The sequence below is a fragment of the Methylobacterium sp. A49B genome (assembly GCF_053346215.1).
On record NZ_JBKFBO010000058.1, the window covers coordinates 1 to 51,300 of the forward strand.

The 51,300-nt window shown below is 70.7% G+C and carries 40 protein-coding genes and 1 tRNA gene; 19 read left to right on the top strand and 22 right to left on the bottom strand.

What is annotated here, in order from left to right; translation table 11 throughout:
- A partial coding sequence (locus ACLBX9_RS04325; protein WP_447718026.1) for a calcium-binding protein occupies nt 1-468 on the top strand: 468 nt, incomplete at its 5' end.
- A 515-nt stretch (nt 469-983) separates the two neighbouring features.
- On the opposite strand, the gene ACLBX9_RS04330 is transcribed toward ACLBX9_RS04325, so the two are convergent.
- The gene (locus tag ACLBX9_RS04330; protein WP_447718027.1) at nt 984-1,880 is read right to left on the bottom strand and encodes a DUF4399 domain-containing protein; all 897 of its coding nucleotides are present in this window, start codon (nt 1,878-1,880) and stop codon (nt 984-986) included.
- A 255-nt stretch (nt 1,881-2,135) separates the two neighbouring features.
- Here ACLBX9_RS04330 and ACLBX9_RS04335 point away from each other — a divergent pair, with 255 nt between their 5' ends.
- Nucleotides 2,136-3,923 carry an SUMF1/EgtB/PvdO family nonheme iron enzyme gene (locus tag ACLBX9_RS04335; protein WP_447718028.1) on the top strand — a complete coding sequence of 596 codons (1,788 nt, stop codon included), beginning with the start codon at nt 2,136-2,138 and terminating at the stop codon, nt 3,921-3,923.
- Nucleotides 3,924-3,986: 63 nt separating this feature from the next.
- Here ACLBX9_RS04335 and ACLBX9_RS04340 read toward each other — a convergent pair whose 3' ends face one another.
- Complete coding sequence (locus ACLBX9_RS04340) at nt 3,987-4,670, bottom strand: Crp/Fnr family transcriptional regulator (protein ID WP_447718029.1); 684 nt, start codon at nt 4,668-4,670, stop codon at nt 3,987-3,989.
- Nucleotides 4,671-4,857: 187 nt separating this feature from the next.
- On the opposite strand from ACLBX9_RS04340, the gene ACLBX9_RS04345 reads away from it, so the two are divergent.
- The 3 genes from ACLBX9_RS04345 to ACLBX9_RS04355 are packed head-to-tail and all read left to right on the top strand — an operon-like array spanning nt 4,858 to nt 8,693.
- Nucleotides 4,858-7,164 (top strand): HAMP domain-containing sensor histidine kinase, encoded by a 2,307-nt coding sequence (locus ACLBX9_RS04345; protein ID WP_447718030.1) that lies wholly within the window; start codon nt 4,858-4,860, stop codon nt 7,162-7,164.
- Nucleotides 7,161-7,529, top strand: coding sequence for a response regulator (locus ACLBX9_RS04350; protein WP_010687284.1), 369 nt, complete (start codon nt 7,161-7,163; stop codon nt 7,527-7,529). The genes ACLBX9_RS04345 and ACLBX9_RS04350 overlap by 4 nt, the downstream gene beginning before the upstream one ends.
- 15 nt (nt 7,530-7,544) lie before the next feature.
- Nucleotides 7,545-8,693 carry an adenylate/guanylate cyclase domain-containing protein gene (locus ACLBX9_RS04355; protein WP_010687285.1) on the top strand — a complete coding sequence of 383 codons (1,149 nt, stop codon included), beginning with the start codon at nt 7,545-7,547 and terminating at the stop codon, nt 8,691-8,693.
- Nucleotides 8,694-8,901: 208 nt separating this feature from the next.
- Here the strand turns inward: ACLBX9_RS04355 and ACLBX9_RS04360 are convergent, their stop codons facing one another.
- Nucleotides 8,902-9,228, bottom strand: coding sequence for a hypothetical protein (locus tag ACLBX9_RS04360; RefSeq protein ID WP_447718031.1), 327 nt, complete (start codon nt 9,226-9,228; stop codon nt 8,902-8,904).
- A 523-nt stretch (nt 9,229-9,751) separates the two neighbouring features.
- Between ACLBX9_RS04360 and ACLBX9_RS04365 the strand changes: the two genes are divergently transcribed.
- Both ACLBX9_RS04365 and ACLBX9_RS04370 read left to right on the top strand, forming a co-directional pair.
- Nucleotides 9,752-10,882 (top strand): epoxide hydrolase family protein, encoded by a 1,131-nt coding sequence (locus ACLBX9_RS04365; protein ID WP_447718032.1) that lies wholly within the window; start codon nt 9,752-9,754, stop codon nt 10,880-10,882.
- Between the two features lie 132 nt (nt 10,883-11,014).
- Nucleotides 11,015-12,175, top strand: coding sequence for an L-dopachrome tautomerase-related protein (locus ACLBX9_RS04370; protein WP_447718033.1), 1,161 nt, complete (start codon nt 11,015-11,017; stop codon nt 12,173-12,175).
- A gap of 532 nt (nt 12,176-12,707) precedes the next feature.
- Here ACLBX9_RS04370 and ACLBX9_RS04375 read toward each other — a convergent pair.
- Nucleotides 12,708-12,959 carry a hypothetical protein gene (locus tag ACLBX9_RS04375; protein WP_447718034.1) on the bottom strand — a complete coding sequence of 84 codons (252 nt, stop codon included), beginning with the start codon at nt 12,957-12,959 and terminating at the stop codon, nt 12,708-12,710.
- Nucleotides 12,960-13,196: 237 nt separating this feature from the next.
- Here ACLBX9_RS04375 and ACLBX9_RS04380 point away from each other — a divergent pair, with 237 nt between their 5' ends.
- From ACLBX9_RS04380 to ACLBX9_RS04400, 5 genes are all read left to right on the top strand, one after another.
- A complete protein-coding gene (locus ACLBX9_RS04380; protein ID WP_447718053.1) occupies nt 13,197-13,751 on the top strand; it encodes a hypothetical protein in 555 nt (184 codons plus the stop codon).
- A gap of 119 nt (nt 13,752-13,870) precedes the next feature.
- Nucleotides 13,871-14,311 (top strand): arsenate reductase (glutaredoxin), encoded by a 441-nt coding sequence (gene arsC, locus ACLBX9_RS04385; RefSeq protein ID WP_447718035.1) that lies wholly within the window; start codon nt 13,871-13,873, stop codon nt 14,309-14,311.
- 73 nt (nt 14,312-14,384) lie between these two features.
- A complete protein-coding gene (locus ACLBX9_RS04390; protein ID WP_447718036.1) occupies nt 14,385-15,569 on the top strand; it encodes an MFS transporter in 1,185 nt (394 codons plus the stop codon).
- 86 nt (nt 15,570-15,655) lie between these two features.
- Nucleotides 15,656-18,277 (top strand): aminopeptidase N, encoded by a 2,622-nt coding sequence (gene pepN, locus ACLBX9_RS04395; RefSeq protein ID WP_447718037.1) that lies wholly within the window; start codon nt 15,656-15,658, stop codon nt 18,275-18,277.
- 178 nt (nt 18,278-18,455) lie between these two features.
- Nucleotides 18,456-20,795, top strand: a complete 2,340-nt coding sequence (locus ACLBX9_RS04400; RefSeq protein ID WP_447718038.1) for an ATP-binding protein — start codon at nt 18,456-18,458, stop codon at nt 20,793-20,795.
- Between the two features lie 103 nt (nt 20,796-20,898).
- Here the strand turns inward: ACLBX9_RS04400 and ACLBX9_RS04405 are convergent, their stop codons facing one another.
- Nucleotides 20,899-21,153, bottom strand: coding sequence for a hypothetical protein (locus tag ACLBX9_RS04405; protein WP_447718039.1), 255 nt, complete (start codon nt 21,151-21,153; stop codon nt 20,899-20,901).
- Between the two features lie 110 nt (nt 21,154-21,263).
- Between ACLBX9_RS04405 and ACLBX9_RS04410 the strand changes: the two genes are divergently transcribed.
- Nucleotides 21,264-21,548 (top strand): hypothetical protein, encoded by a 285-nt coding sequence (locus tag ACLBX9_RS04410; protein WP_447718040.1) that lies wholly within the window; start codon nt 21,264-21,266, stop codon nt 21,546-21,548.
- Between the two features lie 290 nt (nt 21,549-21,838).
- Here the strand turns inward: ACLBX9_RS04410 and ACLBX9_RS04415 are convergent, their stop codons facing one another.
- From ACLBX9_RS04415 to ACLBX9_RS04430, 4 genes are read right to left on the bottom strand one after another with little or no spacing between them, the layout of a single operon-like run.
- Nucleotides 21,839-22,978 (bottom strand): GNAT family N-acetyltransferase, encoded by a 1,140-nt coding sequence (locus ACLBX9_RS04415; protein ID WP_010687296.1) that lies wholly within the window; start codon nt 22,976-22,978, stop codon nt 21,839-21,841.
- Complete coding sequence (locus ACLBX9_RS04420; protein ID WP_447718041.1) at nt 22,975-24,315, bottom strand: lipopolysaccharide biosynthesis protein; 1,341 nt, start codon at nt 24,313-24,315, stop codon at nt 22,975-22,977. The genes ACLBX9_RS04415 and ACLBX9_RS04420 overlap by 4 nt, the downstream gene beginning before the upstream one ends.
- A 56-nt stretch (nt 24,316-24,371) precedes the next feature.
- Nucleotides 24,372-25,271, bottom strand: coding sequence for an SGNH/GDSL hydrolase family protein (locus ACLBX9_RS04425; protein WP_039894848.1), 900 nt, complete (start codon nt 25,269-25,271; stop codon nt 24,372-24,374).
- Nucleotides 25,232-26,329, bottom strand: a complete 1,098-nt coding sequence (locus tag ACLBX9_RS04430; protein WP_010687299.1) for an OpgC family protein — start codon at nt 26,327-26,329, stop codon at nt 25,232-25,234. Before ACLBX9_RS04430 ends, ACLBX9_RS04425 begins: the two co-directional genes overlap by 40 nt.
- A 169-nt stretch (nt 26,330-26,498) precedes the next feature.
- On the opposite strand from ACLBX9_RS04430, the gene ACLBX9_RS04435 reads away from it, so the two are divergent.
- Entirely contained in the window at nt 26,499-26,765 is a 267-nt protein-coding gene (locus ACLBX9_RS04435; RefSeq protein ID WP_010687300.1) for a hypothetical protein, read from the top strand.
- Between the two features lie 43 nt (nt 26,766-26,808).
- Here ACLBX9_RS04435 and rfbA read toward each other — a convergent pair whose 3' ends face one another.
- From rfbA to rfbC, 4 genes are all read right to left on the bottom strand, one after another.
- The gene (rfbA, locus tag ACLBX9_RS04440) at nt 26,809-27,708 is read right to left on the bottom strand and encodes a glucose-1-phosphate thymidylyltransferase RfbA (RefSeq protein ID WP_010687301.1); all 900 of its coding nucleotides are present in this window, start codon (nt 27,706-27,708) and stop codon (nt 26,809-26,811) included.
- Entirely contained in the window at nt 27,705-28,610 is a 906-nt protein-coding gene (rfbD, locus tag ACLBX9_RS04445; protein ID WP_447718042.1) for a dTDP-4-dehydrorhamnose reductase, read from the bottom strand. Before rfbD ends, rfbA begins: the two co-directional genes overlap by 4 nt.
- Nucleotides 28,610-29,659 carry a dTDP-glucose 4,6-dehydratase gene (gene rfbB / locus ACLBX9_RS04450; RefSeq protein WP_447718043.1) on the bottom strand — a complete coding sequence of 350 codons (1,050 nt, stop codon included), beginning with the start codon at nt 29,657-29,659 and terminating at the stop codon, nt 28,610-28,612. Before rfbB ends, rfbD begins: the two co-directional genes overlap by 1 nt.
- An 89-nt stretch (nt 29,660-29,748) precedes the next feature.
- Complete coding sequence (gene rfbC, locus ACLBX9_RS04455; protein ID WP_447718054.1) at nt 29,749-30,300, bottom strand: dTDP-4-dehydrorhamnose 3,5-epimerase; 552 nt, start codon at nt 30,298-30,300, stop codon at nt 29,749-29,751.
- Nucleotides 30,301-30,473: 173 nt separating this feature from the next.
- On the opposite strand from rfbC, the gene ACLBX9_RS04460 reads away from it, so the two are divergent.
- Entirely contained in the window at nt 30,474-31,385 is a 912-nt protein-coding gene (locus ACLBX9_RS04460) for a DUF6925 family protein (RefSeq protein ID WP_447718044.1), read from the top strand.
- A 74-nt stretch (nt 31,386-31,459) separates the two neighbouring features.
- On the opposite strand, the gene ACLBX9_RS04465 is transcribed toward ACLBX9_RS04460, so the two are convergent.
- The 5 genes from ACLBX9_RS04465 to queE form a co-directional block, all read right to left on the bottom strand.
- Nucleotides 31,460-34,993 carry a tubulin-like doman-containing protein gene (locus ACLBX9_RS04465; protein ID WP_447718045.1) on the bottom strand — a complete coding sequence of 1,178 codons (3,534 nt, stop codon included), beginning with the start codon at nt 34,991-34,993 and terminating at the stop codon, nt 31,460-31,462.
- A gap of 4 nt (nt 34,994-34,997) precedes the next feature.
- Nucleotides 34,998-35,360 carry a hypothetical protein gene (locus ACLBX9_RS04470; RefSeq protein WP_010687307.1) on the bottom strand — a complete coding sequence of 121 codons (363 nt, stop codon included), beginning with the start codon at nt 35,358-35,360 and terminating at the stop codon, nt 34,998-35,000.
- 110 nt (nt 35,361-35,470) lie between these two features.
- The gene (locus ACLBX9_RS04475) at nt 35,471-36,997 is read right to left on the bottom strand and encodes a hypothetical protein (RefSeq protein WP_447718046.1); all 1,527 of its coding nucleotides are present in this window, start codon (nt 36,995-36,997) and stop codon (nt 35,471-35,473) included.
- On the bottom strand, nt 36,994-38,382 hold the full coding sequence (locus tag ACLBX9_RS04480; protein WP_447718047.1) for a hypothetical protein: 1,389 nt from the start codon (nt 38,380-38,382) through the stop codon (nt 36,994-36,996). The genes ACLBX9_RS04475 and ACLBX9_RS04480 overlap by 4 nt, the downstream gene beginning before the upstream one ends.
- Before the next feature lie 103 nt (nt 38,383-38,485).
- Nucleotides 38,486-39,118 carry a 7-carboxy-7-deazaguanine synthase gene (gene queE / locus ACLBX9_RS04485; RefSeq protein ID WP_010687310.1) on the bottom strand — a complete coding sequence of 211 codons (633 nt, stop codon included), beginning with the start codon at nt 39,116-39,118 and terminating at the stop codon, nt 38,486-38,488.
- A gap of 256 nt (nt 39,119-39,374) precedes the next feature.
- Between queE and ACLBX9_RS04490 the strand changes: the two genes are divergently transcribed.
- The 4 genes from ACLBX9_RS04490 (at nt 39,375) to ACLBX9_RS04505 (ending at nt 43,750) form a co-directional block, all read left to right on the top strand.
- Nucleotides 39,375-40,904, top strand: coding sequence for a D-alanyl-D-alanine carboxypeptidase family protein (locus tag ACLBX9_RS04490; RefSeq protein WP_447718048.1), 1,530 nt, complete (start codon nt 39,375-39,377; stop codon nt 40,902-40,904).
- 62 nt (nt 40,905-40,966) lie between these two features.
- Nucleotides 40,967-42,061 carry a CobW family GTP-binding protein gene (locus ACLBX9_RS04495; RefSeq protein WP_447718049.1) on the top strand — a complete coding sequence of 365 codons (1,095 nt, stop codon included), beginning with the start codon at nt 40,967-40,969 and terminating at the stop codon, nt 42,059-42,061.
- Between the two features lie 214 nt (nt 42,062-42,275).
- Entirely contained in the window at nt 42,276-42,974 is a 699-nt protein-coding gene (locus tag ACLBX9_RS04500) for a GNAT family N-acetyltransferase (RefSeq protein WP_244625696.1), read from the top strand.
- 62 nt (nt 42,975-43,036) lie between these two features.
- Complete coding sequence (locus ACLBX9_RS04505) at nt 43,037-43,750, top strand: endonuclease III domain-containing protein (RefSeq protein WP_447718050.1); 714 nt, start codon at nt 43,037-43,039, stop codon at nt 43,748-43,750.
- An 8-nt stretch (nt 43,751-43,758) separates the two neighbouring features.
- On the opposite strand, the gene ACLBX9_RS04510 is transcribed toward ACLBX9_RS04505, so the two are convergent.
- The 4 genes from ACLBX9_RS04510 to ACLBX9_RS04525 all read right to left on the bottom strand — a co-directional run bounded on the left by ACLBX9_RS04510 (nt 43,759) and on the right by ACLBX9_RS04525 (nt 51,140).
- Entirely contained in the window at nt 43,759-44,076 is a 318-nt protein-coding gene (locus tag ACLBX9_RS04510; protein ID WP_010687315.1) for an HPr family phosphocarrier protein, read from the bottom strand.
- A gap of 337 nt (nt 44,077-44,413) precedes the next feature.
- Nucleotides 44,414-48,763, bottom strand: a complete 4,350-nt coding sequence (locus ACLBX9_RS04515) for a translocation/assembly module TamB domain-containing protein (protein ID WP_447718051.1) — start codon at nt 48,761-48,763, stop codon at nt 44,414-44,416.
- On the bottom strand, nt 48,764-50,731 hold the full coding sequence (locus ACLBX9_RS04520; RefSeq protein ID WP_447718052.1) for an autotransporter assembly complex protein TamA: 1,968 nt from the start codon (nt 50,729-50,731) through the stop codon (nt 48,764-48,766).
- A gap of 332 nt (nt 50,732-51,063) precedes the next feature.
- Nucleotides 51,064-51,140 (bottom strand) — tRNA-Met (locus ACLBX9_RS04525).
- Nucleotides 51,141-51,300 lie beyond the last annotated feature (160 nt).

Genomic DNA, 51,300 nt, shown 5'->3' on the forward strand with positions numbered 1-51,300 from the left:
GACACCATCAGCGGCGGGTCGGGCAACGACCACCTCTCCGGTGGGGCGGGCAACGACACCGTCTACGGTGGCAAGGGCAACGACACCATCCACGGCGGATCGGGGAACGACCACCTCTCCGGTGGGGCGGGCAACGACACCGTCTACGGTGGCAAGGGCAACGACACCATCCACGGCGGGTCGGGCAACGACCACCTCTCCGGCGGCAAGGGTGACGACGCCATCTTCGGCGGAAAAGGCAACGACACCATCCACGGTGGGTCGGGCAACGACCACCTCTCCGGCGGCAAGGGTGACGACGCCATCTTCGGCGGAAAAGGCAACGACACCATCCACGGCGGGTCGGGTAACGACCACCTGTTCGGGGGCAGCGGACCTGCAGATCATGGCCATGGGCAGATGGCGGCTCACCACGACATGGGTGGACACGTCGATGCTCACGTTGCCGACATGGGCATGTTCCACTGACCCCGTGATCGACCAGACCTTACGGCCATAAGTCCAAGACAGCGCGCCCCGCCAATTTCCATTGGCGGGGCGCGCCTTCGTCTGGCGGTCGCGCGACAATCTGGCTGGGAAGAGTTGGTTCCTGGCAGTTCGCGAGGCGAAAAGTGAGCTTCCGGTCAGTTCGCGACGCTCGCTCCCATCTGATTCTCGGCTGTGTGATCTTCTTCACAGCTGGTCGCCACGCACGCGGCGATACTCGCCATCAGAGCACGAAGCGATGGGAGGACATCATGCGGCGGTCGACCGAATTACGCATCAAATGTCAGATTTGGTCTGACATAGATCTTCTTCTCGCACAGCGAGCGGCCCTCGATAGTCTACGCAAGCGCGGAGAAACTCTCACGATAGCCGTGGCTAAACACGCGGCTGGCTGCGCGATCCGGTGAGGTGCTGCGGTCCGCGGGTCTCTCCGCGAATTGCCGATCGGAAAGGCGGTCGTCGTCCGCGGAGGTTCAAGTGGTTCGGCATGGGATCATCTACCGCCTGCGGTGGCGTCGCGGTTGCGGCTTGCGTCCCGTCCGCGTCACGGTCACCCGAATCACGTTGGACATGACGGGCGGCTTGTGCGGCATGTGGTCCGCGTCGGCGAGAACCAACTGCAGACTGTGCGTGCCGAGTGGCAGCGTGACCAGCGCCTCCGTCTGTCCGAGGCCGAAATGGAGGTGCTCGAAGTCATTTGGGATGCGCTCGTCGAGCGCGTGGAGGGAGCTGTCGATCAGCAGATGGTGGTGACCCGTATTGGCCTTGTCGAAGCCCGCCGGCGCTACACCCATCCCGGTCAGGCCGAAGCGGATGAGCGTCTTGCGTCCGACGACGTCGCCGTTGCGCGGCTGAACGAAGTAGACCCGCGCTCCCGGCGGTGATGGGCGCTGCTGGACGGCTCCTCCCCCCGGGGCGGCGGCGGGCTCGGCGCCCGGGGGAACGACCCGGACCTTGATGGCCTCTGACGCCACTGGGGGATTGTGCGGGATGTGGTCCTTGTCGGCGAGCAGCAGTTGGAGCGTGTGCTCGCCTGGCGTCAGCTCGATCTCAGCCTCAGTCTGTCCGGCGCCGAAATGCATGTGATTGAAGTCGTTTGGGATCGGTCGATCCGCGGCCGGCATCGGCGTGTCGATCAGGAGATGATGGTGTCCAGAGTTGGGGCGGTCCAAGCCTGCCGGTGCCACACCCATGTTCCGCAGGCCGAAATGGATCGTCGCCTTGGGCGGTAGCGTGCTGCCGTTCTTGACATCCACGAAATATACCGCCGCCCCCGACGGTGACGGCGTCGGGCCACTTTTGCGCTCCTGCGCCGCTGCGGCGGATGCGGTCAGCAGCAGAACGAGAGCCGCACAAGGCAGGCCGCCCGTAATGAGTTTCGCCGCATCAATCACGATGCCTCCTGCGCAACGCACTGATCAGAGCTCGCATCTTAAGGGAGCGCGACGTCTCTTCGATTCGAGCGGGACGACCCCCGATCCATACTACCTCGCTGCTGGAATGGCAATTGAAACCTATTGATATCTTGATTGAGGCGACATAATCCCACGGATGAGTGGACCTTCGGGTTCAACGATCATTGCGCTTCGGCCAATTCTACATACACTGCAGTTCTCGCTCGTCCGCCGGTCGCGTGCAGGTCATCATTCATGCCAGGACGGATCTATGTTCGAAGGCCTCTAGAGCTGACGCTCCGGGCAGGGTTACGCGACCGCATCGGCGGATGCGGCGTGCTGATCTTTCTGGCATTCCTCGCACTGAGCGTAATGCTTCTTACGGTAGGATCCGGAGAGGCTCAGAACCCGATCGGGGCCGGACGGCGCTTCGCCCTCCTCATCGCAAACAGCCGCTATCCCGATGCGCAGGGATCGTTGCCGACGATCGTGAAGGACGGGCGCCTGATCGCGGAGGAGTTGCGTCGAAGCGATTTTGATGTCGATTTGCGCGAGAACCTGAGGCGGGAGGATGTCCAGGCGACCTTGGACGCGTTCTACTCCAAGTTGAACGCCGGCGCGGCCGCTTTCATCTACTTTGGCGGATACGGTATTCAGGTCGAGCGCCAGAGCTTTCTGATCCCCGTAAACGCGCAGATCTGGTCCGAGACAGAAGTTCGTCGTGATGGCATCAGCCTCGATGCGATCTTGAGCGAGTTGAACCGGCGCGGCGTGCGCGTGAAGATCGCGGTCGTCGACGCGGCTCGGCAGAATCCATTCGAACGCCGCTTCCGAGCCTCGTCTGCGGGGTTGGCGCCGGTCGACGCTCCGGAAGGGAGCTTGATCCTGTTCTCGGCCCCGCCCGGAAAGGTGGTCCGCGAGGAGGACAGTGACGTCAGCTTGTTCGTGAGTGAGCTCGGGAAGGAGCTGCGCGCTCCGAACCTCACCGCGGAAGAGGCGTTCACGCACACCCGGATCGGGGTGTCGCGCGCCTCGAAGGGGGATCGCGTCCCGTGGATCTCCTCGTCCTTGATCGAGGAGTTTCGTTTCGCCGTCGCGGCGACAAACGCCGCGCCGGCGCCCGTGCCGGACCGGACCAGCAGGGCCGAGCCTCCGCGGGCCGCGCGTCGTCCGCCGCCCGAACCAGTCTCGCCGCCGGCGGCGCCATCCCCGACACCGTCCCCGGCGGTCCTCCCGCAGACCGCAGCGGCCGTGCCGGTTCCGAGCCCACCGGCCGCTCCGGCCCCGCCGCGGTCCCAGTCGCCGATCCAGGAAGGCAATCAGACGGCGGGACAGACCTTGCGAGACTGTGACACCTGCCCCGAACTCGTCATCCTGCGGGCAGGCACCTTCGAGATGGGCGCCGGCGCGCAGCCGTTCGACCGGCCTGTCCACCGGGTGACGGTCCCGCGCCCGTTCGCAATCGCGCGCCGGGAGACGACCATCAACGAGTGGCGCAGCTGCGTCGAGGCAGGGGCCTGCAAGTACCGGCCGAATACTGCGGACGACCAAGCCGGCACGCAACCGATCACGAACGTGAGCTGGTTCGACGCGCAGGAATATGTCGCCTGGCTCAGCGCGCTGACGCGGCGGACCTACCGCCTGCCGAGCGAGGCGGAATGGGAATACGCCGCGCACGGCGGGACGAGCACCGCCTTCGCCTGGGGGAGCCAGGTCGGCGAGAGCAAGGCCAATTGCCGCGATTGCAGCCGGACAGCCAGCCGGGAACTGGCGGGCGTTGCCAGCTTCGCGCCCAATGGGTTCGGCCTGTTCGACATGGCGGGCAATGCAGCCGAGTGGGTCGAGGATTGCTGGAACGATTCCTACCGCGGCGCCCCGCAAGACGGAACGGCCTGGCTCACCGGGACGTGCAGCCAACGGGTGCTTCGGGGCGGTTCCTTCGACAGTTCGGCCAGCTACGTGAAGCCCTCGGCGCGCTTCCGGTACGATGCCGACGTCCGGTACTATGCCAACGGATTCCGCGTGGTACGCGCTCTGCCGTGACCGGGAGCGACCACTTCCCTCCCCCCTTCGGCCCGGTCCGGCCCGGCCCGGCCCGTCGTCGGGTCACGCGCAGGACGGCTCCTGCGCCATCCGGGTGAGCGCCTCGGCATCGAGGAGGACGACGCAGCCCCGGCGCAGATCGATGTAGCCGGCGCGGCGCCAGACCTGCAATTGGCGGTTCACGCTCTCGCGCGTGCCGCCCACGAACGCGCCGAGCTGCTCCTGCGAGATCTGGATCTCGTTGCCGAAATCCTCGGCCAGCACCGTCAGCCGGCGGGCGAGCCGGGCTCCCAGCGACAGCGTCGCCAGTTCGTTCATCTGACCGGCGATGTAGCGGATTCGGCTGCAGAGCAGGCCGATCAACCGGATGGCCACGTCGGGCTCGCGCCTGAGGTAGGCGAGAAGATCGGAACGTCGCAGGACGAAGACCTCGCTCGCCACGGCGGCCACCGCATCGGCCGTGCGCTCGCGGCCGTCAAGGAGCGCGATCTCACCGAACAGATCGCCGGCTCCGAGGCTGTTCAGCACGATGCGTCGCCCGGCCTCGGTCCCGGTCTCGATTCGAATTTCCCCGCGCCGGATGCCGTAGAGCGTGTCGCCGGGATCGCCGACTTGGAAGAGCACTTCGCCGGCCCGCAGTATCCGCGTCGTCGCCATTTCGGAAAGACAGTCGATCGCCTCCGGGCCGAGGTCCGCGAATAGCGGGTTCACGCGCAGGAGCGGACCGAAACTGGAGCCTTTCGACATCACGGCACCCCGAGACCATGAGAGAATCGGATTCTCACGCGAACGCAGGTGATCGTACAACGGCTTGTTTTCAGTTGCCCAATGTTCCCCGTTCGACCATGCTGTTTATAGAGCATTCAACGGCGATTCACGCCACCTATTGTGGGGACGAGCCGTCCCTGCCAGCCCGGTATTGTGGAGTCTGCCGATGCGGACGGAGGGCGCACTCTCGTCGGCGCCGAGCTTGACTTGGCGAGGCAGCCTATTCCGCAAATACGTCCTGACGCTCGTGAGTCTCGTCGCCCTGGTCCTCACAATCAATGCGGCCGTCGAGACGTGGTTTTTGTACCGGGAAACGGTCGAGCGGGTCGCCCACAGCCAAGCCACCTTCGCGGCCAGCGCGACCGCGACCGTCGAGGACACGCTGGCGGAGATCGAGCGGCAGGTGGGCTGGGTGACCCGGGCGAGCGCACAGAGCCTCGCCCAGCACCGCGAGGACTACGCGGCGCTCCTCGATCAGACGCCGATCGTCCTGACGCTCGCCTTCTTCGATGGCGAGGGCCGCGAGCGTGTCCGAGCCCGCCGGCCGGACAGCACCGATCCCCTGATATCGGCTGATCTCGGGCCGGTCCCAACGCACAAGGGATTTCAGAACCTGCAGGTCGTCGGGGATCAGATCTACGCGAACCTTCTCCTGCCGCATCCGGGCGCGGGGACGGGCGCCACTCTGGCCCGCGTCCGGCTGACCGCCCTTACGGAGAGCCTCCCGTCCTCGACCGCTGGCGTCGGAATCTACGCCGACCTCGTCACGCCGGACGGGGTCAGCATCGCCCGCTCCAACAAGAGCCCACACACGACGGGCGATCGCCTGACCCTGCCGACACCCGGTTCGGTGACCTACGCCTCCGATGCCGCGGGACAGCCGGTCGTGACCACGCAATATCCCCTCGCTGCGCTGCCCGCCTCGCTCATCGTCGCGCAGCCCGTGAGCGAGGCGCTCGCGCCGGTTCGCGACCTGCTCATCCGTCTCGTCTGGCTTCTCGCGTTCGGCCTCGTCGTGGCGATCTGCGCCAGTCTCCTGCTGGCCCGCCGCATGCTGGTGCCGATCCGCGCGCTGCACGCCGGGGCCGAGCACTTCGCGGCCAACCGGTTCGAGCATCGCATCGCGGTGCGCACAGGCGATGAGTTCGAGGCCTTGGCCACGCGCTTCAACGACATGGCCGACGCACTCTCGACGTCGTATGCGCGGCTCGAGAGCGAGATTCAGAGGCAGACCCGGGATCTCGCTCGCTCCGTCAGCGAGCTGCGGGCCCTTGAGGAAACCGGGCGCGCCATCGTCGCCTCACTGCAGATCGATGACGTCGTGCGGGCGATCGCCGCGCGGGCAGCAACCCTGGCGGGTTCGGACGCGAGCGCCGTCTACTTGGTCGAGGCGCCGGGCGAGACATTCCGCCGTGTGGGCGACCATGGTCTTCCGCCCAGCGCGGTCAGCGACATACTCCCGGCCAACGCCCTGGCGAGGGCCGGTGACGCCGCGGCTGAAGTGATCTCGGTCCGCGACCTGACCACGATCAGCGGGCTTCTCACGGGCGTCGCGGAGGGGTTTCAGGCCGCCACGCTCATCAATCTCGCCGACAGCGACGGTCGCCTCGGTTTCCTCCTCATGCTCGCCCGAGACGCCGCCGCGCCCCTGGGCAGTTCCGAGCATGTCCTGCACACTTTCGCGCATCAGGCTGCCCTCGCGATCCGCAACGCGCGTCTCTTCCAAGAAGTCGACGAGAAGGGCCGACAGCTCGCCGCCGCCGACCTCCACAAGACACAGTTCTTCGCCAACATGAGCCACGAGCTCCGCACGCCGCTGAATGCCGTGCTGGGCTATTCGGAGCTTCTGGCCGACGGGCTGTACGGTCCGCTCAGCGAGAAGGCCAGCGAGGCGCTGGAGCGGATTCAGATCAACGGCCGCCACCTGTTGAGCCTGATCAACGACGTTCTCGACTTCACGAAGATCGAGGCCGGCCTGCTCACGCTCGATGTCCAGGATTACGCACTGGGCGCGTTGATCGAATCCGTCACGGTGGCGGCTTCCTCGCTGGCCCAGGCCAAGGGCCTCGCCCTGACGGTCGACGTCCCGCCGGCACTGCCGATCGGACAGGGCGATGAGCGGCGGCTCACACAAGTGCTCATGAATCTCGTGGGCAACGCCATCAAGTTCACGCAGGCTGGCTCCGTGGAGGTGGCTGCCCGCGTCGTCGACGACACCTTCGTCATGACGGTGTCCGATACCGGTCCCGGGATTGCGCCCGCCGATCAGGCACGGATCTTCGACGAATTCCAGCAGGTCGACAGCTCGAGCACGCGCCAGCAGGGTGGCACCGGACTGGGCCTGTCGATCACCCGCCAGCTCGTTCTCCTCCATGGCGGCCGGATCGAAGTGCGGTCGGAGGCGGGTCAGGGTGCGGTGTTCCAAGTGACCCTTCCGATCCGTACACCGGTCGAGAGAAAGAAGGCTTCATGAAGCGAATACTGATCGTCGAGGATACGGAGGATAATCGTCGCATTCTGCGCGACCTCCTCTCGGCCGCGGGCTATGGCATCGTCGAGGCTCCGGATGGGCGGCGAGGGGTCGAAGTGGCGCAGGCCGAGCTGCCCGACCTCATCCTGATGGATATCCAGCTTCCGGTGATGGATGGATACGAGGCCGCGCGGTGCCTGAAGGCGGATCCCGCGACGCGTCACATCCCGGTCGTTGCCGTGACCTCCTACGCGCTCTCGGGCGACGAGGACCGGGCCCTCGCCGCGGGCTGCGACGGCTACGTCGCCAAGCCGTTCAGCCCGCGCAAGGTCCTGAGCCTCGTTCGCCAGATGCTCGTCGACGTCTGAGGCGGAGCGGAGGCCGTGCCGGCGCATATCCTCGTCGTCGACGACAGTCCTGAGAACCTGGAGATCCTGCGCGTCCGCCTGGAGGCTCAGGGCTACGAGGTCGGGCTCGCACCGGACGGCGAGGCCGCCCTGGCACGGGCGGCTGCCAAGCCGCCGGACTTGATCCTTCTCGACGTGATGATGCCGCGTCTCAGCGGATTGGAAGTTCTGCGCCGCCTCAAGACGGATGAGGTGCTGCGCTACGTCCCCGTCGTGCTGCTCACCGCGCGGGTGGAGACGCGTGACGTCGTCGAGGGGCTCGATGCCGGGGCGGATGAGTATCTGACGAAACCCTACGAGCATGCCGCTCTGATGGCGCGGGTGCGCTCGATGCTGCGGCTCAAGGCGCTGACCGACACCGTGCGGGCGCAGGCGCGCGAGCTCGCGGATCAGAAGGCGGCACTTGCCCAGTCAAACCGTGATCTCGAATGCCAGGTCGCCGTCAAGGCCGCCGAGCTCCAGCGGATCGGCCGATTGCGGCGGTTCCTCTCGCCCCAGATCGCCGATCTCGTCGCCGCCGACCGCGACGACCACTCGCTGTTGGAGCCGCACAGGCGCGAGATCACGGTGGTTTTCTGCGACCTGCGCGGCTTCACGGCCTTCACGGATACGGCCGCGCCGGAAGAGGTGGTTGCCGTTCTTCGCGAGTATCACGAGACCGTCGGCCAAGCCGTATTTCACTATGAAGGGACTTTGGAGCACTTCGCCGGCGACGGCATCATGACCTACTTCAACGATCCGTATCCGTGCCCGGACCATACCGAGCGCGCCGTGCGCATGGCTTTCGACCTCCGCGAACGCGTCGGTAGCCTGTCGCGGCGGTGGGAAGCGCGCGGCCATTCGATCGGGTTCGGGCTGGGACTCGCACGAGGCTACGCGACCCTCGGACAGATCGGTTTCGAGGGGCGGTTCGAGTACGGGGCCCTCGGAAGCGTCACCAATCTGGCATCCCGGCTCTGCGACGTGGCCCAGGCGGGACAGATCGTAGTGAGCCGGTCGGTCTTCAGCGCTGTCCAGACGGTCGTTCAAGCGCGCCCGCTCGGCAATCTGCCACTCAAGGGCTTCCTGCGCGAGGTTGCAGCCTTCGAGCTTGTGGCCATGTCGGAGGATCGGACGGGCACCTGACCCGGGCCCGGCAGCGCGGTCAGTCGTTCGTCTGACAACCAAGGACCCGGTGAGCTTCCAGCAGGAAGTCCGGAGCCGTGTGCCCCGATGCCTCGGGCACTCGCGGACGATGCTCGTCGGAGTCGAGCACCGGCATGGCCTCACCGTCCGATGATGATGGTCTTCACCTCACCGGAGACGGGATCGAGGAGAGTGATGGTCTGCTGGCTCATATGCCGTTCCTCCGTCGCTCGCAGAAGGTCTTGTGCGTGCTGCCCGGTGGCAAGCTCAGATGCGTGGCCAGCACCGTGCCGACCATCGGGCATTCGGTGATCAGCGCGACCGGCTGAACGATCACGTCGAGCGCCGTCTCGCGGGTACAGTCGGGACCCTCGACACGTGGAGGACAGGCCAGTGCACCGGCCATGTAGCCCGGCGTCTCAGCGAGCGCCGGCTGGTCGAGCACGCAGATCCAGGCCCAGCCCACCATCAGGATCAGGAGGATGCCGGCGATCTGCCGGACACCGAGAGATAGGTTTCGGACGACGTAAAACATCTGCTTGGCTCTCCATGTTCTGCACATGAGCGCAGATGTCGAGCAGGCGTTCTGTGAACGTCCTCACCGAAGACGGTAACGATCGTTGCGAGCCGGCGAGGCGGGGCCAGACCCGGCATGCCCGGACCTGCCGAGGTCCGGGAGCGCGCCCGGCGACGAGCGTCCGATCAACTCACCGGGGCTGGCCGTCCATTGACCTCGCCCCCGCATGCGCGCCACCCCTTCGCCTTCCATGCGCGGATCCATTGGGTACTTGAATCGACCCCGTACCGGCTGTCGCTCCCTAGGGGGGATCAATTGCCGGCCAGTCGACGATCCGCCGCTGCTTCCGGCGCGGGTCAGGTCGATCGATCCATCCCGCAGCTACAGCCGCGTGGCGCGGAAGGTGGGCGGGTCTGGCACCTGAGTCGTGAAGCGATCGGGTGCCGCAGATCCGCTCGACCCGCGTTGAAGCAGTTCGGCGTCCCGAGCCATGAGGCCGAGCGGCGTCCGTTTCGAGTTCGGGACCAGCGCGGAGGCTTCAATGCGGACATTCACGGTCGCCTGGGACGCGACGAGGCTCGCCCGGGTCAGGGAGCGCGTGCGGGCGCACCGCATGCCGCACCTGCCGGCGGAGGCCGGCTGGCGCTACGGCTGCGATCCGGCCTTCCTCGCCGACCTGTGCGCCCACTGGCTCGACGGCTTCGACGAGGCGAAAGCGGCGGCCGAACTCAACCGCTTCCCGCAGAGGCTGATCCGCATCGAGGATCTCGACCTCCACGTCGTTCACGTCGTCGGCGAGGCGGAAGGCAGGCGGCCGCTGCTGCTGATCCACGGCTGGCCGGGCTCGATCTACGAGTTCTGGTCGGTGATCGAGCCGCTGGCCTTCCCCTCGCGCCACGGCGGGCGATCGGAGGATGCGTTCGATCTGGTGATTCCGGCGCTGCCGGGCTTCGGCTTCTCGGGCAAGCCCGCCGCGCCGATCGGGCCGCGCACGACCGCGCGCCTGTTCGACAATCTGATGCGCGAAGGCTTGGGCTATCCGCGCTACCGGGTGCAGGGCGGCGACTGGGGCTCTGGGGTGGCGGCTTGGCTGGGCCTCGATCATGCGGCCTCGCTGGAGGCGATCCACCTCAACTACCTGCTGGTTCAGCCGGATGCCGAGCCGGAGAGCGCGGCCGAACGGGCTTGGCAAAGGGAAGCCCAGGCCTGTCAGCAGGCCCTCGGGGCCTACGCGCAGCTTCAGGGCACGAGGCCGCTCTCGCTGGGCTACGCCATGGCGGAGGAGCCGGTGGCGCAGCTGGCTTGGCTGGTCGAGCGATTCCACGACTGGGCGGATCTGCGGGAGCAGCCTTTCGCGGAGGTGTTCTCGAAGGACCGGCTCCTGACCAACGCCTTGCTCTACATCCTGACCGACGCCTTCGCGACGTCGACGTGGATCTATGCCGGCGCGCAGCAGGAAGGCGCGCGCCGGATGCCGCCGGGGCGGCGCGTCACGGTGCCGACGGCCTTCGCGGCCTATCCCGATCCGCGCATGCCCGCGCCGCCGCGGGAATGGCTGGAGCGCGGCTATGCGGTCTCGCGCTGGCAGACGATGCCCCGCGGCGGCCACTTCGCCGCCATGGAGGCCCAGGATCTGTTCGTCCGGGACCTTCGGGAATGGGGTCGCGGCTGACGGAGTCATCCCGCCGCATCCCGGACCCCGCCACCTCCTGGCGGGTTGCCCGTGGGATCCCCTCATCGTCGTATTGGAGTGCGCGCTATGATGTTTGCTGTTGGCGTTCGCGTCGGGCTGGCCGCATCGTTGATGTCCGGTGTCGCCGTGTTGGCGGGCCCCGCCGCGGCTCAGGACCCGAAGCCTGCGTCCGGGACACTCACCAAGGTGGCGGGCTTTGCCCATCAGGTCACGGGCGTCACCGTGAGCCGCGACGGGCGCATGTTCGTCAACTTCCCCCGCTGGAGCGAGGACGCCCCCGTCTCCGTAGCCGAGCTGAAGGACGGCAAGCCCGTCCCGTATCCGGACGAGGGATGGAACAGCTGGCGCAACGCTAAGGCGGACGCGGTCGACCCGAAGACCCATTTCGTCTGCGTGCAGAGCGTCGTGGCCGACGGTCAGGACCGTCTCTGGGTGGTCGACGCCGCCGCGCCCGCCATGGCGCACGCGGTCAAGGACGGCCCGAAGCTCGTCGGCATCGACCTGAAGACCAATCAGGTCGTGAAGACGATCCCGTTCGACACCAGTACCGTGCTGCAGGCCTCGTACATCAACGACGTGCGGATCTCGCCTGACGGCAAGACCGCCTACCTGACCGATTCCGGCGCCGAGGGCGCGCTGATCGTGGTGGATCTCGACGGCGGATCCGCCAAACGCGTCCTGTCCGGCCATGCCTCGACCATGCCGGACAAGAGCGTCACCGTGCAGTACGACGGCAAGCCGCTGCGCCGCCCGGACGGCCGCGGCGTCGAATTCTCGGCCGATGGCATCGCCCTCTCGCCCGACGGAAAGACGCTGTACTGGCAGGCCATCAAGGGCAAGACGCTCTACAGCTTGCCGACGGACGCGCTGACGGGTTGGGCCACCGCCGCGTTCGTGCCCGAGATGCTGAGCGACAGGACACTGGAGTCGAAGATCGCTACGGTCGGCGAGAACGGCCCCGCCGATGGCCTGCTGATCGCACGCAAGGACGGCCGGATGTACGTGACCTCGCCGCAGGACAATGCCGTGAAGGTCCGTGACCTGTCCCGCAAGGGGAGTGGCCTCACCACGCTGGTGCAGGACCCGCAACTGCGGTGGCCGGATACGTTCAGCGAGGGGCCGGACGGCACGATCTACGTGACGACGTCGCACATCCAGGACTCGGCCGATTACAAGCCCGGCGCGCCGATCAGCCTTCCCACGGAGCTCTGGGCCATCAAGTCGGGCTCGAGCGAGGTCACGGGCTCCACGGAACCCGGCACGGTACGGTGAGGACGGGCGACAATCCGGCGGCCATTTGCCGACCATAGCCCACGCGCTTGCCGCGGTTGATCGGCGCCCGGCATCCGCGACGGGCCTCTCGCATTCGTGTGCGGGTTCGACGCCGCTCGCACGGTGAGCGAGGCATTCTCCGGCTTGCGCCCGTATCAGAGATTAGATTAGTTCCAATCTGTGATGGCGCATGACGAGCTCACACGTGAATGGCGCGCCCTGACGCCGGGACAGCAGGCGATGCTGCGTCGGCTGGATCGGGAGGGATCGCTCCTGTCCCTCGCGCCCTGGGAGATGCGGACGGTGCGATCGCTGCTGGAGCGGGGCCTCGTCCGGCCCCGGCGGCCAGGGCGTGCGGATGTCGGCCTGTGGTTCCTGAGCGCCAGGGGCCTCCGGATCCTGCAGACCGCGACGGGCACGGAGACATCCGTCGCGCGAACCGCCCCCCTGCGTCATGGGCGACCCGCGCATCCGGCGCCGCGCTGCGAATAGGGAGGCGCAGGCCTCCGTCTGCGTCTCCGGTGGTGGACGTTCAGCCCTTCTTGCCCTGCTTGAAGCTCTGAATGGCGGATTGGCACCCGGGCGACAGCTTCGCCATGTTCTTCTCGAAGCACGCCTGCGTCTCGGGGCCGTCCTCGGGCGGCAGGTCGCCGCAGAAGGTCGTGAAGTCACCCGAACATTGCTGCTGGAGGGCGGCCTTGTCGTCGGCGCTCATGGGTGCCGCCAGCACAGGGCCGGTGACGGTCGCCAGAAGTGCGAGGGAGATTAGAACGCGGGTCGGCATGAGGTGCTCCAAGACAAGGGGTTCGGCCCGAGACCAAAGCCGGATGAGACGAAAACGGTTGCATGCGCTTTCTGCTCGCAGGGTCGTAATCGCCTGTCATGGATCGGTCGTGCGGGGATCGGCGTCTCTGTCGCGCACAGCTCACGCTTGTTCCGGAACGAATAAGCCAAGCTTCGAGTTGAGCGCCGCAGCCCGGAGGCCCTTTTGCGCGCACCGTTTTTCCTTGTGGTCGGGCTGATGCTCGTGGCCGGGCCGTCGCTTGGTCTGGCCCAGACACCCGGCGCAGATGTACCTGCCACCACCCTTGAGGCCGATGAACCCAGGCCGGGGCCGCCGCCGCCCCTGCCCGAACTCTCGGACCCCAACGGCCGCGCCGGTGAGGCGCTGAACGAGCCCGGCGAGCGCTCTGGCATCCCCAGGGCGCTGCGCGGATCGGGATCCAGGGCGGGCGGCCCGGCCAACGATCTCAATCCTGGGGGGCGCGCCGAGGATCCGACGCCGCCCAAGGGCGACCTCGGCCGGGTTATCGCCGGGCAGGAACTGTTCCACGGCAATTACTGCGGCAAGGGTCAGCGCGGTGAGGGCCTGCCGCCGACCGACGCGCTGGACGCCGCGTGCATGCGGCACGACGCGTGTTACGACGCGGCGGGCTACGAGTCCTGTGCCTGCAACGCGACCCTGCGGCGGGAGGCATCGGCGGTGGCTGACGGGCCGGACGCGGCCCTGGAAGTCAGGCGCAGGGCGCTCAGCGTCGTCGAGGCAGCCGCCGCGATGGCGTGCCGCACGCCTTGAGCGGATCACGTCCGGCCGGAGCCCGCGCGTCTGTCACGACGGCGCATTGCCGGAGTCGATCTGCGCGCCGGCACCGGCTATCGTGGTGGACGACGTGAGGCCGGCACACAGGGTCGACCATGCCTGATGGCGCTTTCGACGTGGTGATCTACCACAATCCGGCCTGCGGCACCTCGCGGAACACCCTCGCGATGATCCGCAACGCCGGCATCGAACCGCACGTGATCGAGTACCTGAAGACTCCGCCAGCCCGGGCGCTGCTCAAGCAGCTTCTGGACCGCGCCGGTCTGACGGTGCGCGCGGCGCTGCGCGAGACGGGTACACCCTTCACGGAGCTGGGCCTCGGCGATCCGACCCTGACCGACGACCAGCTTCTCGACGCGATCGACGCGCATCCGATCCTGCTGAACCGCCCCCTCGTGGTGAGCCCACGGGGCGTGCGGCTGTGCCGGCCGTCCGAGGCCGTCCTGGACCTGCTGCCGCCCCAGCAGGGCGCGTTCGTCAAGGAGGATGGCGAGCCGGTGATCGACGCGGAGGGCCGGCGCGTCGCCACGGCGTAGCCCGCCCGCAGGGCTGTCGCGCCGATGCGCCGGCTCGGCAGAGGGCCGACCCGCCGTGAGAGCCGCCGAACCCATGGTCCTTCCATCCCGTCGCTGGCCTGTGATCGCCGCGCTCGGCGTGGTGCAGATCCTGGCCTGGGGCTCGACCTATTACCTCCCGGCCGTCCTGGCCGAGCCGATCGCCCGCGAGACCGGCTGGCCGCTCGCCTGGATCGTGGGCGGCCTGTCCTTCGGGTTGCTGGTCGCCGCCGTCGCGTCGCCGCGGGTCGGGGCCGTGATCCAGCGGCGCGGCGGCCGGCCCGTCCTGGCATTCGCGGCCCTGTTGCTGGCCGTGGGGCTCGTGGTTCTGGCGCTCGCCCCGGTTCTACCGGTGTTCCTGGCCGGCTGGGTCATCCTCGGCGTCGGCATGAGCTGCGGCCTCTATGACCCCGCCTACGCGACCCTGGGCCGGCTCTACGGGGCCGATGCCCGGTCCGCGATCACGCAGCTGACCCTGGTGGGCGGCTTCGCCAGCACGGTGTGCTGGCCGCTCTCCGCCTTTCTCGTCGCGCATGTCGGGTGGCGGGGGACATGCCTCGCCTATGCCGGCCTCCACCTCGCGGTGTCGCTCCCGCTCGTTCTTCGCCTCATTCCGTCGGCGCCGCCCGTGGCGACCTCGGGCGACGGCCGGGCGCGCGCCGCGGAGCCCCTGGCGCCCTGGCAGCGCCGGGCCCTTCTGCTGATGATGGGCGTGCTGGTGCTCGGCGGCGCCACCATGGCGCTGGTGTCGGTCCACCTGCTGACGCTGCTCCAGGCCCGCGGGATCCCCCTCGCGGCCGGGGTGGCCTATGGCGGCCTGATCGGCCCGACCCAGGTGGGCGCACGTCTCGTCGAGATCGCCGGCAGGGGACGGTATCACCCGCTCTGGACCCTGACGGCCGCCTTCGTCCTCGTCGGGCTCGGCCTGCTGCTCCTGGCGGCCCACGTGCCCGATGTCGCCCTCGGCCTGATCCTCTACGGGGCCGGCAACGGCATCTACTCGATCGCCCGGGGCACCGTGCCCCTCGCCCTGTTCGGCCCGGACCAGTATGCCGGGCTGATCGGCCGGCTGGCCCGGCCCGGGCTCGTGGCGCAGGCCCTGGCGCCTCCGATCGGTGCGGTCCTGCTCACCCGCCTGGGCGCGGACGCCCTGTGGGCCATGCTGGCCGCACTCGCCCTGGTGAACCTCGGCCTGATCGGCGGCCTGTGGTGGCAGAAGGGGCGCCGCCCGACCGGCTGAGAGGCGTTAGGGCGGCGCCAAGCGCGTTGCACCGCGCCGCCCGAAGGACCAGAACGGGCCCGACCCGCACCCGGAGAGAGGCCCGCATGCGCACCGAGACGCCGCCGCTGATCCGCCTGGAGGAATACCGGCCGAGCGATTACCTGATCGACCGCGTCGAACTCGACATCCGCCTCGACCCGCATGCCACCCGCATCGACGCGACGCTGGCGCTGCGCCCGAACCCGGCGGGAGTCGCCGGAGCGCCGCTCAACCTCGACGGCGACGATCTGCGGCTGGTCTCGATCGCCCTCGATGGTGCACCGCTGGCCGAGAGCGCCTACACCGTGTCGCCCGCCGGGCTGAGTCTCAGCGCGCCGCCCGGAGGGCCATTCACCCTGCGCCTCGTCACCGAGGTCGATCCCACGGCCAATACCAAGCTGATGGGCCTCTACCGCTCCAGCGGGGTCTACTGCACCCAGTGCGAGGCCGACGGCTTCCGCCGCATCACCTATTTCCTCGACCGGCCCGACGTCATGGCCGTCTACACCACCCGCATCGAGGCGGACCGGGCGGAAGCGCCGGTGCTGCTCGGCAACGGCAATCCGGTCCAGGCCGGGGATGCCGGGTCCGGCCGGCACTTCGCGGTCTGGCACGATCCGCACCCGAAGCCCGCCTACCTCTTCGCCCTGGTCGGCGGCCGGCTCGGCAAGGTCGAGACGGCGTTCACCACGGCCGAGGGACGCCCGGTCACCTGCGCGGTCTACGTGGAGCCCGGCAAGGAGGACCGCGCGGGATACGCCCTCGACGCCGTGATCCGCTCCATGGCCTGGGACGAGACCGCCTTCGGGCGCGCCTACGATCTCGACGTGTTCAACGTCGTGGCGGTGTCCGACTTCAACATGGGCGCCATGGAGAACAAGGGCCTCAACATCTTCAACGACAAGTACGTCCTGGCCAGCCCCGAGACCGCCACCGACGGCGATTACGCCGCCATCGAGGCGATCATCGCCCACGAGTACTTCCACAACTGGTCGGGCAACCGCGTCACCTGCCGGGACTGGTTCCAGCTCTGCCTGAAGGAGGGTCTCACGGTCTTCCGCGACCAGGAATTCTCCTCGGACATGCGCTCCCGGCCGGTGCACCGGATCGCCGAGGTGCGCTCCCTGCGAGCGCGCCAGTTCCCGGAGGATGCCGGGCCGCTGCGCCACCCGGTGCGGCCGCGGGCCTACGCGGAGATCAACAACTTCTACACGGCGACCGTCTACGACAAGGGCGCCGAGATCGTCCGGATGCTGCGCACGCTGATCGGCGCCGAGGCCTTCCGCGCCGGCATGGACCGCTACTTCGCCGACAATGACGGCCGGGCCGCCACGGTGGAGGACTTCCTCTCCGCCTTCTCGGCCGTCACCGGCCGCGATCTCGAGGCCTTCGCCCGCTGGTACGAGCGCCCCGGCACGCCCCGCCTCGCCGTCGCCGGCGCCTACGATCCGCAGGCGTCCCGCTACACGCTCCGGCTGGCCCAGAGCCTCCCCGAGGAAGCCGGGCGGCAGGGGCCGCCCCTGGTGATCCCGGTGGCGCTCGGGCTCGTCGGCGCGGCGGGCCCGCTCACCGGAGCCACCTGCCCGGATCTGCAGGACGGCGTCTACGTGCTGGACCGGCCCGAGGCGGAACTCGTCTTTCGGTCGGTCACCGAGGAGCCCGTCCCTTCGGTCCTCCGGGACTTCTCGGCCCCGGTGCGGCTCGACCTCGCGCTGACCGACGCGCAGCGCGTGCGCCTGCTCGCCCATGACAGCGACCCGTTCAATCGCTGGCAGGCGGCGCAGGACGTGGCCCTGTGGCTGATCCTCGATCCCGATGCCGAGCGGGCCGAGGCCTTCGCGCAGGCCCTCGGCCGGTTCCTCGACGCCGAAGCCCTGGCCGACCCGGCCTTCGCGGCCCTGGTCCTGGCCCTGCCGAGCGAGGGCGAGGCCGCCGACGCCGTGCCGAGCGGCGTCGATCCCGACGCGATCCACGAGGCCCGGCTCGCGCTGCGGGCGCATCTGGGCCGGGTCCTCCGGTCGCGGCTCGAACGGCTCGACGCGGCGCTCGCACCCGTTGCCGGCACGTCCTACAGCCCCGATGCGGCCTCGGCGGGCCGCCGCTCTCTGCGCAACGCAGCCCTCGACCTGATCGCCGCGGGCGATCCCGAGGCCGGGGCTGAGCGGGCCGGCGAGCGCCTGCGCGGCGCCACCAACATGACCGATCGCCTGGCCGCCCTCGGCACCCTCGCGCTGATCCCGGGCGAGGCGCGGGAGACGGCGCTGGCGGATTTCGCCGCGCGCTACGCCGACGAGCCCCTGGTCCTCGACAAGTGGTTCGCCATCCAGGCTCAGATCCCCGAGCCCGGCACCCTGGAGCGAATCACCCGGCTCCAGGCCCATCCGGCCTTCACGATGACCAACCCGAATCGGGTCCGAGCCCTCGTCGGGAGCTTCGCCTTCGGCAACCCGACGCAGTTCGCGCGCCGCGACGGCACGGGATTTCGGCGCGTGGCCGAGACGGTTGCGGCCCTCGATTCGACGAACCCACAGGTTGCCGCACGCCTGCTCACCGCCTTCGGATCCTGGCGCCGCCTGGAAAAATCGCGGGGCGCCAAGGCCGCTGAAATCCTTAATTGGATCAAGGCGATCCCGGGGCTCTCACGGGACACGGCCGACATCCTCGCCCGCACCCTCGGAGACGGCTAAGCACATGAACTTGCACTAGAAATTGATTCTCCGGCCGGCATGCAACACCGGTGGCGCGTCAATCCCGTATGGTAAAAAATCCGTGGACAAACCGCCCTGCGGGGTGGTTGTATTCAATCAGATTCGGGGGGCCGCAGCGCCTCGACCGGATCGAAGTTCCCACGGGTGAGGTTCGGCCATGCCGGAGGCGGGTTCCGCTTCCTTCTCCGCGCGTGCGGACTCGACTCTCGCCATCTCCTGGCCGATGCGGGCCCGCGATCCGCGGCTCGGCCAGGCCGAGCGCTGGCTGCGCTACGCCGTGCCGGGGACCCTGGCGGTGTTCCTGGCCTGTATGGTCGGCCTCGCCGCTCTCCATATCCAGGGGCAGCGAGCCGAGATCCTCGCCGGAGCCCGCGCCGAGGTCGAGGGCTTCGCCCGCCTGGCCGCCCGTGCGGTCACGCCGGCCGGGACCATCGCGTCGGACCTGCGCGCCCTGATGCCGGAGAGCGAGCGGCATCCGGGCCGGCGCCTCATCCTGGTCCGGCCGGACACCCGCATCGTCGCCGCCCACCCGCCGCTGCCGGCCGACCTGACCACGCTGGCCCAGGTCCTCGGCGACAGCGAGCCGCTGTCCGGCCTCGGCGAGCGCGCCGGCGCCATGGCCCTCGAACTGCCGGGCGGCGAGACCGTTCTGGCCGCCATGCACAGCCTGCCCGACGGAGCCGGCCAAGTGGCGGTGCTGCAACCGGTGGAACCGCTGCTGCGCGGCTGGAGCGCCCGCACCCGCGACCAGATCGTCCTGATCGCCGCCGCGGCCATCGTCATCGTCGGCGTCGGCCTCGCCTACGGGCTCCAGACCCGGCAGGCCGCCCGCGCCGATCGGGCCCGCGAGCAGATCTGCGGCCGCCTGGAGACGGCCCTGCGCCGCGGCGCCTGCGGCCTGTGGGACTGGGACATCGCCCGTGGCCGGATCTACTGGTCCGACTCGATGTACAGCCTGCTCGGCTACCAGCGGCAGCACGAGTACCTCGCCTTCGGTGACGTCAACGGCCTCGTTCATCCCGACGACGGGGATCTCTACAGCCTCGCGCGGGGGCTCGCGGCGAACCAGACCTTCATCGATCACGCCTTCCGGATGCGCGGGGCCGATGGCGCCTATGTCTGGCTCCGGGCCCGGGCCGAGGTCGTGGCGGATTCCGCTGAGGGCGGCCGGCACCTCGTCGGCATCGCCTCCGACATCAGCGAGCAGCGGGCCCTCGAAGAGACCAGCGCGGCGGCCGACATGCGCCTGCGCGACGCCGTTGAGGCGATCTCGGAGGCCTTCGTCCTGTGGGATACCGGCAACCGGCTGGTGCTGTGCAATTCGAAGTTCCGCCACCTGCACGCCCTTAGCCCGGAGGATGCGCAAGCCGGCCGGAGCTACGCGGACGTGATGGGCCGCGGGGTGCTGCCGCAGGTCCGGCGCGAATCGCCCGAGGCCGGAATGGCGTTGGCCGGCATGACGGCGCGGACGTTCGAGGCCGAACTCGCGGATGGCCGCTGGCTTCAGATCAGCGAACGGCGCACCAAGGACGGCGGTTACGTGTCGGTGGGGACCGATATCACCAGCCTGAAGCGCAACCAGGAGCAGCTCCAGGCTTCGGAGCGCGAGCTGATCGAGACCGTCAAGGACCTCAAGCGCTCCCGTCGCACCCTCGAATTGCAGACGCAGCAGCTCGCCGACCTCGCCGAGCGCTACCTCGACCAGAAGGCTGCGGCCGAGACCGCGAACCAGGCCAAGGCCGAGTTCCTCGCCAACATGAGCCACGAGCTGCGCACGCCGCTCAACGCCATCATCGGTTTCGCCGACGTGATGGAGAACGCCGTCCTCGGCCCGATCGGCACGCCCCGCTACACCGAATACTGCCGCGACATCCGCGAGAGCGGCTCGCATCTCCTCTCCATGATCGACGACATCCTCGACATGGCCCGGCTCGAGGCGCGCCGCGTGCGCCTGAGCCCGCGAGCGATCGACGCCGAGTCCGCCATCGCCGACGCGCTTGCGCCGGTCGTGGAAGAGGCCAACCAGAAGGCGATCACCGTCAGCGTGGACGTCGCGGCCGGGCTTGACCTGCTGGCCGACCCGGGCGCCATGCATCAGATCCTCGTCAACCTCGTCGAGAACGCCGTGAAGTTCACGCCGGCCGGGGGACGCGTCGCGGTGCGGGCGCGCCGCGCCGGGGCGAGCACCCACCTGTTCGTCGAGGATAACGGTATCGGGATCCCGCGCGGCGACGTGGCCCGGCTCGGCCGACCCTTTACCCAGGTCGAGACCCAGATGACGCGCAGCCACAAGGGCTCCGGCCTGGGCCTCGCCATCACGCGCTCGATGGTCGAGCTGCATGGTGGAACCCTGCGCATCCGTTCGGAGCAATCGATCGGCACCATCGTGCTCGTGCGCCTGCCGGCAGCGGACCGGACCGGACCCGAGACCGCCGCCGGGCCTGTTCCGGCCGCGCCGGGGGGCCGCCGGCGCCCGGCGCGCTTGGTCCCGGCGTGACGCGGACCCCCCGGTTCAGCGAGCGCAGCGCAGGCGCCGCTCAGGATTCTGGCGTGGCGCAGGTTTGCATCGCAAGACCGACGGCTCCTCCCGGGAAACCTGCCTAGGAACGCGGTTCGAGACCGCCGAGACGGGCTGCGCGTCCCTGTTCCGCGTGCCAGCGCGCCTCCGCGACGGCCCGGGCCAGGGACCGGATACGCCATCGCCGGTAGAGCGTGACGACCGGGTTGCCGCCGAGTCCCGCCTGATGCCGGTGCAGACGCCGCAGCAGGTCCGGCAACTGCGCCGCGGCCGCGTCGCCGGTGGCGATCGCGATAGCCCGCATCTCGGCCCGCAGGCCCGCTTTCCAGTCTTCCATGGCGCTCGCGCCTCCGCGGCATGACTGCACGCCCCGACAACCGCCGTCCCGATCCGGGGTTTGCACCGGAGACGATCCGCTCCGCGGGTCGGATTGGGAGATTACGACCGATGCGCTCCAGGACAACCGTTCGCTTGACCTGCGCGGCCCTCCTCGGGCTCGCCGCCGCCCCGGCCCTCGCGCAGAGCACCGGCTACGTCACCGGAGTTCCCGGCAAGGACCCCGCCGGCGACGAGGAGATCGGCTGGGGGCCGGCCTACCGTCCGGAGACGAGCTTCTCTCAGCCAGGAACGCCACCCACCCCGGGCGAGATCGCCGGCCGGGCCTATCGGGCCCGCACGGGCCGCGGGGTCTACGATCAGGTCGAGGGTCGCGGCCCGTACCGCGGCCGCTGAGGCGCGCGGTCTGCGCCGAGCTGGATGCCGGTTGGGCGCCAGAGAGCGCGTCACAACAGAGGCTTGAAGCCGTGTTCGCCTGCAACACGCACGAAACGGGACACACCGCCGGAAAGCCTCGGACCGGCTCTCCAATTCACTCCCTCATCCTGAGGCGCCGGAGCGCCGCGGAGGCCTCCTTCGACGCCCGCTTCGCGGTCACCTCAGGATGAGGGCGCTGGGTGGGATCGCCCGATGCCTCTGCCACAGGGTCCTGTCGCGGACCATGCGCAACGCGAGCCGGCCCAGTACTAGCGCCGCAGCACCTGCTTGGCGGCCGCGCGCGCCTGCCTCTCGAAGCGGGCGAGCCCGAGACGGCGCTCCAGGGTGAGCGCATGCCGACCGGGCGGCACGGCGACGATCTCGGCGATCCGCGTCCGGTCCCGATAGAGGCTCTCCAGCGCAGATCCTTCCAGCGTCGCCGAATCGAGCCGGCCGGCGAAGCCGGTCTCGTGGCAGGCCCGCACGATCTCCGCCTCCAGGAGCAGGCCGGGAGCGTGGCTGCGCAGATCCTCGTCGTAGGCGATCTTCAGGAGGCTCGCGGTGCCCCCGGCGACGAGGGCGAGGCTGACGGCGATCGGCCGCCCGTCGAGGGTCAGGGCATCCGCCCGGACGCCCACCGGGCCTACGGGCTCCGCGAACAGGTGATGGGCGAGCACCACGGTCTCCGGCCGGCAGGCCAGGGCTGTCCCGGCCGCGCCCTTCCAGCCGGCGCGCTCCAGATCGAGGAACGCGGCGACGAGGCGGGCGAGATCCGCGCCGCCGGTGGCGCTCACATGGGCGACCGAGCCGGCCTCGGCCAGACGGCGGGCGCGGCGGCGCAGGTCCTTGAACCGCGACCGGTTCGGATGCCCCGCCAGGAAGGCGTCGTGATCGGCGCGGCGGTCCATCACGGGGCGATCGAACGCCGCCACCGTGCCGATCGCCCAACCGCCCGCGCGCATCGTCGCGAGCATCTCGGCGACGGCGCCGTCCTCCGTCGGCAGGAGCGGCCAGCGCCACGGCCGGCCCCCCGAGGCCGCCGCGAGCCCGTCGACGAGGGCGGCGCAGTCGGCGGCGCGGTCCGGCCCGTCGGCGATCAGGGGCGCCGAGGCCGTCATGAACGGGGACAGGACGGGCCGCGCGACCCGACCGCCGAGGCCGGTGAGGTCGTGGGACAGCCTGTAGGGCAGCAGCGCCGTGAGACGGTCGCCGCGCCGGACCGTGACGTACCGGATGGAATCCGGAAGGAGGCCGGAGGCGCGGTGCGCCGCCATCACGTGCCGGGAGAAATGGGGATGCGGCGCAGCGCCGGCGGCGATCAGCGCGTCCCAAGTGTCGGCCGCGGGCGCGTCGCCGACGCGGACGAGTGGCCGGATCTCGTCCCGGCTCCCCAGCGGCATCGCGCTCATCGGGCTGTTCCTGCGGACCAGACGGGCGTCGGCAGCCCGTGGATTCGCCCGGCCACGCGGGCCAGGAGGGCGGCCCGGCCGACCGTCGCGAGTGCGACCGCGACCGCGGCGCCGAGGGTGCCGAAAGCCGGAACCAGCGCCACGCACAGCCCCGCGGCGGCGACGAGGGATCCCGCGGTGATCCCGGCACAGAGCCGCTCACCCCCCAGCATGGTCAGGAGATCCTCGCCGGGGCCGAAGAGGCTCGCCCCGACGCTGCCGGCCACCAGGATGCACAAGATCGGCACGCTTGCCCCGAGGCCGGAGCCGAACATCGCCAGGAGCAGCGGGCTCGCGGCCAGGATGGCGCCCCCGACAGCCACGGTCGCGGCGGCGGTGACCCGGCCCTGGCGCCGGACCAGTTCGGCGAGGAGGAAGCGGTTGGCCTGCGCCTGGGCCGCGCTGTAGCGCTGGAGCGTCGCGGCGCTGACGGCGAAGTGCACGAACACGACGAATTGCTGGATCCGCGTCGCCGCGAAGTAGATCCCGACCTCGGCCGGGCTCACGAGGGCCCCGAGCACGATCACGTCCACGAAGGTGAAGCCGGCATTGGCGAGATCGATCGCGGCGATCGGCAGGCTGGTGCCGAGCCAGGTCCGCCAGCGGTAGCGGTGCGGACCCCGCGGCAGCTCCCGGCGTAGGCGGGCGGCCAGCAGGGCGGCCTGCAGCACCGTCGCCGCCGCCGCCGCCGCCAGCATGCAGGCCATCGCGACCTCGGCGCGCGGCGGCGCCCCGAGCAGCACGGCGCCGAGCATGCAGGCCATCATCAGGGTCTGGCGAAGGAGGTAGGGCGGCGCGATGGCGAGCCCGACCCAGTTCTGGCTGCGGGCCACGCCTTCGAGATAGTCCTGCAGCGCGAAGAGCGGCATCACGCAGATCGCGACCGCGATCGGGGCCCGGTAGGCCGGCGCGAAGAGCTCGGGTTCCAGGGCGAGCAGCGCCGCGCCCAGGCCTGCGACGGCCAGCGCCGCCCCGCCGGTCATCAGCGCGCCGGCCCGGATGTAGCCGCGGGCGAGATCGAAATCGCCCTGCGCTTGGTTGCCCGGCACGAACCGGCAGGCGCCCTGAGACAGGCCGAGTGTCAGGGTATGGCCGAGCATCGCGGTCCAGACCCAGACGGAGGCGAAGATCCCGTAGGCGTCCCAGCCCATCAGCCGCGCGGCCAGCACCTGCGAGCCGTAGGCGAACCCCGCGGAGCCGACGCGGATCGCGAAGACCGTGAGCGCGGCCCGCTGCGGCCCGCCGCGCAGGGCGTTGAGGCGCCTGAGCGCGAGAGCCGGGAGGGCCGTGGCTGACACTACGCGCTCCGCGCCGGACCTGCGGGCGGCGGAGCGCCGACCTCTGGTTGTCGGATCTAACCCGGTGCGCGTTGCGACCCGGTTAAGGGCGGTGCGGCGGGATCGGCCGTCGGTTCCCGCGGCGTCTCCGTGCGCGTCAGCGAGGTGGCGATCGTCAGGGCCACGTGCTCGGCCATGCAGCGCAGGCCGAGATCGTTGAGCCGGAACTGTCGCCCGAGCATGTGCCCCTCGCCCCGGTCGCTGCGGCTCGACAGGTAGTGGAGCGCCTCGTACCGACGCACCAGCGGCACCTGCTGCCGGGTGGCGACGACCCGGACCGCATCGACGATGCGGTTGTAATCCGCATCCGCCGCCATGCTGGCGGTGTAGATCGGGTCGACCAGAACCACGTCGATCCCGTGCGAGCGGATCCAGGCGACCGCCTCGCTGAGGGCGCTCTCGAAGGCCTCGGCGTCGACGCGGGCGATGGCGTCGTGAGTTCCGACCTGCCACACGACCAGATCGGGCTCCGCCTCGGCCACCATGGTGCGCAGGCGCTCCGCGGAGCCCGAGGCGATCTCGCCCGGCAAGCCGCGGTGGTCGATCACCACGTCGACCTTCGGAAGCGCGCGTTCCAGCGCGGCCTCCAGCTTGGCGGGGTAGGAGGCCGAGGCGCCCGGGGCCGCACTGCCGCCGATCGCCAGCAGCTTGATCGGCCGGTTCTCGGCGAGCGCGGCCTTGACGGCGCCGAGCTTGGCCACCGTGTAGAGCTGCGCGCCCGGGACGCGGCATTCCTGCGACAGGCCCGGTTCGGCCGCCGCGGGATCGGCGGCCTGCTCCGCGGCCGCGGGGAGGACGAGGCCGACGGCGATCGAGGCCGCGAGCACCCGCCGGAGGGCCGCGGCGGCGCGCAGCGGTGCAGGCCGGCGCCCGGAGATCACGTGCGGGGTCTCGAGGACCTGCTGCGGGTGCGCCATTCGACGAACCATGCGGTAAACCCGAGCCCGACGAGGCCCGAGCCGGCGACCAGCATATCAATCAGCAAGCCGCCGCCGGTCTGGAAACGCACGAGCTGCCCGATCAGACTCAGAATCGAGCCCATCGAGAAAACAGCCAGGGAATTCCGGCCCAGCTGACTCAGGTAACCGACGATGCGGCCAATTCTGGGGGCCAGCAATGCGTAAACAGGTGCAAACGCTAACAATACCCCCAGAAAATGCAGCAGGCGCGCCGGTGTCAGATAGGTCTTCTCGAAGGTGAACAGCAGGCGCGGCTCCGGGACGACCATCGGGTCCGGCCGGATCTCCGTCACGGCGAGCACGATCCCCAGGACGACGATGGCGATGCCGGCCGGAAACAGCCTGCGCGACCAGCGGCGCAGGGCGTCGGAGCGCAGATTCCAGCCCTGGAGCACGAAGCCCAGCACCAGGAGCACCTGCCAGCAGAGCGGGTCGAAGAACCAGTCCCCCTCCCCCGGCCAGGACGGCACGTTCCACTCGAACACGAGGCTCGCGAGGTAGATGCTCCCCGACAGGCCCAGGGCCGCGAGCAGGCTGAAGCGCCCGACCAGCACGAAGAGCGGCGCGACGCCGATCAGCAGCACGTAGAGCGGCAGGATGTTGAAGTAGCCGAGCTGGTAGGTCAGCAGCGCCATGCCGCACACGGACTGGATCGGGTCCGCGAAGAAGCCGCCGGCATTGTGCCATTCGAGGATCAGGGGGTTGTCGAGCAGCAGCGCCGCGCCCGCGATGAGCGCCAGCGCCAGCAGCATCACGGTGAGCTGGGCCCGGTAGACCTCGACCGTGCGGGCCAGGAGCCGCACCACGCTGCGGCCGGGCGGCTCCGGGCGGCCGTCGCGTCCGCGCGTGGCGATGCCGATCGACCACCCTGCCAGGAACACGAACAGCTCGGCCGCGTCCGAGATGCCGTACTGCGAGAAGGTGTAGCGCTCGAAGGTGTTGCCCGGGATATGGTTGATGAAGATCGTGATCAGGGCGAAGCCGCGCCAGAAGTCGATCGCGTTGGGGTCCCGCATCGTCGCGGCGGCTCCGAGTTTCGACGCTTCAGAGGGTCGGCGGCAGGGTCGCGGCTCCTGATACGGTGCCGCGTCGGCTCTGCAAAGGCGAACAAAGGTGGGAATCGCGCGGCCGGTCGAACCGGATGGTCACACCCGCGTTAGGCCCCGTCACCGGAGTTCCAGACAGATGACCCGTCCGCTCCCCACCCTCGGCCTCGCCCTCCTCCTGCCGATCTTGGCAGCCGGCGCCGCCCTCGCGCAGTCTCAGACCGGCACCGGCGGCGGCCCCGCCTCCACGGCGACCGCGCCGAACACCTCCTCGGTCGGCCGCGTCATGCCGCCGAGCCGCGGCGCGGGCGACGCCACGCCGGACGACCGGCGCGACCGCACCCCGCGGGAGGCGGAGAACGACAAGATCATGCGCGGGATCTGCGTCGGCTGCAGCCCGAAGTAGCGTTATACGGCCGCCCGCTCCGGCCGCGGCCGGGAGCGTCGGGCTACTTGCCCCGGCGTAGGCGCAGGTCGTCCTCGCTCTCGCGGGAGAGCCGCAGCAGGTTCTGGCCGTAGGCGGTCTTGGCGAACATCTCGCCTCGGGCCACCAGCTGGTCGCGGCTGATGAAGCCCTGGAGGTAGGCGATCTCCTCGAGGCAGGCCACCTGCAGGCCCTGCCGATGCTGGAGGGTGCGGACGAACTCGCTCGCCTCCAGCAGGCTGTCGTGGGTCCCGGTGTCGAGCCACGCGTAGCCGCGGGACATGCGCTCGACGTGAAGCTGCCCGCGCTGCAGGTAGGCCTCGTTGACGCTGGTGATCTCCAGCTCGCCCCGGGCCGAGGGCTTCACGTCGGCGGCGATGTCGAGCACCTGATTGTCGTAGAAGTACAGTCCGGTCACCGCCCAGGTCGATTCCGGGTTCTGCGGCTTCTCGACGATCTTGGTCGGCCGGCCGGACTTGTCGAGGTTGACCACGCCGTAGGCCTGCGGGTTGTCGACGTGGTAGGCGAACACCGTGGCGCCCTGCCGGCGCGCCGCGGCGCGTTCCAGCAACTCGCCCATGCCGGCGCCGAAGAACAGGTTGTCGCCGAGGATCAGCGCCACGTCGTCGTCGCCCACGAAGGGGCGCCCGATGATGAAGGCCTGGGCGAGGCCCTCCGGCCGCGGCTGCAGCGCGTAGGAGAACCGCAGGCCGAACTGCTCCCCGGTGCCGAACAGGCGCTTGTAGTTGTCGAGGTGCTCCGGCGAGGAGATGATCAGGATCTCGCGGATGCCGGCCAGCATCAGCACCGAGACCGGGTAATAGATCATCGGCTTGTCGTAGACCGGCAGGAGCTGCTTGTTGATCGACAGCGTGGCCGGATGCAGACGCGTGCCGGAGCCGCCGGCCAGGACGATGCCCTTCATCGTGTGGGAACTCCCTCTGCGACCGGCCCGACGAGCCGGTCCAGGATATCGTCGAGCGCCGCCTGCCAGGGCCGCGGCGCGATGCCGTAGGCGGCCTTCAGGCTGTCGGTGGACAGGCGCGAATTGGCCGGCCGCTTGGCCGGCGTCGGATAGGCGGACGTCGGGATGCCCTTGACCGGGACGGAGCGGCCGCCGCGGCGGGCGGACCCCGCCACGATCGCTTCGGCGAAGCCGCGCCACGTGGTGTCGCCCGCGTTGACGCAGTGGAACGTCCCGGTGGGGGCGGCGGCGTCCGCGGCCACGCGCTGCGCGATCACCGCCAGGGCGGCGGCGAGGTCGGCCGCGGAGGTCGGACAGCCGTGCTGGTCGTCGACGACGGTCAGCGCGTCGCGTTCGCCGGCGAGGCGCAGCATCGTCTTGACGAAGTTGCCCCGGTGCGGGCTCACCACCCAGGCCGTCCGGACGATGGCGTGGCGCGGGTTGCCGGTGCGGACCGCCAGCTCGCCCGCGGCCTTGCTGGCCCCGTAGACGCTCTGCGGGTCAATCGACTCGTCGGGCGCGTAGGCGCCGGACGGCTTTGTGCCGGCGAACACGTAGTCGGTCGAGACGTGCACCAGCGGGATCGCCTTCGCCGCGGTGGCGGCCGCCAGGATCGCGGGCGCAAGGGCGTTGAGGCGCCACGCCGCGACAACATCGGATTCGGCCTTGTCGACCGCCGTGTAGGCGGCGGTGTTGATCACCGCCCGGTAGTCGCGCGCGGCGAGCGCCGCTCCGACCGCATCCGCGTCGGTGATGTCGAGATCGCCGCGCCCCGGTGCATGGACGGTGACGCCCGTTGGCCAGGCCAGCGCCTGCAGCTCGGTGCCGACCTGGCCGGCACCGCCGAGGACGAGGATGTCCATCAGCCGTTGAGCCCCAGCCGCTCGCCCTTGTACCGGCCCTCGCGGATCGGGCGCCACCAGCCCTCGTTCTCGAGGTACCACGCCACGGTCTCCTCAAGCGCCTGCTCGAAGGTCTTCTGCGGGCGCCAGCCGAGCTCGGCCTCGGCCTTGGTGCAATCGATGGCGTAGCGCCGGTCATGGCCCGGACGGTCGGCCACGAAGCTGATCAGCTGCTCGTGCGGCGCATTCTGCGGGCGCAGCCGGTCGAACGCCGCGCAGAGACCCTTCACCACTGCGAGGTTGTTGCGCACCGCGCGACCGCCGAGCAGGTAGGTCTGGCCCACGCGCCCGCGCTCCAGCACGGCGACCAGACCCTTGGCGTGGTCCTCCACGTGGATCCAGTCGCGCTCGTTCTGGCCGTCGCCGTAGACCGGCAGCTTCTTCCCCTCCAGGGCGTTCAGGATCATCAGCGGGATCAGCTTCTCGGGGAAGTGGCGCGGCCCGTAATTGTTGGAGCAGTTCGTCACCAGCACCGGCAGGCCGTAGGTCTCGTGCCACGCGCGGGCGAGGTGGTCGGAGGCCGCCTTCGAGGCCGAGTAGGGCGAGCGCGGATCGTAGCGGCTGTCCTCGGTGAAGAAGCCGCCCGGCGGCAGCGAGCCGTAGACCTCGTCGGTGGAGACGTGGAGGAACCGGAAGCCTTTCTTGTCCGCCTCCGGCAGGGCCTCGTAGTGGCCGCGGGCACCGTCCAGCATGGTCTGCGTGCCGATGACGTTGGTGCGCACGAAGGCGCCCGGATCGGTGATCGAGCGGTCGACGTGGCTCTCGGCGGCGAGATGCATCACCGCCTGCGGCCGGAACTCGGCGTAGGCCTTCTGCACGGCGTCGCGGTCGCAGATATCGGCCTCGACGAGGCGGTGGCGCGGGTTGTCCTGCAGCGAGGCCAGGGACACCGGGTTGGCCGCGTAGGTCAGCGCGTCGAGGGTGCAGACGTCGTGGCCGAGGTCGTGGACGAGGTGCAGCACCAGCGCCGAGCCGATGAAGCCGCAGCCTCCGGTCACCAGGATGCGCATGGCGATGTACCTCTTCGGACGGTCTGAAATGGGATGGCCGGGCAGCGTAAGACTGGCCGGCGTGACAAAATTGCGGCCGGACCGCCGGATCAGAAGACCTGACCGAGGTCAGCGAGGCGCGGCGCGCGCCGATCCTTGTCGGACAGGATCGCGGCCTCGCCGGAGACCGGCCACGGGATCCCGATGTCGGGATCGTTCCAGAACAGCGCGCGGTCGTGCTCGGGGCTGTAATAGGCATCGACCTTGTAGGCGACCATGACGTCGGGCGTGAGGGTGCAGAAGCCGTGGGCGAAGCCGTGCGGGATGTAGAGCTGCTCGCCCGTCTCGGCGTCGAGGGTCGCGGTCACGTACCGGCCGTAGGTCGGCGAGCCGCTGCGGATATCGACCGCGACGTCCAGGATCGCACCCTGCAGGACGCGGATCAGCTTGGCCTGGGCCCGCGGCGCGATCTGGAAATGCAGCCCGCGGACGGTGCCCTGCGGGGCCGAGAAGGACTGATTGTCCTGGATGAACGTGGCCCTGATGCCGGCCCGCTCCACGGCGTCGACGCGGAACGTCTCGGAGAACCATCCCCGCGCGTCGCCGAAGCGCTTCGGCACGATGCGCTTCACGTCCGGGATCTCAGTCTCGATGACGTCCATGCCAGCGCCCTTCCCGCAGATCCCGTCGCGAGCCCCCGCGGACGCGTCCGCGTCGGTCATGCCGGGCCGTGCGCCCGCCCCGCCGAACCCGACCTCGTGGATCGACCCGCGACTTCCGGTCATTCGCCGGCCGTGTCAAGGCGGGCTCCTCTACGGGTGTTCGCGGGGCGTCGATGACGGACGGAGCAAGGCGGTGCGCCGAGGCTCTCCTGCGCGCGCAGCTCGCCGATCCGGCCTGTACCTGGAGGCTCGGCGGGTACGGCGCTGCCGCCACCTTCGCGCGGGATCCCGAGGAGCCGGTTTACCGGCTGGACGGCGACGCCTTCGGGCTCGTCACGGCCCGCGGCGCGATCGTGCTGGCGGTGCCGCCGGGCCTGAGGCCCTTCGCCTACGAGACGGGCTTCGCCGACGGCTGGAGCCAGGCCGTGGCGCTGTGCCTGCCCGCCTCGGCCTGCGCCATGGGCGGGCGGGGCGTGCTGACGGAGCTGGGTCCGGACGATGCGGCGGCGCGACCGCAGGATCGCGGGGCGCTCCTGTTCGATCTGGGCCTCGGCCTCGAAGCGGCGGATGCCTGCCTGCGCGTCTCGGACCGGGCTCTGATCGACCGCCTGCGGGCCGGGCTCGGCCGGCCGGTCCTTGGCCCCGACCATCCGGCCGGACCTGTGCGCGCCGCGGAGGCGGCGCATCGGATCTTCGTCACGCGCCTCGGTCGGATCGAGGTCTTCGCGCCGGGCGCGTCCCAAACCGGAAGCGCCCACGGGCCGCGCAGCCACATCCTGCCGGACCTGCTGACCCTCCGGCGGACGCACGCGGCGACCGCGCCGATCCCGCGCGGCTGGGTGCCGTGCGGGGCTTTGCATCCCGCACATCCGGTCCGGGACCGATCCGGCCGTGCCGTTCCGTTCGATGCGGCCCGTCACGCGGCCTTCGGACACATCCTCGACGCGTGGGGCGACCCGGCGCTCGTCGCCCTGCGACGCGCGGTGCTCGCCGGCGTCGATCCCGATCCGGCGACGGTCGACGGCCGTTACGCGCGCCTGGCCATGCGGGCGGCGCGCGCCCAGGTCTCGGCCCGCGATCCGTGAAGCCGCCGCTCGCGCATGGGAGAACTGCGCCCGCATCGGTCGGGGGCCGCCACACGCTTTGGGCGCGTTGGCCCTCATGAGCCCGGCGGTCCCGGTGCGAGCAGCGAGTCCAGGTCCGGATGGGCGCCGGCCGGCATCCAGGCACCGCCCAGCGGGTAAATCTGCGTGTCCGCGTGCAGGGTCCCGGCCCGGGCCATGGCGACGAGTTCGGTGATCGGGAACGGCCCCTCGAGCGCGTCGCGATAGACGTAGACCTGTGCGGCGGGTGCCTGCGGAGGCTCGGGCGTCGCGGGACTGGCCAGGCCCAGCAGCGTCTCCGTGACGAACATGACGGGATCGACGGATCGTTTGTCCAAGGCCCGCAAGGTGGGCGGGTCGGCCGGATCGCGGTTCGCATCCTCGGGTGGAACGTCGTCGAGGCTGCAAGGGATCGAGCGGGTCCAGTCCTCGATCCGGGCGAGAAGGATGTCGTGCAGCGCGTCCGCATCAACCGGGAGCCGGCCTGCCTCCGGAACCGCGCGGCGCCAGCGCAGGGCCAAGTCCTGCGCCACCGCGTGACCGATCCCGCCGACCCGCGCCTCGGCGTCGTAATGGATCGTCTCCCGCCGGGGCGCGTAGGCGCGCTTGCCCGTCCAGGCGAAGAGAGCGGCCAGGGCGAGCGTCTGGACTGGTGACAGCTCCGCCTCCGCTGCGGCGAGCCGCGCCGCGATGGCGGCCTTCTGAGACGCATCGAACCCCTTGCGCCGGAGCGTGCGCTCCGAGCCGACGCTGCGCCAGTCGCCCGGCTCGAACTCGAAGCGCCAGAGACCCGTCTCGGGCGCGCGCACCAGCAGGTTCAGGCAGATTCCGCGCAGGAACAGCGACAGGGTCTCGCGCAGCGCCTCGACTTCCGCCGCGGTGGGCGCGACCGGATCGGGAAAGCGGAGATAGTCCTTGTGGTTGTGCAGCGGGATCGCGTCCAGGCGGTCGAGCTCCTGCGCATAGGCGTTGCGCCACTCGCGCCGGAGCGGGCCGAGCACGTCGAGGGGCACGCCCGACAGCTCGCAATAGCAGACGATGCGCCCCGGCTGGTCCGAGTCGAGGATGCTGATCGCGCCGGCCCCGAGCACCGGCGGCAAGCTCGCGCGGAGGATCGCGCCGAACTCGGCCTGGAAGGCCTGCGCGCCCTCGATGGCCAGGATCGTCTTGAACTGGTCCCCGCTCGGGCTGAAGGCGTCGAACCGTCCCTGGATCCAGGGCATGCAGCGCAGCAGCATCAGCGTGAGGATCTCGCGCTGCCGGTCGGTCGGCAACGCGCGCAGGGCGTCGAGGGCGGAGGGGATGCGGGCGCGGTGGGGCGCGAGCCGGCGGCGGGCCAGGGTGCGCACCGCGTCGAGCAACGCCTCGCGGCTCTCCTCCGCCCGCAGCAGCGCGAAGATGGCGCGGGAGCCGCCATAGGCCTGGAACGCCTCCCGCGCCCAGGCGAGCCGGTCCGCCAGCGGGACAGCCAGATCCGGCAGGTCGCCCGACGGCAGGACCAGGAAGGTGCCGCCCGAGGGCCGCTCGATCGCGTGGCGGATCTCGGCGAGGTCAAGCCGGAGGGCGCGCATCAGCCGGACGACGTCGTCGTGCCCCTGGTTCAGACGGCCGAGCAGGCCGTCGTGACGGGCGGAGCCGGTCTCCGGATCCCGACCGATGCGGGAGCCGAGCCGCGCCGAAGCCCGGCGCAGCAGCGCGGCGGCCTCGCGGGCGGCCAGCGACCGGATGCGGAGCACGCAGGCGCCGCGCAGGTCGTCCCGGGCCTGTTCCAGATAGCGCTCGGCGTCGCGCCGGTGCGAGACGATCAGGCCCGGCCGGACCTGCTCGAGCCGGCTGAGCGAGGCCGAGAAGTGCTCGGCGAGCATCGCGTCGGCGAGCCGCGCGTAGGTGTCCGCGGCGGCCGCCAGACGGGCCAGCGCCCCGCTGTCGCCCTCGATCAGGTCCTTCACCCCCTCGATCAGGGCGCGGGCATAGTCCAGGCCGCCGCGCTCCTGATCGTCCAGAACCCGGTAGAGCGCGGCGGCCAGCGTGCCGTCATCCGCGAGCCAGGCCGCCTCGAGCCTCGCCCGGACCTCCCGGATTTCCGCGCCGCGGGGGCCGTAGGGGGTGCCGGAGCCGGTGCGGCCGAGGATGTCGTCGCGCAGCCGCTCCGCTTCCCGGCGCAGGCTCGGAGCCCAGTCGCGGAAATTTTCCAGCTCCGTGCGGATCGCATCGACCGCGTCGTCGGCCGCCAGCGCCACCGCCTCCTGGATGGAGGAGCCGTCGGCCCGCTGCAGGAGCGCGTCGACCAGCTCGAACTCCGCGATCCCCGGCGGCGGCGGACGGAGCACCTTGGGAAACACCTCGTAGGCCGCGAAGCGCAGGGCGAGGCGGTCGGCGGCGAAGCGGTCGCGCTCCTCGATGGTGGGCACCCGGCGCTCGGCCCGGCCCCGGGCGAGGCCGAAGAAGGCGCCGACCATGTCGAGACCCGCCTGGGCGGCCGCGGCCTCGAATTCCAGGCTGCCCCGTGTGGCGAGCACCGCCTGGCCGAGCGCCGAGTAGGTCAGCGCGAAGAGGGCGGTGCGGCCGGCCTGCAGCGGGCTCGGCGGCGCCCATTTGCGCATCTTGTGCTGGGTCTGGTTGACCCCGATGGAGCGCTTGCGGCCCGCGAACGCGGAGTTGCCGAAATCCTCGAACAGGACGTCGGCCATCATGTCGTAGAGGTCGCTCACCGCATGCGTGTGCTGGTCGGCGAGGTTCCGGCTGTCGAACAGGTACACGTCGGTGAAGGGCCGCTCGACGTCCGGCGCCACGGCCTCGTGATCGCCCCAGCGCTCGACGTAGGGCGGCCGGGGATGGCCGCGCATGACGTATTCGAGTTCCGAGAGGGTCGCGACGCCGTTGGCGTAGACCCGGTCCCTGTTGGCTCCGACAAAGCCCGAGGGCAGGACCAGGAAGAGGTCGACGGCGTCGGGGCGCCGGGGTGTCTCCAGGGATGAGATCGCGTAGCCGGCGTCGATGACCGTCCCCGACCCGGTGCCGCCCGCGACCGAGGCCACCACGACGACGCGCAGCTCCGTGGCCGTGTCGAGGCCGAGCGCGCGCAGCTGCGCCGCGTTCGACATGTTGGCGAGAACGGCGGCGGCCTTGGCGGCGATGCGGCCCGTGAAGCTGCGCGCCACGTCGAAGAACAGCAGGCGCGCGATCGCGCGGATCTGGCCGGCGCCCTTGGAGGCGTCGATGCGCGCGAGATCCCGGTCGGGCAGCCATTCGTCGATGTGGGGGTAGCTCCGCCGTTCGGCCTGGTACCGGGCGAGGCTGACGGCCTTCTGCAGCGTCTCGCCCTCGCGGAACGCCACCTTGGCCGAGAGCGGGTCCGTGGCGGCGGCGCGCTGCGTCTCGCGCGCCTCGAGGGTGTCGGTGTCGAGATACAGGAAGGCGGCGGCGGGGAACTGGTCGAGGGCCTGGATCCGGGTTCCGTTCCAGTCGGCCTGCAGGATTCGGCGGCGCAGGCGCAGCAGAACCTCCATACCCGTGCCGCCGAGCGCCACGAAGACGGTCGGGCGAACCTTGAGCTGGGGCTCGGTGGCGGTCGCGCGCGGGTCGTCCATCGGCTCAGCGCCTGCGCTCGGGCGCGCGCAGGAAAAGCGCCAGGGCGATCGCGAACAGGATCACGCAGAGCGACAGGCCGGCGGTCAGTCCCGCCCAGGCCTGCCAGAGCCGCCCGACCGCGGCGCCCACCAGGATGAGGGCGGTGAGCATCAGGGCGGCGAACAGCATCCAGCTCGCGCCGTCCGCCGCGTCGAGGGTCGCCCTCCGATTGATCAGATGGATCCGGACGCCCTGGCGGACGAACAGGAAGATCACCGCGCAGGCCAGCAGGGCGCCGCCGCCGAGGAGCATCTCGGGCGTGGTCGCGGCGCGCTCCAGCTTGGCGAAGGGGGTCCCAGCCGCGGCCAACGTGTCCGTCCGCGGCATGTCCGTCCTCGGTGTTTCGCCCCGCGGCGGCGGAATCGTGAAATCCTGCCTGCCCGGCACCTGAACCCGGGTCGCGTCGAGGGGAACGCGGTGGCTGTGGAGAGGGGCGATCATGCGCCGGTCCCGGGCTCGTCGATGCGGGTCACCCGGGGCGCCCCCCACGGGCGCGCCCGCACGCGCCAGCGGCTGCCGTCGGGCGCGCGCAGCACCGCGGGCCGGAAAGGCCGCAGACTGACGCGCTTCGCGAAGCCGCCGATCGTCACCGTACAGGTGCGCGCGCGCCTGAACGCGGCGGCGCCGAGGCCGAGGGCGGCGGTCAGCGCGAGGGTGCCGCCCGAGGCCGCGGCGAGCGGCCAGGGCGGGAACGCGGTCTCGATCCGGACGGGCAGCCTGACGGTCGCCTCGGACACCCCGCGATAGTCGCCGAACAGGCCGGGCAGACCGTCCTGCGCCGCATCCGCGGCGCCCGGCCCCACGGGTTGTTCCGCGACGAGGAGGCGGCTCGCGAAGATCGGCCGCACGCGCTCCAGGAAGTCGGGATCGAGGGTGAGGTGCAGGTCGGAGAGCCGGAGCGTCAGGGTGCCGTCCACGTCGCGGCGGTTCGTCAGCAGCCCGGCGAACCCGGGCGGACGCGGGATCGGCGGCAGGGAGAGGGTCACGCCCAGCGGCGCGCTCCGGGCCTGCGGCGCCAGATCGGCCAGGGAAGCCGGCTCGACCGCCGCCCGCGCGATGTCCGTCCCCGTCTGTCCCTCGCTCCAGTCGAGGGCGAGCGCGGCCGTCGCGACCCGCTGCGGATAAAGACCGTTGGTCAGGTGCGCTGTGAAGCGCAGGACCGTCCCGCCCGCGGCGTCGGCGCCCCGCACCACCAGGACGCCGTCCTCCAGGCCCGCTTCGAGGCCGCCGCTGTCGAGGCGGTCGAAGCTCAGGGCCAGGGCTCCGCCCGGGACGGGCTTGAGCGTCACGGCCGGATGGCTGAACAGCGTCCGCAGCCCCGGGGCACCCAGGGCCGCCTCCAGCGCCCGTTCGCCGCCGGGCCCGTAGCCGATGCCGTACACGACGAAGCCGGCCTCGGAGAAGGTCCGGCCCGTGAGCGGCATCCGCACCGGATAGGCGACGATCCGGGGGATGGCCCGCGACGCGCGCAGGCTGGCGTAGAAGGCTGCCGTGTTGCGCTCCACCGCGGCGCTGTTGCCCGGCGCATTCTTGTTGTTCGTGACCATCCAGATCACGCCGTCGCGGCCCTGCAGGCCGATCCGGATCCCGCCGAGGAGCGCGCCGTTGAAGTCGGCATCCGCATAGGCCCGGCCGCCCGCCTTGCGCGGCAGGTCGATCGCCGCCACCGCGGCCCGGGCGCGATCGGCACTGTAGCGACCCTGATACAGGATGCGTGGCGAGGTGCGGCCCGGGACCTGACCGTCCTGATCGAAGGCCGCGATCACCACCGTGTCCGCCTGCGCGCCCGCCGCCGCGATCAGCGCCTCGACGAAGGGGCGGAACTGCGAGTCCCCGGCGGTCAGGAACGGTTCCATCCACCCGGAATCCTGGATCAGGAACAGGTGGCGTGCCGGCGTCTCCCCGCGGGCACTCCAACCCGGGAGGACGAGGAGCGCCAGAAAGGCCGCCCGCCAGCCCGTCACGCCGGTCGCAGCCGCAGGGCGTGGCAGCGGCTCCCCGAGCGGCTCCAGAGATACAGGGCGCCGTCGTGCAGGAGCGCACCCGCGTCGTCGAGGGCGGAGACCTCCAGGCTGACCGGCAGGCGGCGCAGGCCGGCCCCGTGCGCGTGGTGGAGCACTTGGCCGGTTGCCGGAGCACTCAGCGTCGCGCCCCGCAGGAATTCGCCGCGCGGACCCGGCAGCGTGACGGCCAGCAGGATCGTGTCGCGCGGCATCGCCAGCAGCGGAACGAGGAGGCTTCCCGCGTGGACGCCGAGGTTGAGCGCCTCGGTTTGCGCCTGCCACGGCACCGCGAAGCACGCATGCCCCGAGTAGGTGACGGTGCCGGCGGCGAGGTGCGGGCCGTCCAGGAGCCGCGGGACGGCGTCCGGGGACAGCGCGGCGGCGTGGTAGCGGCCGTCCGCCATGCCGAGCTGATGGTGCCTGTCGGCCCGATCGCGCCACGGCGCCTGCGCGAGGATGGGGCCAAAGCCCTTCGGCCAGGGGATGAAATCGACCGCGCCGTCGCCGGCCCGGCACGCGACGGAGCCGTCCGGGCCGGTCCAGGCCGCGTCGCCGAGGCGGTTCAACGAGGGGCCGGCGAGCGTGCCGCCGGGGGCCGGCCGGCCGGTATCGAACAGGTCGAGCGCCCCCGAACCCGCCGGGCTCCGGCACAGGATGAGCCGTCCGTCCCGCGCGGCCCAAGCGAGCAGGTCGGCCCCGCGCCAGCAGGGTGCCGACAGGAAGCGCAGACCTCGTTCGCGCCCCACGGCATGATCGAGGCGCGGGCCAAGCTGCGGCAGGGGTACGGAGATCAGCGCGTCGGGGATCGTGTAGGCCAGACCCCCGGGACCGGTGGCGAGGGCCGACCCCGCCGGGTTCGCCGGAAGGCGTCCGAGCGTGTCGAACGCGGTGCCGGTCCAGGCTTCCAGCGCGCCGAGATTGTCCTGGAACAGGTAGAGCCCGGTGGGCCGCCCGGCGCGGAGCAGCGTCGGCCTCCCGCTCGGGAGCGGCACCTCGACGACGCTATCGCGGTCGACATCGAGCTGAGCGGGATCCGGCGTGGGCGCCAGGGCGCCGAGACCTTCGCCAGTTGCCGGTGCGTGCGTGAACGCCGCCGGGAAGGGACGGGCGTGGCCATCCCGGCGGATGCCGAGAAGACCGATCCGGGCGTCCTCGGCTCCGATCCTGTGACCCGCAACCTCCACCCCGACAGGCTGGGCCTGCGCGAAGTGCCACCTCTGCTGGCCGCGGAGGTTGGTCAGGCGCGGGTCCGGATCGACCGGCCAGATCCCGTCAGATCCGGGACGGATGGGTTTGCCCGATCCGACGGTGTTCGATCTGACCTCGAAAGACTCGGTGAAGTTCAACGGCGCAGGCCCGAGGCAGAAATGCCTGAGGCAGCGTGGATGATTTCACGAAAGTTGGGAAGGCCGGCGACAGGTTGTCGACTCCCATCTTTCGGACATCCTGTCAGGGTATGCCGATCATCTTGTGGGTCTGCAGCGACAGGCGCCAGCGCGCATCGCGCCGGCAATAGGCGATCGCCGCCTGCGTACTGGCGCCCTGGTCCGGCCCGTCCATGGGCTGGAGGAAGCGGTGGCGGAAGTCGAGGCCGACGAACGCGCTCGGGTCCGCATCCGCCTGCGGATAGACCAGCTTCAGCTCGTCGCCGGTGATCTGCGCCAGCGCATTGCGCCCCTTCGGGCTCACGCAGATCCAGTCGATGCCGGGGGGCGCCGGCAACGTGCCATTGGTCTCGATGGCGATCTCGAAGCCTTGCGCGTGCACGGCCGCGATCAGCGGGGTGTCCAGTTGCAGGAGCGGCTCGCCGCCCGTGAACACCACGTAGCGGTTGTTCGGCCCCCCCGCCCAGGCCGCCGCGATGGCGTCGGCGAGGGCCGCCGCGTCGGCGAAGCGTCCGCCGCCCTCCCCGTCCATGCCCACGAAGTCCGTGTCGCAGAACCGGCAGGCGGCCGCGGCGCGATCCGCCTCGCGCCCGGACCAGAGGTTGCACCCGGCGAAGCGGCAGAACACGGCCGCGCGTCCCGCCTGGGCACCCTCGCCCTGCAGGGTATGGAAGATCTCCTTGACCGCGTAAGCCACTGTCGTCCCAGTCACCGTCGTCGCGACGCCCGGCCTGCACATAAGCTGTGGGCCGTCTGTGCACCACCGGCAACCGTGCCGCGCAGACCCGCCCTGGGGTCTCGCCTTGCTCTTGCCACGGTAGACTCGTTCATGCCGTGATACTGCTCGGCGACCGAACCCGGCCGCCCGGGTTGTGCCTCATGCCGGCCATTGGGCCGGACGACCGGCGCCTCGCGGTGCCGGCCCTGGCGATCCTCTGACGAGTCGGGCTCGAATGTCCTCTTCTCTCTACCGGCGCCTCACCGTCGGGCTTGCGGCGCTGACGGGTCTGTTCGGAACCACCCTGGTCGGTCTGGTCGCGGCGCAGGCCGTCACGGTGCCGATCCTCGTGGCCGACGTGGATTCGGGGAAGGTGATCTACTCGCAGGCGCCCACGGACCCGTGGTTCCCGGCCTCGATCACCAAGCTCATGACGACCTACGTCGCCCTCGACTTGGTGCGGCAGGGCAAGGTCTCGCTGGATTCGATGATCACCATCTCGGCCGCCGCCGCCGCGGAGCCGCCCTCGAAGATGGGTTTCAAGCCGGGGACGCAGCTGACCCTCGACAACGCCCTCAAGATCATCATGGTGAAGTCGGCGAACGACATCGCCTACGCGATCGGCGAGAATCTCGGCGGCTCGATCGACACGTTCGCCGCCCTGATGAACGAGACCGCGGTGCGGATCGGCATGCGCGACAGCCATTGGTACAACCCCAACGGCCTGCCCGATCCGCGTCAATGGACCTCCGCCCGGGACATGGCGGTGCTCGCCCGGGCGCTGATCCGCGACTTCCCGGATTCGCACGACCTGTTCTCGATCTCGGCCATCCAGTTCGGCCGCGCCGTCATGCCGAACCACAACGGCCTGCTCGGGCGCTATCCCGGCACCGACGGGATGAAGACCGGCTTCATCTGCTCCGGCGGCTTCAACGTGGTGGCGACCGCGACCCGCAACGGCCGCCGCATCGTCACGATCGTCATGGGCCAGCCGAGCCCGCGCGAGCGCGACGTGAAGGCCGCCGACCTGTTCGACTACGCCTTCGCCCAGGGCGCCGGCTGGACGAACCCGACCCTCGACGCCTTGCCGGCCTCCGCCCTGCCCCAGCCCCCGGACATGCGGCCCTTCGTGTGCGGCGGCAAGAAGCCTCCGGCGATCGAGGACGGGCCCGGCGCCCTGAGCGCGCCCGGTTCGGCGGCGCAGCTGGTCGGCGGCGCGGCGGCGAACTCGCCCGCGCTGGCGCTCGCCGCCTTCTCGAACCCGGCCCTGCGCGCCCGCAGCCTGCCGCCTCGGGCCCCGCTCCAGCCGATCGCCGTCTGGGTCGGCCGCAACCCGGCCGAGGGCCAGCAGATCCTCGACGCCCAGGAGGCCGAGCAGAAGGCTGCGGCCGCCAACACCAGGGCCGCGAAGCTCGAAGCCGCCAAGGCCAAGCGCTTGGCGGCGGTCGAGGCGGCCAAGCAGGCCCGCGAGGCGCGCGCGCAGGCCGCCAGGGACGCGGCCGCCACCAAGGCCGCCACCAAGACCGCCGCGAAGCCGGCCCCGAAGGTTGCCGCCAAACCCAGCCATCCGCTGCCCCGGACGGCGAGCGCCTACACGGCCGTCGAGAGCCCGTCGATGCCGGAAGCCAAGCCCGGCAAGGGCCTGACGAAGCCAGCCCCGAAGGCCGCGGCCCATAAGCCGGCCCCGGCCGGCACGGCGGCGAAGTCGGCGGCCAAGTCGGCGGCCAAGAAGCCCGCGGCCAAGAAGGCGGCGGCCGGCGAGTAGGTCCGCCGTTCGGGCGTCCCGGCCCGTTGCCGCGGACGCCCGCGGACCCCACCTCGGCGATCATGTCACAGACCACCGCGCCCGCCCCGGATCCCCGCCGCCCGGAGCCGATCCCGCTCACGGTGCTCACCGGCTTCCTCGGCGCCGGCAAGACCACGCTGCTGAACCGGCTGCTGCGGGACCCGGCGCTCTCCGACACGGTGGTGATCGTCAACGAGTTCGGCGCGATCGGCCTCGACCACCTGCTCATCGAGACCGTCGACGAGGACATGATCCTGCTCGGCGCCGGCTGCCTGTGCTGCACGGTGCGGGGTGACCTCATCGCCACCCTCGAGGACCTGCTGCGCAAGCGCGACAACGGCCGGATCCGGCCGTTCCGTCGCGTGGTGATCGAGACCACGGGCCTCGCTGACCCGGCGCCGATCCTGCACGCCCTGATCTACCATCCCTATCTCGTGCTGCGGTTCCGCCTCCAGGCGGTGGTGACGGTGGTGGACGCCGTCACGGGCGCCGACACCCTCGACGCCCACCCGGAGGCCCTGCGCCAGGCCGCGGTCGCCGACCGGATCGTGCTGACCAAGACCGATCTGGCGGGCGACACGTCGGGACTCCGCGCGCGGCTCACCGCCCTCAATCCGGCGGCCCCGATCGTCCTCCCGGATGCCACCGCAGAGACCCTGCTCGGCGGCCTCTTCGGCCTCGACGGCAAGGGAGCCGATGTCCGCGCATGGCTCGGCGACGCGGCCCTGGCGCACGACCACCGCCATGGCGCCGACGTGAACCGGCACGACGCGTCCATCGAGGCGGTCTGCCTGACGAGCGAGACCCCCGTGCCCCGCCCGTCGTTCGAGATGTTCATGGACCTGCTGCGGTCCGGCCACGGGCCGAAGCTGCTGCGGCTCAAGGGCATCGTGGCGCTCGCCGACGATCCAGGGCGCCCGATCGTCGTTCACGGCGTTCAGCACGTGTTCCACGCGCCGCTCACCCTGCCCGCCTGGCCCGATCCCGACCACACGTCCCGGCTCGTGCTGATCCTGCGGGATCTCGACCCGGCCTTCGTGCGCAAACTGTGGGACGCCTTTCTGGGGCGCCCGCGCGTCGATGCGCCGGACGCGGCCGCGCTCACCGACAATCCCCTCGCGATCCCGGGCTTCTGAGTAGGAGACCGGGCGGCATCATCCTTGAAACTCTCTTTCCGAACCGCGCCCCGGGCGCGCCGGATCGTCCTGAAACGGGACGGATCGTCGAGAGGCAAGACACGCGATGGTGCGACGCTTCACCGTGATACAGGGCGGCCTGTCCGGGATGCCGGCCGCGGCACCCGGTCCCGTCGCCGCGCCATCGAGATCGGAAGCGGCCAGCGTGTCCAAGATGTGGCGCGCCAACTTGCGCGCGCCCAGCGCTGTGGACGAAGAAGCGGTGCCGGCCTGGCGGGCCATGCTGGTCCGGAATGCCGTGGGTGATTCACTCCGCGATCCCGATCACCTGATGCCGCTGGCCCACCACCAACCCGCCGGACGCCGGGTCGCCATCGCTCTCGCCTGGGGCGGGCGCGCCGATCCCCGGCAGCCCGCCGAAGCCACAACCACGGCACTGGTCGAGGATACGACCGCTCTGGCGGTCGACCGCGCGCTGAAGGCACGGCTCGCCGGGCTGCGGCGGCCCATCCGCCTCGTGGGAGCCGTCGAGCCCCTGCGGGCCGCGGCGCCTTTCCGACCCCGCGTAGCGGTCGATCGCTCCGCGCGGCCGCGCTCGATCCCAACCGGGGCCTTCGTGGGAACCCGGCCGCACGGATGGAAGGCGCCCGCCGCCGAGATGCTCACGGTGACCGAGCCGGAGGCCGTGCGCGACGCCTTCGAGACCTTCCTGACACTCGAGGCCCGGACTGCTCACCGGCCGATCATTGCCGACCCGTCCGAGGCATCCCTGGTCCGCGCAGTCAGCCGCCTGTTCGGCCGCAGAAGTGCGCTTCGCGTCGCGTTCCTGCGCCGGGCCGGCGAAATCGTCTCTGGAACGCTCCGTCTCGGCGTCGGCAGGGCCTCCGTGCCCTGGCTGCGCGCTCGGGCCTGAGCGGTCAATCCGCCGCGCGCACGGCGTCTGTCGCCGATCCGTCCAAGCTCTAGCTGGCGCTCATGGCGCGCGACACCCTTCACGGCCTCCGCCCCGCTCAGCGTCGGACCACGGCGGACGAGACACCCCGGTCACCCGGGACGGGTGAGTCGGCGCATGTCGGGGCCGTGCTCGCGCGGCTGGCCGAGGCGAACCCGGACCCGAAGGCCGGGTTCGACCGGACGGATCCTTACCGGCTCCTCGTGACTGTGCTGCTCTCGGCGCAGTCGACCGGGCCGACGGTTTCCCGCATCGCCGATGCCCTGTTCAGTGCCGTGGAGGATCCGGCCGGGATGCTGGACTTGGGCGAGGCGCGGATCACCGAGATCATCCGGCCGGTCGGGCTCGGGCCGTCGAAGGCCCGTAACATCGTCAAACTGTCGGCGGCGCTGCTCTCCGAGTTCGGCGGCGCTGTCCCGCGCAGCGCCTCGGAGATGCGCCGCCTTCCGGGAATCGGCCGCAAGAGCGCCGAGGTCACGGCGAACTTCGCCTTCCACGAGCCCGTCATCGCCGTCGATACCCACGTGTTCCGGGTCTCGAACCGGATCCCGCTGGCACCGGGCGCCACCGTCGACAGCGTCGCCGACGGTCTCGCGCGGCTCGTGCCCGACCGCTTCAAGGACGGCGCGCATGTCTGGCTGTTCCGGCATGGCCGCGACACCTGTACCGCCCGGAAGCCAGCCTGCTCGCGCTGCCTCGTCCCCGACCTCTGCTCGTGGCCCGGAAAAGTGACCTAGGCGGCGCGCTATTCGTCCTCGCCGAAGCGGTTGGCGAGCAGTGCCTCGATCGCGTCGAGGCATTCTCCGGCATCCTCGCCAACGGCGGTGACGGCGATGCGGGTGCCCATGGCGGCGCCGAGCGTCAGCAGCCCCATGATCGAGCGCCCCCCCACCGTCTCGCCCGCGCGCGTCACCGCCACCGCGGCGTGGTAGCGTTCTACCGTCTGGACGAACTTCGCGGAGGCCCGTGCGTGCAGACCGCGCCGGTTGATGATCGGCAGCATGCGGAGCAGCCCGCCCTCCGGCACCGGAGGATCGTCGTCCGTCTCGAAAAGGTCGTCCATCGGGCGGCGTGTTTTCGTGGTTGGCGCAGAGCGGGTTGCGGTCCCACTTCACGCAGAGTGATCAGACTTAGCAGAGATGCACCGGCTTGCCAGGATTTCTTCCTCTGCTGTTCTTTCTCGGCTGGCGATAAAGATCCCCATCGACCAGCTCAGTCACTGACTGCGATCTCACTCAGGATCGGGTCGTCGGTAAGATCATCGCCCTTGCCGCCGAGCGGAACCTCGTGGTCGCCACACGTGATACGGGACGCTTCGAGGCGGCCGAACTGCCAACCATCAATCCCTGGACCAGGTGATTCTGAGGTGTCGTCGCAGCTTCGTCGGAACCCTCGTGCGCCTACCACTCGTACTCTGCCCCGACCCCCAGGCTGGTCCGCCCATCACTGCCGGCCTCGCCCTTGAGCTTGATCCGCCGGGTGACGTCGAAATCCACCCCGACCGCCGTGTCGGCGGGTTTGGCGCCGGCCTTCACGCCGACGCTGACGCGATCCGAGATGTAGCGCGAGGCGCCGAGCGCCGGGCCGCCGCTTGCCCCGGTCGACACGTCGAGGCTGTCGAGCCCGAGGCCCTTGCGCGCCTGCTCGAAGACGTCGGGCCCCGCTGCGCCGCCCGAGAGCTGTGCGACGGCCTGGGCGAGCTGCAAGGCCTGGAACGGCGAGAGACCGCCCGCGGCCTTCTTGAACAGCAGGCGCGACAGGATCTCGTCCTGGGGCAGCACCGGGTCGGAGGTCAGGGCAAATTGCGGCGCGTCCGCCGGGCCCATCACGGCGACGCGGGCTGTGACGTCCCCGGCCTTGGTCTCGGCGGCGAAGTCGAGTTCCGGCGTGGTCAGGCTCCCCGCGAAGGTCAGCTTGCCCCGGCTGAAATCGAGGCGCTGGCCCACGAGCTCGAGACGTCCCCGGCGCATGGCGAAGGCGCCGACAGCGTTCGGAGACGCGGAACTGCCGGTAACCCGGAGCGCCCCTCCCAGTTCGGCATCGATACCGCGCCCGCGCACAAAGATCCGGCTCGGCGCGTTCACGGCGACGTCGAGGGTGGCGTCGAACGGGACGGCCGGCTTTCCGGGCCGCCGCCCGGTCCGAGCCGACTTCGGACCGGCCCGCTGTGCCAACCGCACCCGCACCTCAGGCGGCGTGTTGACGTGGCGCACCCCCGGCAGGGGACGGACCGTGGCCGGCAGACGGTCCGGCACAGCGACGTCGATCGACACCACGTCGACCCGGCCGGTGATCCTCGGCGTCCGCACCAGCGGGCCCGCCAGGGTGAGGTCGGCGCTCGACACGGCGGTCATCAGCGGGCTCGAAACCAGCTCTGCCCGGTCGGCGGTGACATGGAAGCTGCCGGGGAAACCGGGCTCCAGGGCCACGCGCCCCGTGACCGCGACGCGTCCGCCGTTGCGGGTCGCCGCATTCAGGCGCTCAATCACGATCGTGTCGCCCCGGCCGGTCACCCGGCCCTCGATTCCGGTCAGGCGGATGCCGTTGAGCGGATCGGTGAAGCTGCCGCCGCTCAGCACGGCGGCGCCCTGCGCCCGCGGTGCCGCAAGGGTGCCGGTCACGCCGCCGTCGATGGCGACGCGTCCTGCGACGCTCTGCCCGCCCACGCTCAGCATCGAGTTGGCGAGCGACGCGTCGAGAGTGCCCCGGGCGCGGAGATCGAGCGGCCCGCCGGTCTCAACCGGCAGCGTGCCTGCGACGGCGAGGGCGATCCCCTGCCCGGCCGAAACGCGGCCGTCCAGGCTGGCCTGCCCGTCGGACAGCGTGCCCTTGGCGCTGGCATCCACGGGCGGCAGGCCTGCCTGCCGAGTTTGTGGCGCCACGAGTTTCGAGACGGTCAACGCGTAGCGGCCCTCTGGTCGCCCGGCCGGCCCGCGCAGATCCGCCTCACCGTCGAGGGATCCGGACAGGGCGAGATCGGGCATGGCGATCCGAGCCAGAGATAGGGGCAGCGCACGGATCCGGATCCGGAGGTCGAGGTCGCGGCCTGCGCGCCCGGCCATCGTGATCCGGCCGGCGCCCGCCGAAATCGCAAGCCCGTCGATCATCGCGCCGCCGTCACGGAGGATGACGGTGGCAGGTCCGTCGATGGCAAAGCGGTCGCCGCCCCGGGCGGCCGACAGACGCTGGATCTCGATGCGCGTCTCCTCAGCCGGGACGACCCGGACCGCGCCATCGAGGTTGAAGCCGCGGGCTTTGGCGGTCAGAGTCAGGTCGCTACCGCTCGGGCCGCCGGCGGCGGCGAGCCGGATCGTGTCGATCTGCTGGTCGGCGGCGAGCAGCCGGTCGGCATCCAAACGCCCGTCCAGAATCGGATGGGCCCGGAGGTCTCGGCCCTTCAGGTCCGCGTCGAGCCGGGTGAGCGCGTAGGCACCGTAGCGCAGGCCGGAGCCGGTGGCCCGGATCGCAGCATTCTGGCGCCCACCGTCCCGGGCGAGCAGCACGGTGGCGTCGAGGCGTCCGGCCACGGGTCGCGGTGACAGGGGTGCAACATCTTCAAGGTTGCCGGCGCGCACCGCGAGAGCGCCAGCGGAAAGCCATGTCGCCGCGGACACGGTGGCGTTGCCCGCCACCGCCACGGAGCCGAGATTGAGGTCGAGTCGGTCGAGCACCCAGTCGGCGCCCGTGCGCGCGACGTGGGCGCCGCCGGTCAGCGCCTTGCCGGCCACGTCGCCAGAGACTCGCAAGCTGCCGTCCGGCGCGAAGAGGGCGTCCGTCAGGGTCGCCTCGACGCGCAGGTCACGGATCGGCTTGCCGTCCGCCGTGGCAGCCGGCGCCGTCAGCGTCGCAGCGAGATCGGGGCGCTCCAGGGAGCCGGTGAGCCGGGCGTCGATCCCGGCACGTCCGGTGAGGCGGCTATCCAGATCCGCGAGGCTCTTGAGGTCCAAGCGGCCCGCGACGTCGGCCGCGGCCGAGGTCGCCTCGCCCTGGAGGGTCGCGGTGACGCCCGCGCCCTCGAGGCGCAGATGGTCGAAGCCGTAGCCGTCATAGGATTGCGAGACCCGTCCCTGAAGGGTGGGCGTACGCCCGAGGGTGCGGTCAGCGGCAGCGATCCCGGTGACGAGGCCGGCGGTCGAGACAGTGAGGTCGGCCGCCAGCGCCTTGCGGGCTGGATCGCCGCTGAGGCGCGCCCTGGCCTCAAGTCTTCCCGCGAGGCCGCTGCCCGCGACGCCTGAGAGCACCGCGAGGTCCGGCAGGGCCGCGTCGACCGTGCCGGTCAGCGTGTTCTGGCCGACACGGCCGGCGTAGCTTGCCCGCGCGGTCTCGGACTCGAGCCGCAGGGTGGCGACGTCGATGACCCCGTCCGGCCCGGACGCCGCCCGAAGAGTGAACTGCGCCCGGTTCCCGATGGCTCGGCGCAGGGCCGGATCGGCCAGGCGCAGGCCCTCGACCTTGCCGTCCGCCTGGATCGCGAAGCGCTGCGTTGCCGCGTCGCCCTTGGGTTGCACGCCGAGGCGCGCCTCGATGCGCTCCAGCGCCGAGTCGTGGCCGCGCAGTCCGGCCGCGTCGAGGCTGCCATGAATCTCCGGCGCCGTCAGCGGCCCCTTGAGGCTGCCGTCTAGGACGAGACTGCCGATCTCGGCTTCGCCAGCCCGCGTGATCGTGCCCTCGGTGGGCAGGGCTCGGGCCTGGAGGGTCAGGTCGGCGACCCGATCCTTGGTCAGGCTTCCGCCGGCCGTGAGCCGCGCCGTGCGGGATGTCAGCTCTAGCCTGTCGATCCGGAAGGCGCCGCTATCCGCGAAGGCGAGGCCGCCGTCGAGCTTGGTCGTGCCTGCAAAAATCGACGCGGCCGGTCCCGGCGCGAGGCCCTCGATACGCGCCGCGAGGTCGAGGGCGAGCCGCCGCTCCGCGCCGATGCGGGAAATCTTCGCGCCGCCTCTGGCGCCGATGTCGGACCCGGCGGTGAAGTCGAGCTTGGCGTTCCACGCGTCGAGGGAGCCCGCGCCGTCGAGATCGAAATTGATCGGCGGCGTTCCAGGGAGATTAGCCGCCTTCGAGAGAAGCCCGCCTTCGGGCTCGATCAAGCTGGCCTTCAACTCCAGACGATCGCCCGTCGGCACGTAAACGAGCGAGAGCAGGAAACGTCCCGCGGCGTCCAGGCGCTGTGCCCGCGCCTGGAGATCGAGCCCTTCGCTCGCCGCGCCGAGCTTGGCACGCCCCTCGGCCGAGAGGCGGGCGGGCTGCCCGGCCACTGGCTCCCCGAGAACCAGCTCGGCCAGCTTGAAGCCTTTTACCTCGACCTTCACGGGCAGGTCCGGCAGCAGCTTCCCGTCAGGCTTGGCCTCCGGCGGCGTCGGACTCGGGATTGGCCGGCGCAGCACCTCGATGCGGCCGATCTCCAGGCTGTCCACCTCCAGCCGCCCCGACAGCAGCGCGAGCCGGCGCCAGATGATCCGGGCCCGATCGAGCTTCAGCCAGACACCCTCCCGGTCGCTCACGGCAACGTCGCGGATCGTGGCATCGGATGACAGCGCCCCGTCGATGGCGCCGATTGCCACCCGGGACGAGGGCGTGGACAGCGCCCGCGACAGGAGCCCGCCCAGCACGGATTTGTCGCCCTCGTCGGCGCGGGTCGGGAGGGTTACGGACGAACCCAAGACCGCGAGGACGGTCACGAGCAGCGCGACGAGCCACGCGCATCTCCGGCGGCTCCAGCGCTGCGATCCGGTCGGCCGGCGTGAAACATCCATTCAGAACGCCTGCCCCAGGCTGAGATAGAGGACGGCCGGACGGACGTGGCCGCCCTTGTAGGGGTCGAGCGGGAAGGCGAGATCCGCGCGGATCGGGCCGATTCCGGTGTAGTAACGCAGGCCGATGCCCACCGATTTCCGGATCTTCTCGTCGAAATCAGGCACCGCGGAGGCGAAGGCGGTGCCCGCGTCGAAGAACGGCACCACGCCGATCGTGTCGGTGACCTTGATCCGGGCCTCCAAGGACGCCTCCAGCAGGCTGCGGCCGCCGATCGGCAGATTGAACGGGCCGATGGGTCCGAGCGTCCGGTACGGATAGCCGCGCACCGAGCCGCCGCCGCCGGCGAAGAACCGGAAATTGTCCGGGATGTCGCCCAGCGGCGCGCCGGAGACCGAGCCGAAGCCGACCCGGCCCGCCAGGATGTACCGGGCTTCCTCGTCCAGCGCGTAGTAGGTGGAGCCCTGCGCCTTGGCGACAACGATCCCGGGCGACGAGATCGCGCCCGGATAGACGGCGAGCGAGGCGATCGCCCGCACGCCGCGCGTTGGATCGAGGAGGCTGTCGGTGGAGTCGTAGGTCACCGAGGCCGGCACGCCGATCAGCCGGTAGTTCACCGTGCCGAGCGCATCCTTCGAGCGGCCGATCTGGGCGTCGAGGCCGATCTGCGCCGAGAACGTGTCGGAGAACCGGTGTCGGATCGCCGCCGATACGCCGCCGCCATCCACGAGGTAGCTTTGCTGCACCTCCCGGGTGACGAAGGCGTTGGCCAGAAGGTCGTTCCGGCTGCCCCACAGAGCCGGCTGGACGTAGGTCGCCGACAGGCGCCCCCCGAGACCGTTGGTGCCGATTCCTGCGATCTTGCGCTGTGTGGCGAACGGATCGTTGCCAAGGCCGAGATAGTAGAGATCGGCGTCGATCCGGAAGGTCTCGCCGCCCCCAAACACGTTCCGGTTGGCGTAGTAGGCTCGCACTCCCGGGCCGTCGACTGTGGAGTAGCGCGCCGAGATGCCCACGAGGTTGCGCTCGCGCTCGGTGACTTCGACGAACAGCGGCAGGTTGCCTTCGGCGTCGAGCGCCGTGCCTTCCCGGACCCGCACGCCGCCGATCCCCTCGATCCGCGCCACTGACCGCCGGATCGCCGCTAGCGCCTGCGGCGAATACGGATCGCCGGGCTCGGCGTAGATGAAAGAGCGGATCGTGGCCGGGTCGATCCCCGGCGCGCCACTCACCGCCACCGGGCCTAGACCGGCGACCGGCCCGGGCTCGATGGTAAAGGTCACATCCATCGCGTGCGCGGCGTCGTCGACCACCGGGTCCCGGGCGACCGCCTTGGCGAAGGGATGGCCCTGAGCGCGGAAGTGGTCGACGATCTGCGCCTCGCGGGCCAGGACCGTCGCGGAACGGGCCGCGGTGTCGTCGTCCACGCGCGTCACGCGCGGCGGCAGGACCGAATTCGGGAAGGGACGTCCAGCAGGGTCGCGGACAGTGATCCGCCGCAGCCGATAGCGCGGCCCGAGATCAACCGCGATCCGTATCGGGACGAGGCCGCGATTGCGCCAGCCCTCCGCGGCCCTGACGGCTTCTGCCGCCCGGCCTGTCGCGGGCGTGCCATCGATCCGCACGCCGACGGTGCCCTGATAAAACCCGTAGCCTGACAGCACGTCGGCGAGTTTGGCCAGATCGGTCTCGGCCCGACGCAGGAGCCCTTCACCGTCTGGCGGCGGTTCCTGCCGTAGGCGATAGAGGCTTGACGCATCCTGCAGGGCGCGGAGCACGTCTTCGTTGTCGGTCCCGGTGATCCGCAACGTGTAGGGCAGTGCGTTCGGGCTGGGGACCGGCGGCTCCGGCTCGCCGCTGAAGAGACCGAACAGATCGAATGCACGGGCCGGACTCGGAAAGCCGGCCAGGATCGGGAGCGCGGCTGCCGCGGCGAGCACCAACCGCGGGACCGCGCGACGCGCGCCCACGACCGGGTTCTGGTACGTTGAGGACGGAACCCGCAAGCCGCGGTCTTCAGTCCCGCTCGGCGGCGAAAGCGCCGCTCGTTCCGTATACCATCGCTGCTCCCCCCGCTGCCGCGCGATGCGGCGTACCCCAACCTATCTTAAGGCCGGGTGCCTTCCAGGCCAACATCGAGGTGGCTCTGGCCTGGAATTGTTCGTGGAAGGCAGGCGAATGGGCTCGGGCTTGTCCCCTCCCCTGCCAGGAGCGGATATCGAATTGGTTGAGCTTGACAGCGTTGGCGCACGAAAAAGCCCGCCGCGCTTGTGGGCGCGGCGGGCTTCGTTCGAGATTGTTTTGGTTGCGGGGACAGGATTTGAACCTGTGACCTTCAGGTTATGAGCCTGACGAGCTACCGGGCTGCTCCACCCCGCGCCAAGTGTGTACGGCTTGTCCCGCCGGGCGTGCGGCCTGTGTGAGGCTGCGGCGGGGGCCGGATCGGTGGTCGTGTCGAGGGAACGGCGCGGGCTCGTGCGAGCATGCGCTTTCGATTGCGATGGGCAGGCCTGGCGGCGACCGACTCTCCCGTGTCTTG

What these genes read in the sequence shown, in the direction of transcription:
- ACLBX9_RS04335 (WP_447718028.1), top strand. Translation starts at nt 2,136, where the DNA reads ATGCCAGGACGGATCTATGTTCGAAGGCCTCTAGAGCTGACGCTCCGG.
- ACLBX9_RS04340 (WP_447718029.1), bottom strand. Translation starts at nt 4,670, where the DNA reads ATGTCGAAAGGCTCCAGTTTCGGTCCGCTCCTGCGCGTGAACCCGCTA.
- ACLBX9_RS04345 (WP_447718030.1), top strand. Translation starts at nt 4,858, where the DNA reads ATGCGGACGGAGGGCGCACTCTCGTCGGCGCCGAGCTTGACTTGGCGA.
- ACLBX9_RS04350 (WP_010687284.1), top strand. Translation starts at nt 7,161, where the DNA reads ATGAAGCGAATACTGATCGTCGAGGATACGGAGGATAATCGTCGCATT.
- ACLBX9_RS04360 (WP_447718031.1), bottom strand. Translation starts at nt 9,228, where the DNA reads ATGTTTTACGTCGTCCGAAACCTATCTCTCGGTGTCCGGCAGATCGCC.
- ACLBX9_RS04365 (WP_447718032.1), top strand. Translation starts at nt 9,752, where the DNA reads ATGCGGACATTCACGGTCGCCTGGGACGCGACGAGGCTCGCCCGGGTC.
- ACLBX9_RS04370 (WP_447718033.1), top strand. Translation starts at nt 11,015, where the DNA reads ATGTCCGGTGTCGCCGTGTTGGCGGGCCCCGCCGCGGCTCAGGACCCG.
- ACLBX9_RS04375 (WP_447718034.1), bottom strand. Translation starts at nt 12,959, where the DNA reads ATGCCGACCCGCGTTCTAATCTCCCTCGCACTTCTGGCGACCGTCACC.
- ACLBX9_RS04380 (WP_447718053.1), top strand. Translation starts at nt 13,197, where the DNA reads ATGCTCGTGGCCGGGCCGTCGCTTGGTCTGGCCCAGACACCCGGCGCA.
- arsC (WP_447718035.1), top strand. Translation starts at nt 13,871, where the DNA reads ATGCCTGATGGCGCTTTCGACGTGGTGATCTACCACAATCCGGCCTGC.
- ACLBX9_RS04390 (WP_447718036.1), top strand. Translation starts at nt 14,385, where the DNA reads ATGGTCCTTCCATCCCGTCGCTGGCCTGTGATCGCCGCGCTCGGCGTG.
- pepN (WP_447718037.1), top strand. Translation starts at nt 15,656, where the DNA reads ATGCGCACCGAGACGCCGCCGCTGATCCGCCTGGAGGAATACCGGCCG.
- ACLBX9_RS04400 (WP_447718038.1), top strand. Translation starts at nt 18,456, where the DNA reads ATGCCGGAGGCGGGTTCCGCTTCCTTCTCCGCGCGTGCGGACTCGACT.
- ACLBX9_RS04405 (WP_447718039.1), bottom strand. Translation starts at nt 21,153, where the DNA reads ATGGAAGACTGGAAAGCGGGCCTGCGGGCCGAGATGCGGGCTATCGCG.
- ACLBX9_RS04410 (WP_447718040.1), top strand. Translation starts at nt 21,264, where the DNA reads ATGCGCTCCAGGACAACCGTTCGCTTGACCTGCGCGGCCCTCCTCGGG.
- ACLBX9_RS04415 (WP_010687296.1), bottom strand. Translation starts at nt 22,978, where the DNA reads ATGAGCGCGATGCCGCTGGGGAGCCGGGACGAGATCCGGCCACTCGTC.
- ACLBX9_RS04425 (WP_039894848.1), bottom strand. Translation starts at nt 25,271, where the DNA reads ATGGCGCACCCGCAGCAGGTCCTCGAGACCCCGCACGTGATCTCCGGG.
- ACLBX9_RS04430 (WP_010687299.1), bottom strand. Translation starts at nt 26,329, where the DNA reads ATGCGGGACCCCAACGCGATCGACTTCTGGCGCGGCTTCGCCCTGATC.
- ACLBX9_RS04435 (WP_010687300.1), top strand. Translation starts at nt 26,499, where the DNA reads ATGACCCGTCCGCTCCCCACCCTCGGCCTCGCCCTCCTCCTGCCGATC.
- rfbA (WP_010687301.1), bottom strand. Translation starts at nt 27,708, where the DNA reads ATGAAGGGCATCGTCCTGGCCGGCGGCTCCGGCACGCGTCTGCATCCG.
- rfbD (WP_447718042.1), bottom strand. Translation starts at nt 28,610, where the DNA reads ATGGACATCCTCGTCCTCGGCGGTGCCGGCCAGGTCGGCACCGAGCTG.
- rfbB (WP_447718043.1), bottom strand. Translation starts at nt 29,659, where the DNA reads ATGCGCATCCTGGTGACCGGAGGCTGCGGCTTCATCGGCTCGGCGCTG.
- rfbC (WP_447718054.1), bottom strand. Translation starts at nt 30,300, where the DNA reads ATGGACGTCATCGAGACTGAGATCCCGGACGTGAAGCGCATCGTGCCG.
- ACLBX9_RS04460 (WP_447718044.1), top strand. Translation starts at nt 30,474, where the DNA reads ATGACGGACGGAGCAAGGCGGTGCGCCGAGGCTCTCCTGCGCGCGCAG.
- ACLBX9_RS04465 (WP_447718045.1), bottom strand. Translation starts at nt 34,993, where the DNA reads ATGGACGACCCGCGCGCGACCGCCACCGAGCCCCAGCTCAAGGTTCGC.
- ACLBX9_RS04470 (WP_010687307.1), bottom strand. Translation starts at nt 35,360, where the DNA reads ATGCCGCGGACGGACACGTTGGCCGCGGCTGGGACCCCCTTCGCCAAG.
- ACLBX9_RS04490 (WP_447718048.1), top strand. Translation starts at nt 39,375, where the DNA reads ATGTCCTCTTCTCTCTACCGGCGCCTCACCGTCGGGCTTGCGGCGCTG.
- ACLBX9_RS04495 (WP_447718049.1), top strand. Translation starts at nt 40,967, where the DNA reads ATGTCACAGACCACCGCGCCCGCCCCGGATCCCCGCCGCCCGGAGCCG.
- ACLBX9_RS04500 (WP_244625696.1), top strand. Translation starts at nt 42,276, where the DNA reads ATGTGGCGCGCCAACTTGCGCGCGCCCAGCGCTGTGGACGAAGAAGCG.
- ACLBX9_RS04505 (WP_447718050.1), top strand. Translation starts at nt 43,037, where the DNA reads ATGGCGCGCGACACCCTTCACGGCCTCCGCCCCGCTCAGCGTCGGACC.
- ACLBX9_RS04510 (WP_010687315.1), bottom strand. Translation starts at nt 44,076, where the DNA reads ATGGACGACCTTTTCGAGACGGACGACGATCCTCCGGTGCCGGAGGGC.
- ACLBX9_RS04515 (WP_447718051.1), bottom strand. Translation starts at nt 48,763, where the DNA reads ATGGATGTTTCACGCCGGCCGACCGGATCGCAGCGCTGGAGCCGCCGG.